This is a genomic window from Mucilaginibacter sp. P4_A11, from assembly GCF_056402535.1.
The window spans coordinates 57,672-115,342 of sequence record NZ_JBFUHE010000002.1; the positions used below are offsets into that span (position 1 = coordinate 57,672).

General features: G+C 43.3%; 41 protein-coding genes. 15 read left to right on the plus strand and 26 right to left on the minus strand.

The genetic code is table 11. The features are described from left to right. Positions 1-712 precede the first annotated feature (712 nt). On the plus strand, positions 713-2,608 hold the full coding sequence (locus AC1DUD_RS04125; RefSeq protein WP_477371911.1) for a gliding motility-associated C-terminal domain-containing protein: 1,896 nt from the start codon (positions 713-715) through the stop codon (positions 2,606-2,608). Between the two features lie 969 nt (positions 2,609-3,577). On the opposite strand, the gene AC1DUD_RS04130 is transcribed toward AC1DUD_RS04125, so the two are convergent. The 5 genes from AC1DUD_RS04130 to AC1DUD_RS04150 form a co-directional block, all read right to left on the minus strand. Further along, entirely contained in the window at positions 3,578-5,419 is a 1,842-nt protein-coding gene (locus tag AC1DUD_RS04130) for an alkaline phosphatase (RefSeq protein WP_477371913.1), read from the minus strand. A 58-nt stretch (positions 5,420-5,477) separates the two neighbouring features. Next, positions 5,478-6,992 (minus strand): RagB/SusD family nutrient uptake outer membrane protein, encoded by a 1,515-nt coding sequence (locus tag AC1DUD_RS04135; RefSeq protein WP_477371915.1) that lies wholly within the window; start codon positions 6,990-6,992, stop codon positions 5,478-5,480. A 33-nt stretch (positions 6,993-7,025) separates the two neighbouring features. Continuing rightward, the gene (locus AC1DUD_RS04140; RefSeq protein WP_477371917.1) at positions 7,026-10,379 is read right to left on the minus strand and encodes a SusC/RagA family TonB-linked outer membrane protein; all 3,354 of its coding nucleotides are present in this window, start codon (positions 10,377-10,379) and stop codon (positions 7,026-7,028) included. A gap of 111 nt (positions 10,380-10,490) precedes the next feature. After that, positions 10,491-11,429 (minus strand): FecR family protein, encoded by a 939-nt coding sequence (locus tag AC1DUD_RS04145; protein WP_477371919.1) that lies wholly within the window; start codon positions 11,427-11,429, stop codon positions 10,491-10,493. Positions 11,430-11,477: 48 nt separating this feature from the next. Continuing rightward, the gene (locus tag AC1DUD_RS04150; protein ID WP_477371921.1) at positions 11,478-12,086 is read right to left on the minus strand and encodes an RNA polymerase sigma factor; all 609 of its coding nucleotides are present in this window, start codon (positions 12,084-12,086) and stop codon (positions 11,478-11,480) included. Between the two features lie 186 nt (positions 12,087-12,272). On the opposite strand from AC1DUD_RS04150, the gene AC1DUD_RS04155 reads away from it, so the two are divergent. Then, positions 12,273-12,926 carry a FadR/GntR family transcriptional regulator gene (locus AC1DUD_RS04155; protein ID WP_477371923.1) on the plus strand — a complete coding sequence of 218 codons (654 nt, stop codon included), beginning with the start codon at positions 12,273-12,275 and terminating at the stop codon, positions 12,924-12,926. 56 nt (positions 12,927-12,982) lie between these two features. Beyond that, on the plus strand, positions 12,983-14,212 hold the full coding sequence (locus AC1DUD_RS04160) for an MFS transporter (protein ID WP_477371925.1): 1,230 nt from the start codon (positions 12,983-12,985) through the stop codon (positions 14,210-14,212). A 282-nt stretch (positions 14,213-14,494) separates the two neighbouring features. Here AC1DUD_RS04160 and AC1DUD_RS04165 read toward each other — a convergent pair whose 3' ends face one another. The 7 genes from AC1DUD_RS04165 to AC1DUD_RS04195 all read right to left on the minus strand — a co-directional run bounded on the left by AC1DUD_RS04165 (position 14,495) and on the right by AC1DUD_RS04195 (position 26,518). Then, the gene (locus tag AC1DUD_RS04165) at positions 14,495-15,271 is read right to left on the minus strand and encodes a 3-keto-disaccharide hydrolase (RefSeq protein ID WP_477371927.1); all 777 of its coding nucleotides are present in this window, start codon (positions 15,269-15,271) and stop codon (positions 14,495-14,497) included. 79 nt (positions 15,272-15,350) lie between these two features. Then, complete coding sequence (locus AC1DUD_RS04170) at positions 15,351-17,312, minus strand: hypothetical protein (RefSeq protein ID WP_477371929.1); 1,962 nt, start codon at positions 17,310-17,312, stop codon at positions 15,351-15,353. Between the two features lie 12 nt (positions 17,313-17,324). After that, complete coding sequence (locus AC1DUD_RS04175) at positions 17,325-19,160, minus strand: 3-keto-alpha-glucoside-1,2-lyase-like domain-containing protein (protein ID WP_477371931.1); 1,836 nt, start codon at positions 19,158-19,160, stop codon at positions 17,325-17,327. Between the two features lie 230 nt (positions 19,161-19,390). Then, a complete protein-coding gene (locus tag AC1DUD_RS04180; RefSeq protein WP_477371933.1) occupies positions 19,391-21,010 on the minus strand; it encodes a RagB/SusD family nutrient uptake outer membrane protein in 1,620 nt (539 codons plus the stop codon). Positions 21,011-21,036: 26 nt separating this feature from the next. Next, positions 21,037-24,228, minus strand: a complete 3,192-nt coding sequence (locus AC1DUD_RS04185) for a SusC/RagA family TonB-linked outer membrane protein (protein ID WP_477371935.1) — start codon at positions 24,226-24,228, stop codon at positions 21,037-21,039. Positions 24,229-24,677: 449 nt separating this feature from the next. Further along, the gene (locus tag AC1DUD_RS04190) at positions 24,678-25,964 is read right to left on the minus strand and encodes an esterase-like activity of phytase family protein (protein ID WP_477371937.1); all 1,287 of its coding nucleotides are present in this window, start codon (positions 25,962-25,964) and stop codon (positions 24,678-24,680) included. Between the two features lie 128 nt (positions 25,965-26,092). Continuing rightward, the gene (locus AC1DUD_RS04195; RefSeq protein WP_477371939.1) at positions 26,093-26,518 is read right to left on the minus strand and encodes a hypothetical protein; all 426 of its coding nucleotides are present in this window, start codon (positions 26,516-26,518) and stop codon (positions 26,093-26,095) included. 165 nt (positions 26,519-26,683) lie between these two features. Between AC1DUD_RS04195 and AC1DUD_RS04200 the strand changes: the two genes are divergently transcribed. Continuing rightward, positions 26,684-28,246, plus strand: coding sequence for a M20/M25/M40 family metallo-hydrolase (locus AC1DUD_RS04200; protein WP_477371941.1), 1,563 nt, complete (start codon positions 26,684-26,686; stop codon positions 28,244-28,246). Positions 28,247-28,253: 7 nt separating this feature from the next. Continuing rightward, positions 28,254-29,351: an alginate lyase family protein gene (locus AC1DUD_RS04205; protein WP_477371943.1), complete on the plus strand. Its 1,098-nt coding sequence runs from the start codon at positions 28,254-28,256 to the stop codon at positions 29,349-29,351. A 46-nt stretch (positions 29,352-29,397) separates the two neighbouring features. Here AC1DUD_RS04205 and AC1DUD_RS04210 read toward each other — a convergent pair whose 3' ends face one another. The 3 genes from AC1DUD_RS04210 to msrA all read right to left on the minus strand — a co-directional run bounded on the left by AC1DUD_RS04210 (position 29,398) and on the right by msrA (position 31,857). After that, on the minus strand, positions 29,398-30,429 hold the full coding sequence (locus tag AC1DUD_RS04210) for a class I fructose-bisphosphate aldolase (protein WP_477371945.1): 1,032 nt from the start codon (positions 30,427-30,429) through the stop codon (positions 29,398-29,400). 301 nt (positions 30,430-30,730) lie between these two features. After that, a complete protein-coding gene (msrB, locus tag AC1DUD_RS04215; RefSeq protein WP_110585279.1) occupies positions 30,731-31,249 on the minus strand; it encodes a peptide-methionine (R)-S-oxide reductase MsrB in 519 nt (172 codons plus the stop codon). After that, the gene (gene msrA, locus AC1DUD_RS04220) at positions 31,249-31,857 is read right to left on the minus strand and encodes a peptide-methionine (S)-S-oxide reductase MsrA (RefSeq protein ID WP_477371947.1); all 609 of its coding nucleotides are present in this window, start codon (positions 31,855-31,857) and stop codon (positions 31,249-31,251) included. Before msrA ends, msrB begins: the two co-directional genes overlap by 1 nt. A gap of 152 nt (positions 31,858-32,009) precedes the next feature. On the opposite strand from msrA, the gene AC1DUD_RS04225 reads away from it, so the two are divergent. The 4 genes from AC1DUD_RS04225 (at position 32,010) to AC1DUD_RS04240 (ending at position 34,736) form a co-directional block, all read left to right on the plus strand. Then, a complete protein-coding gene (locus tag AC1DUD_RS04225) occupies positions 32,010-32,564 on the plus strand; it encodes a DUF1543 domain-containing protein (RefSeq protein ID WP_477371949.1) in 555 nt (184 codons plus the stop codon). Between the two features lie 10 nt (positions 32,565-32,574). After that, entirely contained in the window at positions 32,575-33,438 is an 864-nt protein-coding gene (locus tag AC1DUD_RS04230; RefSeq protein WP_477371951.1) for an AraC family transcriptional regulator, read from the plus strand. 70 nt (positions 33,439-33,508) lie between these two features. Further along, positions 33,509-34,159, plus strand: a complete 651-nt coding sequence (locus tag AC1DUD_RS04235) for an HD domain-containing protein (protein ID WP_477371953.1) — start codon at positions 33,509-33,511, stop codon at positions 34,157-34,159. Positions 34,160-34,229: 70 nt separating this feature from the next. Beyond that, positions 34,230-34,736: a hypothetical protein gene (locus AC1DUD_RS04240; RefSeq protein ID WP_477371955.1), complete on the plus strand. Its 507-nt coding sequence runs from the start codon at positions 34,230-34,232 to the stop codon at positions 34,734-34,736. Positions 34,737-34,872: 136 nt separating this feature from the next. Here the strand turns inward: AC1DUD_RS04240 and ligD are convergent, their stop codons facing one another. The 4 genes from ligD to AC1DUD_RS04260 all read right to left on the minus strand — a co-directional run bounded on the left by ligD (position 34,873) and on the right by AC1DUD_RS04260 (position 40,635). After that, positions 34,873-37,599, minus strand: a complete 2,727-nt coding sequence (gene ligD / locus AC1DUD_RS04245; protein WP_477371957.1) for a DNA ligase D — start codon at positions 37,597-37,599, stop codon at positions 34,873-34,875. Between the two features lie 11 nt (positions 37,600-37,610). Then, on the minus strand, positions 37,611-37,787 hold the full coding sequence (locus AC1DUD_RS04250) for a DUF3606 domain-containing protein (RefSeq protein WP_199719687.1): 177 nt from the start codon (positions 37,785-37,787) through the stop codon (positions 37,611-37,613). Positions 37,788-38,667: 880 nt separating this feature from the next. Then, complete coding sequence (locus AC1DUD_RS04255; RefSeq protein WP_477371959.1) at positions 38,668-39,963, minus strand: sugar MFS transporter; 1,296 nt, start codon at positions 39,961-39,963, stop codon at positions 38,668-38,670. A 30-nt stretch (positions 39,964-39,993) separates the two neighbouring features. Further along, the gene (locus AC1DUD_RS04260; protein WP_477371961.1) at positions 39,994-40,635 is read right to left on the minus strand and encodes a carbohydrate-binding family 9-like protein; all 642 of its coding nucleotides are present in this window, start codon (positions 40,633-40,635) and stop codon (positions 39,994-39,996) included. 248 nt (positions 40,636-40,883) lie between these two features. On the opposite strand from AC1DUD_RS04260, the gene AC1DUD_RS04265 reads away from it, so the two are divergent. Then, positions 40,884-42,227 carry an FAD-binding protein gene (locus AC1DUD_RS04265; protein WP_477371963.1) on the plus strand — a complete coding sequence of 448 codons (1,344 nt, stop codon included), beginning with the start codon at positions 40,884-40,886 and terminating at the stop codon, positions 42,225-42,227. A 9-nt stretch (positions 42,228-42,236) separates the two neighbouring features. On the opposite strand, the gene AC1DUD_RS04270 is transcribed toward AC1DUD_RS04265, so the two are convergent. The 5 genes from AC1DUD_RS04270 to AC1DUD_RS04290 all read right to left on the minus strand — a co-directional run bounded on the left by AC1DUD_RS04270 (position 42,237) and on the right by AC1DUD_RS04290 (position 46,231). Further along, entirely contained in the window at positions 42,237-42,653 is a 417-nt protein-coding gene (locus AC1DUD_RS04270) for an RNA recognition motif domain-containing protein (RefSeq protein ID WP_477371966.1), read from the minus strand. Between the two features lie 480 nt (positions 42,654-43,133). Beyond that, positions 43,134-43,961: a DUF4097 family beta strand repeat-containing protein gene (locus AC1DUD_RS04275; RefSeq protein WP_477371968.1), complete on the minus strand. Its 828-nt coding sequence runs from the start codon at positions 43,959-43,961 to the stop codon at positions 43,134-43,136. Positions 43,962-43,972: 11 nt separating this feature from the next. After that, a complete protein-coding gene (locus AC1DUD_RS04280) occupies positions 43,973-44,839 on the minus strand; it encodes a DUF4097 family beta strand repeat-containing protein (protein ID WP_477371970.1) in 867 nt (288 codons plus the stop codon). A gap of 16 nt (positions 44,840-44,855) precedes the next feature. Further along, positions 44,856-45,671 carry a zf-HC2 domain-containing protein gene (locus AC1DUD_RS04285; RefSeq protein WP_477371972.1) on the minus strand — a complete coding sequence of 272 codons (816 nt, stop codon included), beginning with the start codon at positions 45,669-45,671 and terminating at the stop codon, positions 44,856-44,858. Positions 45,672-45,682: 11 nt separating this feature from the next. Next, the gene (locus AC1DUD_RS04290) at positions 45,683-46,231 is read right to left on the minus strand and encodes an RNA polymerase sigma factor (protein WP_199719685.1); all 549 of its coding nucleotides are present in this window, start codon (positions 46,229-46,231) and stop codon (positions 45,683-45,685) included. A gap of 183 nt (positions 46,232-46,414) precedes the next feature. On the opposite strand from AC1DUD_RS04290, the gene AC1DUD_RS04295 reads away from it, so the two are divergent. Beyond that, entirely contained in the window at positions 46,415-46,777 is a 363-nt protein-coding gene (locus tag AC1DUD_RS04295; protein WP_477371974.1) for a SnoaL-like domain-containing protein, read from the plus strand. Between the two features lie 81 nt (positions 46,778-46,858). Here AC1DUD_RS04295 and uxuA read toward each other — a convergent pair whose 3' ends face one another. Together uxuA and AC1DUD_RS04305 are read right to left on the minus strand one after the other, a co-directional pair. Next, positions 46,859-48,052 carry a mannonate dehydratase gene (uxuA, locus tag AC1DUD_RS04300; RefSeq protein WP_477371976.1) on the minus strand — a complete coding sequence of 398 codons (1,194 nt, stop codon included), beginning with the start codon at positions 48,050-48,052 and terminating at the stop codon, positions 46,859-46,861. Between the two features lie 679 nt (positions 48,053-48,731). Continuing rightward, positions 48,732-50,402, minus strand: coding sequence for an alpha-amylase family protein (locus tag AC1DUD_RS04305; protein ID WP_477371978.1), 1,671 nt, complete (start codon positions 50,400-50,402; stop codon positions 48,732-48,734). 407 nt (positions 50,403-50,809) lie between these two features. Here AC1DUD_RS04305 and AC1DUD_RS04310 point away from each other — a divergent pair, with 407 nt between their 5' ends. From AC1DUD_RS04310 to AC1DUD_RS04325, 4 genes are all read left to right on the plus strand, one after another. Next, positions 50,810-51,358, plus strand: a complete 549-nt coding sequence (locus AC1DUD_RS04310; RefSeq protein ID WP_477371980.1) for an RNA polymerase sigma factor — start codon at positions 50,810-50,812, stop codon at positions 51,356-51,358. A gap of 67 nt (positions 51,359-51,425) precedes the next feature. Beyond that, positions 51,426-52,460 (plus strand): FecR family protein, encoded by a 1,035-nt coding sequence (locus AC1DUD_RS04315; protein WP_477371982.1) that lies wholly within the window; start codon positions 51,426-51,428, stop codon positions 52,458-52,460. A 139-nt stretch (positions 52,461-52,599) separates the two neighbouring features. Further along, positions 52,600-55,791, plus strand: coding sequence for a TonB-dependent receptor (locus tag AC1DUD_RS04320; RefSeq protein WP_477371984.1), 3,192 nt, complete (start codon positions 52,600-52,602; stop codon positions 55,789-55,791). A gap of 24 nt (positions 55,792-55,815) precedes the next feature. Further along, entirely contained in the window at positions 55,816-57,396 is a 1,581-nt protein-coding gene (locus AC1DUD_RS04325; RefSeq protein WP_477371986.1) for a RagB/SusD family nutrient uptake outer membrane protein, read from the plus strand. The last annotated feature ends 275 nt before the right edge of the window (positions 57,397-57,671 follow it).

Below are 57,671 nucleotides of genomic sequence, written 5' to 3' on the forward strand. Positions count from 1 at the left end.
CGAAGCAATCCCCGACTTGCAGACCCGCCCTGTATAGTTTGCGATTGCTTCGTACCTCGCAATGACGTGGTTTATAAACAAGGAGAGAATTTAAAAAGCCACTATCCATTTAAATTTCTAATTACTCCTTCCTGAAATTCCCCCTCTGTTCATTCCGTTCCTTTTGTGCTTTTAATATATAGGTTGTTCAAGTTGTTCATTTAATTAAAACTTAAGCAAAGAGCTAACGAGAATACCATTATCACGATCAAAAACAACCATGATATGTAGATTTATTTTCCCACAATGGGATTTATGGTAGAAAAGAATCAACAACAGCATTAAAAATAAACCTGGCCGGCTTAGCAAAAATTAAGCCATTGGATTTTTATCTTTTTGTAAACTATGTTTTACAATCTGTATCCTACTTTTAGATATCGGCTTTCAACAAAAGTGCAACACAGCTACTTAGTGTATTTTTTACAACCTACGTTTTTACCATCTGTAAAGTTTTCATTTTCCCGATTACACACTTTAGTCCCTATTGTTTTAAACTCCCTTCAGCGTACAGAGCCCCCCTCCGGCATGGCTTTCCTTTTGCAACCCCCACTTAAAAAAACACAACATTAACCCGAGTTTATATCAATACCGGCTGTCCCCCGGCCGCTTTGATTAAACTTTTAAGCAAGATACGCGAGCGCGTTGCAAGTCTTGCCGACATGCGTAAAAACACATGAAATTTATCACTTTACTGGCGATGGGATTCCTATTGCCACAGTTAGCCCTGCGCGTAAAAGCGCAGGAGGGGGAGCCTGTATTAATTGAAGACTTTGGTTCGGGAGCGGCCCAGATAGGTCCGAAAATTAACGACGGCGATTTTTCTACTACCTATAATTACATACCATCACAACCGGGTGAGGGCAGCTATACCATTGCCAATTCAACGGCTGGGATGTACCCCGAATCGTGGCTTCAAACCGGTAATCATACACCGGGGCAATCTAATGGCTACATGATGATCGTGGATGCCACCAACACTGTCGACGAGTTTTATAAAAGAACGGTTAAAACACTATGCCCCGGCACCACCTACCGCTTCAGTGTTTATGTATTGAATTTAATGAAAGAGGGCGGCATCAAACCTGATATCACCTTTTCGGTAACTACATCGCTCGAGACTAAAACGAACCATACCGGCCCTATCGGCAACGGCTTAGGCTGGCTTGAATATAATATTACTTTCAGCACTCCTCCAACCGGTGGCGATGTAACCATAAAAATGACCAATAATGCAAGCGGTGGATATGGGAATGATGTGGCGCTGGATGACATTTCTTTGCATCCCTACGGACCTGCCTTAACTGCTTATTTTAATAATGATAAAACAGCTTTTACCGCAAAAGGCTGCGCGGAAGCGAATGAGGTATATAATTTAAATGTCGCATCCGCCACTGATCTCCCCTATGCCAATCCTGTTTACCAGTGGCAAGTAAATACCCCAAACGGATGGATCAATATTCAGGGTGCTACATTGGCCACTTATCCGCTTCATCAGCCGGCAATTGCAGGTAGCTATCAATACAGAACGCTGGTAGCACAGTCGGGTAATATTACCTCAGCACAATGCAGGTTAATTTCATCAGCCGTAACCCTCAATATCGTCAATCCCGAACCGGTAATCGCGACAGCAAGCTCACCGGTATGTCCCGGCGAGAACATCTATCTTACTACATCTGCAGGTGATAGCTATAGTTGGACGGGGCCCAATGGCTTTACATCAGCGCAGCAAAATCCTGCGATCAGCAATGCCACAGCGGGTATGGCCGGTCAATATCACGTTACAGTTTTTAAAAACGGCTGCTCAAGTATTGCGCCGGCGGTTACGGTAAACGTCAATGCTCTCATAATTGCCAATGCAGGTGAAAACCGCACGGTTTGTAAGGGTGACAAGATCCAACTACACGCAACAGGGGGAACATCGTACAAATGGTTCCCGGCAACCGGCCTGTCGAACCCCAATATTGCCAGTCCGATGGCTTCCCCCGATGAAACTACCACCTATACCGTTGAAGTGACCAATAACAACTGCAAAGCAAAAAGTGCTGTTACCTTAACGGTAAACCAGGGCCCCGGAGCATACGCCACCGCTACACGTGAGGTTATTAAAGGCGAAAGAATCCAGCTTCACGCCCAGGTAAGCGGAAACAATGTTTCCTATTACTGGACACCTAATGAAAATATCAGTAATACTACCTCATTAGAGCCCTTTGTGTTTCCAACCAGCAATATCACTTACATTTTACATGTACTGGAACCCGGCTCCTGCAACCTGGAGTCGAAAGCGGCTGTTGAGGTAAAGGTTGTGGATAAATTCATTATCCCCAATACTTTTACGCCCAATGGCGACGGGATAAACGACACCTGGCAAATGGATGCTCTTGGAGCTCATGACAACGCTATCACACAGGTTTTTAACCGCTATGGAACAATAGTATATAACGCAAAAGGCTATACGAAGGCATGGGATGGAACCTACAACGGCAAAAGGTTACCGCCCGGAACTTACTATTACAAGATCGATCTTAAAAACGGCACCATTTACTCAGGATGGGTACAGATCATAGCCTGATCATTTTGGGTCGAAAATATTTTTATCCCATTTCCTGAACTCGTAATATTTGCTTTTAGGTTCGCCGGTTTTAATTTTTCGCGCAAAGGCGCAAAGACGCTAAGTTTTTCCTTTTTATAGCCCATTGGCGCGAAATCACTATTCTGCCTGCTGCAACAAAGCCTTAATCTTATTAAAAATCTCCGTATTACTCATGTCCCCTCAGGGTCTCTCGCAGAGGACCCTGAGGCTCACCGCATACTAACCGCCTACCAGGATATTCATAGCAGCAAATTTACATGGCGTATACATCAGGGTCCTCTGCGAGAGACCCTGATGGGACGTTAAAGGAAAAACTTAATGTCATTTTGACGAGTGGAGCGCAGGACAAAGCAAAGGACGAGAAGGAATAAAACCATGTCATTGCTATGACATGGTTTTTATGTACCAATTGTCCATGTCCCCTCAGGGGCTCTCGCAGAGGAACCTGAGGTTCACCGCATACTAACCATCTGCCAGGATATTCATAGCAGCAAATTTGCATGGCGTATACATCAGGCTCCTCTGCGAGAGACCCTGATGGAACGTTAAATATGGCTAAGAATAACATGGCAATAGTCCTACCGAGGTAAAAAGAAATGACTACAACTATAATAAGTGTCAAAAGATATTTGCCAACCCGGCGCACAACGGGCGTCCGTTCTTCAAAATGACAAAAAATGATATTACCGAGTGCGTAAATGATACTTACTATAGCCACCTCGAGCCAAAGGGATTCTGTTGCCCACATATTTCAGGAAATTGGTTTGCATAAAAATACAAAACGGGTTTTAATTTCTAATGTCATTTCGACGAATGGAGCGCAGGGCCAAAAAAGGGCGAGGAGAAATCTTGTACGCCTTGCATGTGAAGTGCATGGCGTACAAGATTTCTCCTCACCCTACCCCGCCGTCCCAACGCGATGTTCGTCGAAATGACAGTTTGTTATTATTACTGCGGTTGCAACAAAACCTTAATCTTATTAAAGATCTCCGTATTACTGTAAACCCCTCTAAAATCAAGCGAATGCGGCCCGTAACTAAACACCGGAACCGGAGTGCCGGTATGATCGTTGGTACTGAAATCGCCCCACACATAACCATTGTTGATGCTGCCATCAAGCAGGGTTAAGCCGCCTGTTTCATGATCGGCAGTTACAATTACCAGGGTTTCGCCGTCTTCATCGGCAAATTTCAAGGCATCACCAACCACACGATCAAAATCGCTGTTTTCGGTGATCACCTGTTTCAGATTATTGGCATGGCCACCATGATCAATCTGCGAGCCTTCAATCATCATAAAGAAGCCTTTTGGCGCATTCTTAAATGTTTGAGTTACTTTATTGAATGCCAGCGGCAGGTAGTTACCTCTACCCTCCATTTTAGGACGGGTTACACTATCGTCCATCAGGGCTAAGATCTTTGGCGATGAACTATTTAAAAAGTCGTCAAAGTTGCGAATAACTGCATATCCCCTATTTTTCATTTTATCGACAGTAGTTTCGCCATTAACAGGCTGCGTAAAATCTTTATAAGCCGAACCCAAAAAGATATCTACCGGCGAAGATGTGATCTGACTGGCAATAGCTACTGAATGGCTCCGCTCCGAATCATGCGCGTAAAAAGCAGCAGGAGTTGCGTCTGTTAATTCGCAAACAGCAATATCGGCTACTTTTTTACCCGCTTCAGCGCTGTAATCGGCCAGGGATTTTAAAGGTTTGCCTGATGGGTCAACACCGATAGCCCTGTCATTAGTTTTCTGGCCAGATGCAAAAGCAGTTGCTCCTGCCGCCGAATCGGTAATGTAAGCATCAGCAGAATTGGTTACCGAAAAGCCGATATTCAGCATCTGAAAAATATTCAGCTGCCCACGGTTTGCGGTATAGGTTGAATAGATCTGCGACAAGCCCATACCATCGCCAATACACAAAATAATATTTTTAACCTTCTTAACCGTACCATCCGATTTATAGCTTGGCTTATAAATAGCATAGGGCTGCGGCGCGGTGTATTCGCTTTTGGGCTTCTTATCCAGGAAATCGCCAAGCTCTTCTATTTTATCGGTACCAATCACATCCACCCCTAAACGGATCAGTGCAAGCCAGCTACTTTTGGTATCAGGTGTTTCCCAAAAGCGGATCTTTTTACCGGCGTTGTGTACACTGTCAATCCCGCCTTTTATCCTGGCAATCTCTTCATTGTTCAATACGCCTTTACCATTCCAGTGAATGTATTTGCCGAAAGGGAAGCTTACCAGCCCAACCTTTTTCCATTGCTCGGGCGTAAAGCCATCCATATGATCAACATCAAAGGAGATCCAGGCTGGATAATTGGTCATTTCCGCAGCAGGCGGTACAGCACCGGTCATCACTATAGATAACCTGCCCGGGTGACCTTCATAAGCGAAGTACTGCTCCAATGGCTTAAGCTCTTTAATTACCAGCGGCAATACTGCTTTATGATCTTCCTTGATCTCAATGAGCAGCCTTAAATGACGTTGCGGGTCGCGTTTAAATTTTTCAATCAGCGGGTCGAGATACAAAGCTTTCAGCGAACGCTTAGCATCTATCTCTTTTTTATCATGCGCCACCATTAGCTGCCCGTTAACGGCATAACAGTCGGCCTCAATAGAACCGAAGCCTTTTTCATAGGCCCGGTAAAAAGGGATATTGTTTTTGTAGTCGTTGTGGGAATGCGCGTCGGCCACTGTGTAGATTTTAACCTGCGCATTGACTTTAAGACCAGCGGTTGACAACAACGCCGCCAGCATAATTAGGGTAGTACTTTTTTTCATTTGGTATAGATATAGCAAAACCGGGCTATGCCCGGTTTTTTAAGTTTCAATGTTTCAATTACCAGCCGGCGTTCTGTTTCAGCTGCCCCTGGCTTATCTGGATATCCTTTGGCGGGATAGGCCAAACGTTATCCCTCGCCGGGTCAAAGTTACGTGCTTTCCACACAACTGAGCCATCCGAACCGTGTAACGGTTTTGCGTAAATTGCCTGTGCATCGCCCCAACGAACCAAATCAAAGTTACGATCACTCCACTCACCAGCCAATTCAACACGGCGTTCGTGTTTCAGGTTAACCATTGTAGCATTGGTGATTGGTTTTAAACCGGCACGAACGCGTACAAGATTAAGCGCAGCATCACCGTTTTTACCCTGCATGATCTGGGCTTCAGCTTTGATCAGTAAGATCTCGGCATAGCGCAATAACGGCACGTTTAAATCTGTTGATGGTTCGTCACCATTAGGGCTAACGTGGATACCACCTGCATAGCTAAACGGCTCCATATATTTATTGAACTGGTAACCGGTTAAGCTATTGCTTTTACCGCCGATTGGGTAAGTGTAAGTCTGCCCGAAATATTGGAAGCTATCACCTTTTTGAAGGATGGTGGCAGCAAGCCTTTTATCGCCGGTTTCAAATTCATCAACCAGCTCTTTAGTTGGCTGATAGTAACCGAAACCGTTATATAAGCCCCAGCCTTTATTCTCCAGCATGGCACCCGGTAAAATACTCTGACCATTCAGGTTACTGGCTACCGACCAGATATACTCAGAGCTATAGTTATTGGCGATCTTAAACACATCGGCATAATTGCCTAACAAAGTATGTTTTCCGCTCAGGATAACCGAATCGGCATATTTTTCGGCATTAGCGTAATCCTTAGCATGCAGATACGTTTTAGCCAGGTATGCGTAGGCAGCTGTTTTATGTGCACGACCATAATCAGTAGTGGCCAGCTTATCAAAATAAGGCAATAAAGACGCGGCCTTTTTCAAATCAGCTTCGATATAGGCATAGTTATCTTTTACCGATGGCAACTGAGCAGGGAAAGCCAATGCATTGGTACGGTTTTGTAAAGGAGCACCTTGTTTGTCTGAGCCGTATAAATCGGCAATTTCCAGGTGCATTACAGCGTGAATAAAGTAAGCCTGACCTAAAATAAAGTTTTTAGTGGCTGCATCCATGCTAATGTTTGGCACATTGTTGATCACATCATTCGCACGTTTCATTACCACAAAGTGCAATTGCCATGGTGCGTAAATGCTGCTCTCGTTACCTGTGCAGATAAAGTTTTTGATATTTTCCCTGTCGGCTGAGGTACGGCCTACCACCATATCATCGCTGGCGTTAATGAACCAAAAGAACCCGCGACCGTAAAGATCTTCGCTGTTGCTTTGCTTTTCGTATAAGCCATTGGCAGCCGCCTGAGCATCGTCGGCTGTTTTCCAGAAGTTAGTACTGGTTGGCGTACCGGTTGGTTTAATATTATCTAAAGTACCTTTTTTACAGCTTTGGGCCAGTGCAATAATCATTACACCCATTAAGCCTTTGCTAATTATATTTTTAAATTTCATCTCTGTATCTCCTTAATTATCGTTCCTGATTTCTTATAAGCCTACGTTAACACCTACTAAAATGATCCTTGCCTGCGGATACAAGCCTAAATCAACACCATTTTGGTTGATACCAACTTCCGGGTCGAGACCTGTGTATTTGGTAAATGTTGCCAGGTTTTGCGCATTGGCGAAAATGCGGGCGCTTCTTACACCAATTTTAGTCAGCAGTGCTTTTGGCAAAGTATAACCAAGCGTTACGTTTTTAATGCGCATGTACGAGCCATTCTCTACATAAAAGTCAGATACGTTACCAAAGTTGCCGTTTGCGTCACTTGCTGAAAGGCGCGGAATATTGGTGTTGGTATGGCTTGGCGTCCATGCATTTTTAGCATCGGCCAGCAGGTTATAGTTTTGGATAGATGCGTTCAGGCCGGTGTATTTAACAGCGTTGAAAAGCTTGTTGCCTGCAATACCTTGTAAAAACACACTCAAATCAAATGGACCATAGTTAAAGTTTGCTGTAAAACCATAGCTGAATTTAGGGAACGGTGTACCCAAATAAGTTTTATCAGCTTCGGTTATTTTGCCATCGTGGTTAAGGTCCTGGAATTTAATATCGCCAGGCTTTGCATTTGGCTGAATAAGTGCGCCCGAAGATCCTTTATAATTGTTCACTTCATCCTGTGACTGGAACAATCCAGCGGTTTTCAAACCGAAGAAAGAGTACAAAGAATAACCTTGCTGTAACCAAACAGGTACCAGGTTATCCCTTACCGTAGGACCAGAAAGGATGGTTTGTTGTCCTGGTAAAATGTCATCTATCTTGTTTTTAATGTACGATCCGTTAGCGGTTAAATTATAATGAAGCTCCCCTACACTGCCATTGTACTTCAGAGATAGCTCAACGCCTTTGTTCTGGATTTTTCCACCGTTAACAAACGGAGGATTTGATACACCATAAACAGCGGCCACCGGCGGCTGGAACAGGAAGCGGGTATTCGTTTTCTGGAACACATCAGCAGTAACATTAACCTTACCATTCAACAGTCCTAAATCAACACCAACATCAGTTTGTGTAGCTTTTTCCCATTTAAGATTAAGGTTAGCCAAACCATCAACAGCAGAACCTGTAATGGCTGCCGCCGGACTGCCTAAATATCCGGCAGTTTTAGTTAAAGAAACCGAAGTCGGGAAGCTTGGCAAACCTGCAAGGTTACCTGACTGACCATAACTTGCCCTTAGCTTAGCAAATGAAACCAATGCATCGGTAGGGAAAAATGATTCCTTGCTGATCAACCAACCTGCTGACACACCTGGATAAACTTCAGCGCGGTTTTTACTCGATAATAATGATGTCGCATCACGACGGATGATACCATTAATGAAGTATTTGCCTGCATAGTCGTAACCGATCCTACCCAGGTATGAGATCAATGCCGATTCGTTTTTATTACCTTGCAACGGCACACCTGTTGGGTTAAGGCTGCCGTTAATGATGTAACGGTAAGCAGGATCTTCGCTCAGGTAGTTATCAGTATTAACACTAAAAAATTCCTGTGTATCATTCTGGTAGGTGTAACCTGCCAAAGCACTTACGTGGTGATTGCCGAAAGTACGGTCAAAGTTTAAAGTTTGCTCGGCAAGGATTGTACGGGCATTGTATTGCTCCTGGAACAGGAAGTTATCAAAAAACTTTTTCCCTGGCTCCAAAACCCTTGTGCTAAAGTTTTTGATGGTCTCCAGGTTTTTAGTTATACCAAGATTTGAGCGAAATTTTAAACCTTTGATCAGGTTAACTTCAACATAAGGATTGATATTGAAGCTGTTTTGCGCATCGCTGTTATCTAAACGCTTTAAATAAGCAACCGGGTTAATTACGTCGCCATATGAACCAGCGTATTGTGCGGGTACACCACCGAAGCTGCCGTCTGCATTATAAATTGATGCGTTAGGTGGATAGAATATGGCTGATAATATAGCACCGGTATAAGCGCTTGTCGTGTTGGCGCCCTGCCCGTTGTTATAAGAGTAAGAGAAACTCTCGCCTATTTTCAACCAGTTATTGATCTGGTGATCGGAGTTAACGCGAAAGTTATAGCGGATAGCATTGGTATTTAACAGGATAGCATCGTTTTTACGATAGCCGCCAGAGATATAAAAAGTTGACTTTTCGCTACCGCCGCTGATATTCAGGTTATAATCCTGTACATAACCTGTTTTAAAAAGCGCATTTGTCCAGTTGGTACGGGTGATGCGCGAATCTGAGTTTATGGTTGCATCAAAGGCGGGCAAACGGGTTTTGCCTGCATTATCATAAGCCGTGTTGATAGCATCTGCATAATCAGCTGCGTTTAACGCCTGCAAGATTTTCAAAGCATTTTGTACACCACCTTTTGCAGTAATGTCAAGATTGGTTTTGCCTTGTTTACCACGTTTGGTGGTGATCAGGATTACACCACCTGCAGCTTTAGCACCATAGATAGCAGCGTATGAATCTTTCAATACGTCGATTGATTCAATATCTGAAGGGTCGATAGGGCCGCCATTATAAATAGTACCGTCAACAACTACCAGCGGACCTTCATTGTTAAAAGAGCTCTGGCCACGCAGCCTGATGCTTGGGCCCGAAGTTGGATCGCCACCTTCATTTAATACGGTAACGCCTGCTATTTGTCCTTGCAGCATTTCGGTAACCGAACCTACCGAACGGTCTTTAACGTTACTAACTTTTAATGAACCTACCGAACCTGTTACGTCGGTATTCTTTTGCGTACCGTAACCAACAACCACTACAGCATTTAAACCGGTAACATCAGTATCCAAAGTGATGTTAAGCGGCGATTGATCAGCTGTAGCTTCACGGCTTTTGTAACCGATAAAGCTAAAAACCAGCACTTCACCTTTTTCAACAGCAATTTTAAAATTACCGTTAATATCGGTTGAAGTAGCAGCCGTTGATGTTTTGCTGCGCACAGCAACACCGGCAAGCGGACCGTCTTTATCGGTCACCGTTCCGGTAACAGTAATTTTTTCGGCAGCACGCATCATTTTTTTGTGCGAGATGATGATGGTACCATACTTTTCCCGGTACTCCAATTGTGTATTGGCGGTTAAAGCACTAAGTACATCTTTTAAGGGTTTGTTTACAAATGAGTTTGCCTTTACTTTTACCGCGGCTACATCATCCATTTTGTAGTTAAATGCAACGGTGTTAACCGCTTTTTTGAGTTTCTCGAGCGAGGCATCCATGGTTTCGTCGGCAAACTTTACAGTTACCGGCTGATCCATTAGCGACGCACTACGTTCGGCCGAAGCGCGTACCGGCAATGATGCCGCCAGGGTTGTTACCAGCAATAAAATTGCTGTGATTAATCTTCTTGAAATCCGGGTTAAAGATTTTTCCATACATTTGTTTTTAAAGTGATTAGTAACTGCCTGTTGGCTTTTAGTTTTTGGCAGCTACACTTAATGAGCCAGTGCTTGTTCGTAGCAGGCATTGGTTTTCCTTTTATATTATTATTTAATATTTACTGTATCTCCTTTTAGCTTATACTTCCGGCCGTCAATAAACTGTAGTATATCCAGTACCTGGCTGATATTGAGCTTATTTGAAAACCTTACCGAATAATGCTGCTGACTTAACCTTTTACCGGTGTATTTAAAGTTTACGCTGTAGCGGTTTTGCAGGTAAACTGTGATTTCCTTAAATGAAACATTGTCCAGTATCAGTTCATCATGCATCCAGCTCAGCGAATGATCACCGGCTACTTGCTCACGCGTAAAGCTTTGGGTATGCTTATTATAGGTTAGCTGTTGTTGCGGTGTATAAAAACCAAGGGTATGCTTCTGATCATGAACCTCAACCTTACCGCTGTTTACAAATACCTGGATGTCGGGTAGTTCTTTATAAAATTTGATATTGAATGAGGTACCTAATACCTGCGTAGTAACCTTAGCCGTATGCACCAGGAACGGCTTTGAAGCATCGTGTTTAACATCAAAAAAGGCTTCACCGTTGATCAGGGTAACTTCTCTTTTTGCAGCACTGAATGTAACCGGGAATTTGATTGATGTACCTGCATTTAACTGAACGGTAGTACTATCGGGCAGCATTACCTGTTTCATACTGCCTTTTGGAGCAGTGATTACCTGGTAAACTAATTGTTCGGGCTTATGTTGCGCTAACCTTGAATAGAATAATCCGGCACAAACAGCTACCAACACGGCAGCAGCTACTTTTAACCATGTAGTATTTAACCTACGGACATTTACTTTAGCTATGGTCTGCTTTTCTATTCGTTCCCAAAGGGGTTGTTTAAGGGCCTGGATTTTTTCACCGGCTTCGGCATCCGTGTCGAGGTTGTGCATTAACTGCTGTAAAAGCTGCAATTCCTCGTCGGTGCATTTGCCGGCGTTAAACTTATGGAGTAGTCTTTTTATTTCTTTCTGATTCACCTAACAAGGGCTTTATACCACTTAAGTGACCGGGAAGGGAGGAGTGTACTATAAGCGTTTGAAAAAAATTATCAGCAGCAAAAATCTGCCGTAATTATCAAAGGGGATAACGTTATAATATTTCTGAACAGATTTTTTCAGCCTGCTTAAAGCATTGCTGATCTGGTTGCGTACTGTTTGATGAGATAAACCTAAAAACTCTGCAATCTGCGGACCGGTCATGTCCTGCTCGCGGCTGCACAAATAAACCTGGCGCATTTTTTCGGGCATATCCGCTATTTCCTGGTTTATCAGCAGGCGCAATTCTGCAAGGGAGAGTTTTTGATCGGTGCTATGCTCGTAAGTTTCCTGTATTTCGGCAACATCCTCCAGGGGGCGTGGTTTAGTGCTTTGCTTTTTATACCACTTATAGCTCATATAGTTAATGGAAACCATCAAATAAGCCTCAAGCGCACCATTCACCTGGATAGTATGGCGATTTTTCCAGATAGAGAGGAACAGCTCCTGCACCATATCCATCGCTTCATCCTCGTTCTGTGTCTTCTTTAATGCAAAAGCGATCAGCTTATCTGCATAACGCTCATAAATTTCCCTGAATGCCCTATCGTCACCGCCCTGCAGTTCAAGTAAAAGTTGTGCATCCGAGTATTGTTTCACAGGGGTATTTTTATCACATCAAAGTAACGGCACAAATGTTAAGCTAAATTTAAATATATATTAATGCTTTAGAAAGTGTTGATCACAAATGAGCATTATTTTTTTGCAGATTGATTTTGATTTAAATACGATTTTGATATTTCAGATAAACGTATACCTTTGTAATTCATCTGATGAATTACAGATATGAGCAAGATTATTAAAAAGTCACTGGCCGAAGAGATCGCAGAGAAATTGAAAGAGCAGATAGCCGGCGGCCATTACCAAATAAACGACAAGCTACCTACCGAACCCGAACTCATGGCCGAGTTTGGCGTTGGCCGCTCAAGCATCCGCGAAGCAACTAAAAGCCTGGTACAATCCGGTCTGCTCAGGATCCAGCAAGGCGCGGGGACGTTTGTGGAACGCGCAGCCAGCAACCCCGAGCCCATGGAAGCCCGCTTAAAACGCGCCCGGTCACAGGACCTTGATGAGGTAAGGCAGCTATTGGAAATGAAAATAGCGGAAAAAGCAGCTATAAACCGCTCGCAGAAGGACATCTTCACCATGAAAAGCCATTTGGCAACCCGGAAAAAAACTGCCGAAGCCGGGCTGTTGGAAGAATGTATTGATGCCGATGTTAAATTTCACATTGCTATTGCCGAAGCGTCAAAAAACGAGATCCTGAGCGATTTATATAAAACGGCAGCCGTCCACTTAAAAAACTGGTTTACTGAAATCCACCCTGATACACGCATTTTTATCGACACACAGCACCTTCACGAAAAGCTCCTGAAAAATATTCTCGATTGCGATTCAAAACAGGCCTGGAATACAGCTCTCGAAATTCATCAACATTAAAAAATTTCACCAAATTCATCTGATGATATAACGTTTTATATTTTTATCTACAATCAATGGAATCTACATCACCAACAACTACCATCCCCGAACCTAAAAAACTGGTTCAGCAAACTGTGTATTCAATTTTATTTACGATAAGTCTTGCACATTTTATTAATGACATGCTTCAATCGGTTATACCATCTATATACCCGCTTATCAAGCAACGGTTCAGCCTCAACTTTACCCAAATAGGGCTTATTACCTTTACTTATCAAATAACCGCATCAATTTTACAGCCATTTGTAGGTCTTTATACTGATAAAAAACCAAAGCCATATTCGCTGGCAATGGGCATGAGTTTTACATTATCCGGATTATTGCTGGCATCATTTGCCGGTAGCTTTTATATTATGCTGATGGCAGTGAGCCTCATTGGTATTGGCTCATCTATTTTTCACCCCGAATCATCGCGTGTGGCACATTTGGCATCCGGAGGTAAAAAAGGGCTGGCGCAATCTATTTTTCAGCTTGGCGGTAATGCCGGGAGTGCTATCGGTCCGCTGTTGGCCGCTCTTATTGTAATTCCTTACGGTCAGTCAAACGTGATCTGGTTTTGCCTTATCGCCTTTGCCGGCATATTGGTATTACTGCGGATAGCGAAATGGTATGCCGAACGCCTGAGCCTCAACGCAAAAAACAAAAACGCGAAAGAGGCCGTGCATCTTAATATCTCTAAAAGGCGCGTGATATTCTCTTTGGGGGTGTTACTTGTTCTTATCTTCTCCAAGTATTTTTACCTGGCCAGTATCACCAGCTACTATACCTTCTTCCTGATCAATAAATTTCACCTGAGCATCCAGCAGTCGCAAATTTATTTGTTTATGTTTTTAGGATCGGTTGCTGCCGGTACACTTTTCGGCGGCCCATTAGGCGACCGTTTTGGCCGCAAATACATCATCTGGATCTCGATATTAGGCGTAGCGCCATTTACCATGCTCCTGCCCTACGTATCACTGTTTTGGACAGGCGTTTTGTCTGTATTTATCGGACTGATCCTTTCATCAGCCTTTTCGGCCATCTTAGTGTATGCTACTGAGCTGGTTCCTGGAAAAGTAGGGTTAATAGCGGGGCTGTTCTTCGGGCTGGCATTTGGCATGGGCGGTTTAGGCTCGGCAATACTGGGTAAAGTTGCGGATATGACCAGTATCAATTATGTATTTAAGATCTGTGCTTATTTGCCGCTGATAGGAATTTTTACTGGCTTGTTGCCTAATATTGAGAGGAAGAAGATGGTGAGTTAAGGTTTAAAAGTCATGTCATTAGGAGGAGGAACGACGAAGCAATGGCACGGAAGCAGAGCGACTCTGTATAGCATGCGATTACCGCGCTGCGCTCTCAATGACATTTTTTATTTTTGATCCCGCTCTCGTTTGTAACGAGCGCAAGAGGAAAATAGCAGCAATAATAACTCGTCATTGCGAGGCACGAAGCAATCCCCAATAAGCAGAGGAACTTTGCAAATCCGCCCTGTAAAGTCGGGGATTGCTTCGTACCTCGCAATGACGTTTTTTATAGAAACTTAATTATTGTCCCAACTCTCTTATCCAAATATTACGATAACTGATAGGCTCACTTTTATCCCCATGTGCTTGCAGCTTTATTGGCGAAGCACCATGCTTACGATATTCGGGTTTACCGATGTATGGTGTATCTCCTACCAATGAAGTATTATTTTGAACCAGCACACCATTATGAAGCACTGTAGCACGCGCTGCCGATTTCAATGAACCATCCTCGTTAAAACGCGGCGCAGTCCAGATCACATCATAAGTTTGCCACTCGCCGGGTTTACGGCAGACATTTGCCAGCGGAATGGCTTGTTTATATAAGCTTCCTACTTGCCCATTCACATAAGTTTTGTTATTGTAGTTATCAAGCACCTGTAATTCGTAACCTCCAGCTCCCCAGGGCAGGGCCGCCAGGAAAATACCGCTGTTACCACGTGCTTGTCCGCTGCCGGTTATGTTTGATGGGATCCGGTATTCGATATGCAGTTGAAAATCCATGAACCTGCGTTTAGTTTGGATATCGCCTGCGGTTTTATCAACGGTGATGATTTTATCATCAACTTTCCATTTATGGCTGGATGTGGTATCGTTCGTAGCTACCCACTCGTCGAGGTTTTTTCCATCGAACAAAATGATGGCATCAGAAGGTGCATCGCCGGGAGTTTTGCCCGGGGTAACTACAGCAGGCACCGGCGACCAGATCTCGGTATCTTCCGGTTTTGCAATTTGCTGCGCGAATGTTAATAATGAACTACCCGCTAATAAGGCAGTGAAAATAAGTTTGCGTTTCATTGAACTTTATATAAAAACATTAATATCCTAAACAGTAATTAACCAACTGCTTTTAGCTTTCTGCCTTCGGCTTTTAGCCCTATTTAGCCAGTGATTTGATCCATAAAGCTATCTTCCGGGCTTCCTCTTTAGGTACTTGCGGCATTGGCGGCATTGGGGTTGAGTAGTCAGGCCAGTGTTCAGGCTTTGGATTATGGATAAGTTGCACCAGTTCATTCACGCTGTATTTCCGCTTAGCCACATCCACATATGCCGGTCCAACCTGTCTTTTGGTAGCGTTATGGCACGATAAACAGGTATTCTTCAGCAAGAGGGGCTGCACTTCGGCATAAGTAGGGATAGCATTTAATCCGGCAGCGCTTTTTGCGGCAGCACCTTTAGCGGTCGCACCCTTTTTCAACGCTGCCGAAGCCGTTACTTTAGCCGAGTTTATTGTGCTTACTTCCGTCATGGAAAGCTTTTGCCCTTCGGGTATGTTATTCAGCGTATAATATGCCGTTGGATGAACAAGGTTGAAATAGTTTTCCTTATCGCGAATAGCAGCAAGCGTAATGGTATGGATATAATATTTACGCAGATTATTTACGATCAAACGTACTTTTAAACCATCAGCAGATACCTTAACACCCGCTATCGGGCATTTTTCGGTATTTACCGGCGGACTGCCATACACGCCATGATATTTGTAGATATAGCTTTCAACAGAATAAGAAGCAATATCTTCAGCCACCTTTTTATCAACCGGCTTAGTAAATTCAATTTCAAAACCATCGGGCATGGCGCGGATGGCGCGCATCTCAAAAGGAACTTTATTATTCCAGACCAAGCGTTGTAAGCCCATAGTAGCCTCCCCCGCCGATCCCCAGCCACGGTTGGTTTCGCCGGCAGCTAATGATCCATCAGGCAACCAGGCCAACCTTACTATACCCGACTGAAAACCACTCCGAAAAGCCCATGCGGCACCCTGGTATTCACCGTTAACTTTTTCCAGAAAGATCCTGTCAACCATGCTTTGGCCTTGATCACACACCAATAACTGGCCCGCAAAAGGACCAAACGCGCCTTCGGGGATCTTAACAATTTCAGAGTTGGAGATCCCCAGGATACCATGCGGCAACCAAACAGCAGGCAACTGCAGTTCAGGAATTTCCTTTTTTGCCTCAAATTCTGTCTTGAATTTTTCATTTACCACGTCTTGTGGTTTTACGGGTTGGCCATTTTTATCAAACTCGATCCTCGGATTATTTTTGGCGAAGAATTGTTCGGAAGTAAGCTTTAAAGGCGAATTAGGCAAACCTGTCCAGACCAGGCTTGATGGATGCCCCATGAAAGCGCCTTTTTTAATCGGCATAATGCTGCCTGAGCCTACCCAGTCGCCCTGGTTGTCAGAATACCAAAGTTCGCCATCAATCATACTGATCCCGCAAGGCGAGCGGAAACCGGCCGCCCATGGGGTAACGGTACCATCTTCCTTAATATTTAAAGCCCAGCCGCGGTACGGCACAAAGCTTTTCGGATGCCACCAATCCGGCGGAAAGCCTAAATTCAGGGTAACAAAGAATGAGCCGTCAGGGGCAATTTTAGGTCCGAAGCTGTATTCATGGTAATTGCCCGATAACGGCCAGGCATAAATAGTTTCAAAAACATCGGCCTTGCCATCCATATTGGTATCAACCAGTTTGGTCAATTCGCCGCGTTGAACAACGTATAAAGCACCATCTTTCCAGGCTGCTCCCAAAACCTCATGCAGTCCCGATGCAAATTTGCGAAAGAAAGGATGCTGACCAGTTGGGTTTTCAACCATAAAAATATCACCGCGACGGGTAGTTACAGCTAAAGTGCCGTTAGGCAGCGTACACAAACCGCCAACTTCCAATATGGTACCTTCGGGTGCAGGCACTTTCATGATCTTAAAAAAATCATCCTCTTTAGGCGATTCGGCCTGGGCAAAGGTATTTTTGATATCGCTTAACAGCGCGATAATGACAAGCGTAAATAAAAACGTGCCCCTGTTTATCATTTGTTTTAAAGTATTGTTCATGATCAAGGCAGCTTAAAAAATGATGGAATAGGTTAATTTCTTTTGAATAGGAATGATGAGCTCCTGCTTCCCTCCCGCGTCCCGAACGATTGCTTTAGCTCCCGCTGCATCATCAATGCGGATATAGTAGGATTTATCATCAATGGCATACAATCCATTACCAAGCGTTTCGATATTGCCTGATGCAAGGTGATAAAACAGGCCTTCTACAGCATTAGCAAGGGTTATTTCCCGGTGGATGCCCTGCCCTTTATCCATCACACTACTCGCATCGTTTACCGGCGAACCATAAATAATATATTTAAAAGCAGGCACATCGTCAGCATTTAAAACATAGCCTTTAGGCCGGTATCCTGTACCGGCGGTATCCAAAGCCCAGGTCGCATTTACATCACTGAGCTTTTCAATGGCCGGAACAGGTTTGCCAAGATATTGAACAGAACCAGCCGGGCGTGATGAACCGTCGCCCCTGTCATGCCACATGGGGGTGGCATCCAGGAAACCTCCACGCCAGATCTCTACGATCATCCCTTTATCCAAATCATAAGTGTAATGCAACAGCTCGGGGCTGCCCACATTTACACCATGTGTAACCCTGATACCTCCCGGCAAATCGGAGAAACTTCGCAGTATAGTATTTGAAGTAGCGTTGATCAAAATAGGATCAACAGGATCGTTATTACTTACGTTAGCATCGCTTAACAAATATTCGCGGATACCGGGACCTGAAACGGTAAGCCCCAAGGCCGGTTTAGCCCAATCCACTGTTTTTGAATAGAACAATTCAAACGGTTGATCGCCGGGTTCCAATTGTAACTTACCTTCGCCCCGGTTTTCGCTTAATTTAACTGCATCCGCACCATTAATTCGCAATGTGCCTTTTCCACCCGGCACACTCAGTTTAAAAGCATATTCGCCGGCTTCTTTAACCTGGATATTACCTGTATAGCGGATCAGAAAATCATTATTCAACTTGCTTTGGTTTGATGACAACACAGGAGAAGTGCCCTCCGATTCCGCTTTTAATTTCTTATAATTATCGTCGTTAACATCACCGCCCTTGTAAACCCAATATTTCAGGTTTGAAAGTATTGGATGTGATTTGTCATAACTGGTTATCTGAATATTCCTGAAAGCTACCGGCCCATGATCGCCCTGTAAACGCAGGGGTCCTGTTGCAGCTTCTTTATTGTCAAAAGCCCCACGGGTTGGACCGGCAAGCTCTACATTATCCTGGATCAAAACACCATTCAACCAAATATAAAGCACTTTTGCATTACTGATTTTTTGGCCATTGCTATCAAAGCGCGGTGCCTGGAACGAAATTTTTATATGCTGCCACAAACCCGGCGCCCTGCTGGCATTTTGCCTTGGTGCATGGCCGTCATAACCTTGTTGCCCCTCAGGCTTACTATCGTCCCAACGTTCATAAATCCCACCATTATCTCCCGATTTTGGGTTTACTGTTCCCCAGCTATCCAGTAGCTGAATTTCATAACGTCCCTGCAAATAAATACCGGAGTTTGAGCCTTTAGCCATCATATAATCAAGCTCCAGATCAGCATCACCATAAGTGGTTTTGGTAAACAGGTCTTTCGCTCCTTTTTTCCCTGGTAGATTTATCAAAACCCCGTTGCCATCTTTAACGGTTAAAACTTCATCCTGCACAATATCGGCCTGTGCGCTGGCCCCTATTTTCCAGTTTGATGACGGGTTATCGAAAAAAGAAAGATCATTAAGAGGTACCGCGTTTTGCGCCCGGAGTTGCTGGCAACCCAACAGGCAAACACAGGCTATCCAAAACTTTTTTCTGCCGAAGAGCTTAGGAGATTGGTTAAAGCAATGCATTGATTTAAATTATAATATGGTTTATTGGCTAAGGCACCTAATAATGTCGGCCTTACATTTGTAATGCAAGATAAATAATTTACGCAATCGATTACGAATAATTTATCATTATCCAATTTAAAGTAAGTCAGGTGAATACAATAAAGCGGTTTGTAAAATGCTCGTAGTCGAAAAAACACAAAAAGGGTTTCTTCCGAGTGGAAGAAACCCTTTTCTTAAATCAAACTATATCAATAACCCGGATTTTGAGTCAAATTAGGATTAAGACCTATCTCAAACTGAGGGATAGGGTACAACTCACGACCGGCAGGTATGGTTATACCATACACGTTCTTCACAAAATCAGTAGCAACACCAGCTCTTCTTAAATCATAAAAAGTTGAGTATTCGCCCGATAGTTCATGCCTGTATTCGCTGTAAACCATTTGCAGCGGATCGGTTATTACTTTACCATCACTGATGAAAGTTAATGGGGCCGAACCACCAAACGCACGGTCACGAACAAGTTTGAGGGTGGCTAATGCACCTGCCGCATCACCTGTACGGGCCTGGCATTCAGCTTTGCTTAGTAGTACTTCGCCAAAACGCAACAGGACCTGGTTTTGAGCGCCAAATATAGTTTGATCGCCCGAGTTACCTACCAACGTAGGGTCTCTCCAGAATTTCTCGTTGTAATAACCAGTCCTCAACTGTGAATTATCTGAGCCCACCCAAGGACGAGTTTTTGTACCGCAAGTATTGATGATCTTGCCGTCATCGCCAGTATATTTTGCCTTGATGGCAGGATCTGTACTTGCAAAACCGGCAATTACCAGCGGATATGATTTGATACCACCACGGGCTTTGATACCTGGACTTGGGTTTTCATCGCCAGGACCAATTACGGTTGCGATTCTTCTCAAATCGCCGTCCTGGAAAGAGCCTGCTAAAGCCGAATTAGCATAATCATAACCAAAGTTGGTTACCTCTTCGGGCATGCCGAAAGTGCTGATCCATGCAACTTCGTTACTGGCACCCCAGCTTTGAGTACCCGCCACATCAAATTGTACCTCAAAAAGCGATTCGTTGTTATTTTGATTAGCATATTCGTTTACATCAATAAAATTAGCCAACAAAGTATATTTTCCGGTTAATTGATTATAAGAAGCAATAGCGTCGGCATATTTCTTAAGCCACATTTGCGCAGCTCCCAGGTAGCCTAAAGCAGCTCCCTTAGTAGCACGGCCTTTTTCTGAACTTGGCAGGTCTTCCTTCCATGGCAATAAGCCAGTTGCTGTTTTAAGGTCAGATACAACCTGTGTAAACACCTCGTCTTGTGTGCTTCTTGCTGTTAAACCAAGGTTAGTGCCGTCTTTCAATTCTAACGGAACACCACCAAAACTTGCAGCCAGGTAATAGTAAGTCATCCCTCGTAAAAAATAAACTTCGCCGGTAAGGCGATCAGCAAGGGCAGCAGTTAATATACCTTTGGCTTTCATTTTTGCAATGATTGGCAAAGCAGAGTTTGCACGGGCTATACCAACATACGCACGTGTCCAAAACACTTCTATAGCACCAAAGGTTGAGGGAATTGCATATGTATTGTAAAAGCGGTCTGCTCCCCAGTTAAAAAAGTCATGCGACTGAAAGTTGGCATAATACCAGATAGATTTTTTCAATAAATCGGCATTTTGATAAGTGTCATAAATGGCATTAACAAGCGCGATGCCATCTTCCGGCTTATCAAACAAAACCTCTGCTGTTGGATTCTGCGAATCTGTTTGATTCAGAAATCCTTTTTTACAACTTAACGGAAATAACACGGCCAGCCCTACTGACAGTATGTATATATATTTTTTATTAATTTTCATGTTTTTACTGTTATGTTAAATGTTATTTAAAAAGTGACATTTAAACCTAAAGTGTAAAATTTAGATGAAGGATAAGTTCCAAGATCTATACCCGAAGCCGTTGGATTAACGGTGGACGCGTTATTGTTGTTCGGGTCGGTTCCGGTTGCCTGTCCAATCTCCGGATCAAGGCCTGTGTATTTAGTTATTGTAAAGAGGTTTTGAGCAGACACATAGAAACGAACCTTTGTAACAGAGAACTTTTTAGTTAAAGCAGCCGGCAATGTGTACCCTAAGGTAACATTCCGTAAACGCAGGTAACTGCCATTTTCTACGTACACGCTTGATGCAACGTTATTAGCGCTGATATCATCATTGTAAGTAACCCTTGCATAACGGTTTGATGGGTTAGTTGGTGTCCAACGGTTCTGATAATATTGCAAACTAACGTTTTCAACCCCCACAAAGCCCGGTGCCTGGAAACTTTCAAGATTACGTTCCTGATAATTGAAGATCTTGTTACCGTAACTGCCGTAAAAGAACGCGTTAAAATCAAATGCCTTGTAAGAAAGGTCAATGTTCATGCCACCATAAAATTTGGGGATCGGGCTTCCCAAACTTACACGGTCATCGGCAGTGATCTGACCATCGCCATTTACGTCTTTAAATTTACGATCTCCAGGCTGGGTTTTCTGAGAATTAGTGCCCTGGTAATTACCTGTAGGCGATTTCGCGTTTAGCGCGTCAATTTCTGCCTGGGTTTGGAATATCCCCAATGCTTGATAACCATAAAACTCACCTACCGGCTGCCCTATATTGGTTTGGCTGAACGTTGACCAGCCCATCGCATTTAATGGGAGGTTAACAAGGTTTGTTATAGCCCTGGTGCTTTTATTGATACTCAAGAGCTTGTTATTTACAGTAGTGATATTAACACCGATGCCATAATTAAAATCCCTTATTGAATTTCTGTAGTTAACAGCAAATTCAAACCCTTTATTACTTATACTACCTACGTTTTGGGCGGCACTTGTAAAACCTGTTTGTGCAGGGGTAAGGATGTTTAACAAGAAATCTTTAGAATCCTTTTTATAATAATCAACAGTTAGCGTAAGCGTGTTGTTTAAAAACGCGGCATCCATACCAATATCTGTTTGTTTGGATGTTTCCCATTTCAAATTAGTATTATCAAGGTTTAATAATGCTAAACCATTTTGATAAGTTTTATCAAACGGATATCCAACGTTAGTACCTGAAGCTGCAGGGCCGCCTGATGTGTAACGCGCTAAATACCTGAATAAAGGGATACCTGCCTGGTTACCTACTTTACCGTATCCACCTCTGAACTTAAGATCTGATAACCAATTAACATCTTTTAAAAATGATTCTTCCTTGGCTTTCCATGCTATTGAACCTGACGGAAACACGCCATATTGATTTCCCTGGTAAAATCTTGAAGCACCATCCCGGCGCACTGTAGCAGTTAACAGATATCTGTCTGCGAACTTATAACTTAACCTGCCAAACTGCGATGCAAGCGTATAGGTCTGTTTTCCTCCATAGGCAACAAGATTTTTAACCTGCGATAAATCCCTGATAGCATTACTTGGTAAATCATTACCGCTACCACCAATGTTCGTAACTGTATTGCTTTGCTGAGAAACACCACCAACAAAATCAATGCTGTGTTTGCCAAAAGTTTTGGTGTATGATATGGTATTTTCCCATAACCACTCATAAGTTGTGCTTGCATTTTGCGAGTAAAAGCTAATGCTGCTTTGGTTACCTACACCATATTGCTGAATTGCACGGGTATCAGATGGCGTAAAGTAATGGCTCGAAAAATCTGTAGTATTGATACCAAAGCTTGTTTTAACCTTTAAACCCTCAATCAAAGTAGCTTCCAACGAACTGTGCCCCAGAAAATAGTTTGTCGCGTTTTTTGAATCCTGTGTTTCAATGGTATAAACAGGGTTGTTCCAGCTTTTAGTGTAGATATTTACCGGGTTGTAGTAACCGTAATTGCCATTAGCATCTTTAATTTGATCGGTAAGTTTATTACCTGTTATAGTAGGGATTAGTTCACTCAGTTGTGACAAAGAACCTGTTCCGAATGGATTGTTACTATTCTGCCTCGAAAACACAGCGCTTGTTGACGACTTTAACCATTTGTTAACACTATAGTCAATGTTGGTACCCAAGTTAATACGTTTGAAGTATGAACCTAATACAATGCCTTTTTGATCATAATATCCGGCCGAAAATGCTGACTGTACTTTGTCATTGCCCCCGCGAATAGCTAAATTGTAATTTTGTTTTAAACCCTGGCGATAAACCGCGTCCTGCCAATCAACACTGCGCAGGGATGATGGATTACTCCATTCGGGCAGTTCGGTAAAACCTTCGTTAGCGTGAACTTCGTTAGCCAAGGTTGCCCATTGCTGCGCGTTTAACACTTTATATGTTTTAGGCCTTGACTGCAGCGAGGCATATGCATCAAGCGATACCTGTGCGCCGCCATCTTTTTTCCCTTTTTTGGTGGTGACAATTACAACCCCGTTTGAAGCCCTAACACCGTAAATAGCAGTAGCAGATGCATCTTTAAGAATGTCGATAGACGCTATATCATTTGGATTGATATTATTGAGCCCGCCAGTAATAGGATAACCATCAACTACATATAAAGGGTCATTGTTGGCCAAACTACCTATGCCCCTGATCAGTACGCTAACGCCGCCGCCTGGTGCACCATCATTATTGGTAACCTGTACGCCCGATGAACGGCCTTGCAAAGCCTGATCTAAAGCAGTAACAGGTACTTTAGCAATTTGCTCGGCAGTAACCGAGCTAACCGAACCTGTTAAATCTTTACGCTTGGTTGTACCATAACCCACAACAACTACCTCGGTAAGGGTTTTATTATCGGGCACTAATGATACGTTGATAACTGACCTGCCATTTATTGTAACCTCCTGGTTTAAGAAACCAACAAAGCTAAAAACAAGTGTCTCGTTGCTGCCGGCGGTTATCGAGTAAGTACCATCGGCCTTAGAACCGGCAGCCTGGGAACTTCCTTTTATCTTAACGGTAACACCTGGCAGGGGGAGTCCGTTATCCGAACCGGTAACCTTACCGGTGATCAGCTTACTTTGAGCATAACCTGATAAACTTATCAGCACAAGCGATAAATTTAAACAGATGAAGGCCACAACTTTTTTGATTTGTAGTTTTCCTCTCATACATTTTACTTTAATTTTTTAAAATTGGTTTGACGCATAAGTCATCACTTCGGGTTAGGTTATTGTACAAAGTGATGTTGCTTCAGGTAAAGCTACTCAAGCCTAACAATCGATTGTAATACGATATGAGTGGTTTTTTGTACTATTTTAACACAAGTGAAAAAATGCGTTATTTTTAATTAAGTATTTAATTATCAGATATATAAAGAATAAAAAAAACAAAACCCAACAATAAAATAGCATCATACAGTTAAAATAGTATACATGAAGGTTAAATATTGCTTAGTGTATAAATGTTATTTTAACAATAATTTTAATTGAAATCAAAAACTTAGATTTTGGGTAAAACAGTTTTCACTGGCGCTACAATGCTTGTTCTTAGAGGCTGTAAACAAAAAAGGCATCCCGGTCGATACCGGAATGCCTCATCAATTATTTAAAAATGTTATCTACTTAAGCTTCACAAAATAGATCCTGTTTCTATCCACCGAATTGGTAGCAGGCAAAATTTTTGCGGCAAAACCACTGTTGCCATTATCAATAACGCCAAAATCATCATCATTTGATATGGCCAAAATATTACCCGGCAATAAAGCCAGGCCCTCCGCCTTATCATGCGGATAAATTGTTGGCAGGTCCTTCAGCAGGTCAAGCACCTGTGTTTTGGTAACCGGTGTAATCCCCGCGGTTTGCAATCCTGCGGCATCATTGAGCTCTTCAACCGTTTTACCGCCATATGTTTTACCATTAGCTCCGTTTGCCGGATCGGATATATCGGTAGCATTGCTGAGATCTATTTTAAACACTTTTTTAAATGTAGCCGGATTGGTTGGTGCACCGCCAAAATTACCGTCACGTTCAATGGTTAAAAACGTAGTTGCACTAACAGCAGTTATATCACTTACTCCTGTTAATGACGTGTTGTCCATAAGGTAAGCATACTGTTTTGTAGCTCCCGTAGCAATATCAAAAGTAAGAATGCGCAATACTGTTGAGTTAGCCACCTTTGCTTTAGACGGATTATACATTGGCGACTGCATCATGCCCACCAGTGTTTTACCATCGGGTGTTATGGCTAAACCTTCCATGCCGCGGTTAGCCCTGCGGGTAGCAAATACCGCCGGGATTTTACGCCCGCCAGTTCCGGTACCAAAAGGATTGATGCGCTCAATAGTTTTTCCGTTGGCATCAAAATGAACAATATGCGGGCCGTATTCGTCACTTACCCAAAAAGTACCGTCGGCGGCTAAAACCAAACCTTCCGAATCAATACCGTCTGCGCTTGGGGATAACAGATTGCCGTCAAGATCATAAGGTTTCTCCCCCGAAGCACCCATCCCCACAGGATTTGGCAGGCCATTTAATTTTCCGCCGTTGGCATTTTTCAGTTCGATGGTTTGTTCCAAAAAAAGTTTGCCTTCTGTTAACCTGAATTTACCTATCTGCGGGTCAAAATCCGGCTTACCGATGATGATGGAGTTTGCTGCCTGTCCGGCAACGTTTGAGCCTCGGTCGGTAAGCAGATAAAATACATCTTTCTGTTTGGGATCAGCCGCAACTGCCGAACCAAAGCCCCCATTGTATACTTTAACACCATTAGCAGTAGTAAAAAGCACAGCCGGATTTTGAGCTTCGGCCATATCGGGATAGCTAAATGGATTAACCTTATTATTGTCATGGCAGGAAGAAAGGATCACCGCAGATGCCGCGATGACGCCAAGTACTTGTTTTTTCATTGATATGTGATCGATTAGTTTTTACAAAAGAACCGGCCACGTGTAAACCTATTGTTAATTCTATAACAATAATTTAACACAAGAGAACAATTACGACATTTTGCTAAAAAAAATCGAAAAAGGTTAAATCAATGTTTCCATTCCTTCAAACTTTCATCAGTCACCTGGTACTCATAAAGTTTCCTATTCAAAGTATCTACGTATACCCAACCGTCAGAAGCGTAGATAACACCATCACCATTATTATAGTCATGGCCAATATTATAAACAAAATAAGTATTTACACCTCTTTTTTGAAGTCGGTCAAACATCCACCCATCGTGTATTGATGTATCTTTACGTGATAATTTAATCAATTCATTGTCCGAGTGCTCAATGTAATCTACTATAAGCGTATCAACCCAGTTGCTATTTCTTAAACTGTCCTGCTGCTCCAAAACAGGTTCAGTTGTTTTTGGCAACCCGTTTATAGTATCGGTTGCTTTTGTGACGCTGCCCATCGCATCAGTTTTAACAATTTCGGCAGATTTCTTTTCTACATGCCTGCAGCTCATAAATATTAGTAAAAAAACAATAAGAGAAGCAGACACCTTCATTACAATAAGATTTAGGCCTGCAAAGTAAATACTTAATTACACTTTGCAATAATTATGTTACTTAACAATGCCATTCCAGATAAAACGTATTACCGCGGCTACTTTTTTCATATTTTAGACCTTATGAAACACATTTACCATTATACCTGCAACAACCTATGGAACAGGACAAAGCCTCTTGTGCTTGGTATGCTGCTTTGCAGCGGCATAGCTTCGGCCCAATCAAGTAACCCTGTTATTAACAGTATCATGAACGAGGAGACCTCCAACTCACAGCTGGAAAAACTGGCGCATGAGCTTTTTGATGGTGTCGGTCCGCGTTTGGTTGGTACGCCGCAAATGAAACAGGCTAACGACTGGGCGGTAGCTAAATATAAAAGCTGGGATATCCAGGCTAAAAACGAAAAGTGGGGCGAATGGCGCGGCTGGGAACGCGGCATCTCGCATATTGATATGGTATCGCCAAGAGTAAAATCATTAGAAGGCACCCAACTGGCCTGGAGCCCCGGCATGGGCAAAAAAACCACCACTGCCGAAGTAATTATCCTGCCGGATATGGCGGATTCAGTAGCATTTCAGCAATGGTTGCCTAATGTTAAGGGTAAGTTTGTGATGATCTCCATGCTCCAGCCAACCGGCAGGCCCGATTATAACTGGCAGGAGTTTGCCCTGAAAGAATCATTCGATAAAATGAAGGCCGACCGTACTGCGCAAACCGATGCATGGAAAAAACGCATCAGCAAAACCGGCTTTACCAATAAAACATTACCTGTAGCATTGGAAAATTCAGGCGCAGCAGGCATCCTGACCAATAACTGGTCGGCAGGGTTCGGGGTTGACAAGATCTTTGCTGCTTACACCAAAATTGTCCCTACGGTTGATATTTCGCTGGAAGATTACGGTATGCTATACCGCCTGAGCGAATCGGGTAACAAACCGGTGATCAGTATTCATTGCGAATCAAAAGAGTTAGGCGTAGTGCCAACGTTCAATACCATTGCCGAGATCAAAGGCTCTGAAAAACCAAACGAGTATGTAATGCTGAGCGCCCATTTTGATTCATGGGATGGCGGCACCGGTGCTACCGATAACGGCACAGGTACCCTCACTATGATGGAGGCCATGCGTTTGCTAAAAAAATTCTACCCCCACCCAAAACGTACCATACTGGTAGGCCACTGGGGTAGCGAAGAAGAAGGCCTGAACGGCTCACGCGCTTTTGTTGAGGACCATCCCGAAATTGTGAGCAATCTGCAGGCCTTGTTTAACCAGGATAACGGCACAGGTCGTGTAGTGAACCTTACCGGCCAGGGCTTTGTTGAAGCTAAGGATTATTTAAGCAGATGGCTTGCCGCTGTACCGGACACCATCAAAAACCGGATCAAAACAAACTTTCCTGGGCAACCGGGTGGTGGCGGGTCTGACTTTGCTTCGTTTGTAGCTGTTGGCGCGCCGGGCTTTTCTTTAAGTTCGCTTAACTGGTCTTACGGGGCATATACCTGGCATACCAACCGCGATACTTATGATAAAGTTGTATTTGATGATTTGAAAAATAACGCCATTTTAGCTGCCATCATGGCTTACATGGCCAGCGAAGACCCGCAGAAAACCATTAACACCAAAACAGAGGGCATCAAATGGCCTGCACAGGTTAAAGCAACGCGACGCGGCGGATTGGATAAGTAGGCTGAAGATGAGATACTGTAAAATAACTTTGCTTGCATCCCTGTTAATGCTCTTTGTATTTAGTTTGAAAGCACAGGAAAACAATAAAACCAAATTTGTGCACCCTGGTATTTTAAATACCAGGGCCAGTTTGGACCTCATTAGCGCACAACTGAAAGCTGGTGACACTATGCGAACTACAGCATATCAAAAGGTGCTCGATTTTATTAAAGATCATGAATACCCGGATTCGTTTCCATCAACCATCGTAGTAGGTTCAAATGGTGCTACGTCGCCATCGAAAACACAAATCAGGAAGGATTGTGAGCTGGTTTATGCATTTGCATTGGCCTGGGCTGCTACCGGCAATGCAGACTATGCTAAGAAGGCAATCGGTTTACTGAACGGATGGGCTTACGCTTTTAAGGATTATGGCCTGCTGGCAGGGAAAACCAATCCCAACCAACCCGATCTGGAAGCATCATGGACAACCCCAAGCTTTGTAGCTGCCGCGGAGATTATCAGGAATTATAAGGTAAAGGGCAGATCGGCCGGATGGGCTGCTGCCGATATCGAGCAGTTCAGCAAGTACCTTGTTAACGTAAAAGATAATTACATCAATAAGATCCCTGATTATAAAAATAACTGGGATGCTTCAGCAGGTTATGCTAAAATGGCTATTGGCGTGTTTTTAAATAGCGATACCGCTTATCGTGCCGGCTATGACCTTTTAGTAAAAGAATTGCCAAACGTTATCCAACCGGATGGAACGCTGCCTGAACTTTGTGTGCGTAAAGATTGTGTTCATTACCAATACTCATTAACGGCCTATGCTTATGCCGCTGCCATTGCCAAAATACAGGGCGATAATAGTTTATGGGAGATCAGCAATAAAAACATCAGCCTGGGCTATGATTTTATGCGGAAAGCTTATGATCAAAAAACAGGCTGTGATTACTGCGATTTACATAGCCGCATTTTTCCGGGTGTTGAAATTGCCTACAACCAGTACAATACTGATAACCTGAAATATTTGAGGGGGTTACAGGCGCCGCTTGGCGTTCCTATTGATAATACATTTTTAGGCTTTACTACCTATACCCATTACAAGGTTAAGGGTTTATAAAGCTAAACAAATAAGAAAGCCGCCCGAAAAAGGCGGCTTTCTTATTTTATGCTGCCGGGTGCTTCTCCAGCTCCGGTGTATATTTGCCATCGCGGGCTATGGTATTGATATGGGCACGCTCGTATAATAACCTTTGCGCCTCTTCAATATTTTCATCGTTACCTGCCCATTTTTCGAGGGCTGGTTGCTGTACAGCTCTTGAATACGAAAATGTTAAAGCCCAGGGCATTTTATCTTTAAAGCGCACATGCATGGCGTTTAACCTTTCAGATGCAAGCTCAGGAGATTGCCCGCCCGAAAGAAACGCAATGCCAGGTATCGAGGCTGGCACACAGCGTAAAAAACAATTGATGGTAGTATCGGCCAGTACATCGGCGCTATCCTGCTGCGCGGCTTTAATACCGGGCACAATCATATTGGGCTTCAGTATCATGCCTTCAAAATTCACCCGTTGCTGGTACAATTGATTAAATACCGTATGCAAAACCTCGTTGGTTACATCAGCACAGGTTTGAAGTGAGTGATCGCCGTCCATCAAAACTTCGGGCTCCACAATGGGTACAATACCTGCTTCCTGGCAAATGATAGCGTAACGAGCCAGCAGAAATGCATTGGCTTTGATACTGCCGCTTGTGGGGGTATCTTCACCTATAGTAATAACGGCGCGCCATTTGGCAAAGCGGGCACCCAATTTATAATATTCGGCCAGCCGCTCCGGCAAACCATCAAGACCTTCGGTTATTTTCTCGCCGGGGAATCCATCCATATCCCGCGCGCTTTCATCTACCTTAATGCCCGGAATAATTCCTTTTTCTTTCAGGATATCAACAAATAGCTTACCATCTGCGGTACTCTGTCTTATCGTTTCATCAAACAAAATGGCCCCGCTTATAGCTTCCTCCAGTTTTGGCGTGTTCACGATCAGGTCGCGGTATTTGCGGCGATATTCCTCCGTTTGCGGGATATTGAGCGCTTTAAAACGTTTGTTGCAGGTGGCGGTGCTTTCATCCATGGCTAAAAGGCCTTTGTTCCCGGCCATCAGCTGTTTTGCGATATCTTTCAGGCTTTGCAGTTGCATAAGTAATTTGCTTGATTATTGGTGGATAACACAAGTTAATTCATACTTGTTTTAAGCTGAGCAGGGAATATTGCAGCTTTACTTATGGATGACTTTTGCTGGTAAATTGATGTGCAAAAAAGGAGTTGTGTACCTTTGGCATACTAAAATGACTATTTTATTTCTACAAACCTTTTGCACCTCTGGTGCAACCTGCAATTTCGATAGATAATCTTCAAAAAACAAAGGGCTTTAGCCAAAATGCCTGCAGCATTCAGGCTAAAGCCCACTATTCGTTTTCAGTTATCCTTTAAAAACACTCTTACAACCCAAATCCCTCCGGCACAAAATCAAGAGAAACGGAGTTCATACAAAACCTTTTATGTGTTGGCGGCGGACCATCATCAAATATATGCCCCAGGTGCGAATCACAGCGGGCACAAATTACTTCCGTGCGCTGCATACCGTATGAATTATCTTCTTTGTAGATCACACTGTTTTTGCGTACCGGCTCATAAAAACTTGGCCAGCCGCAATCACTTGCAAATTTGGCATCCGAGCGGAAAAGCTTGTTACCGCATACCGCGCAATAATAAGTGCCCTTGGTATCCTTGTTCCAGTATTTACCGGTGAATGCGCGTTCCGTTTCCTGCTCCCTTGCTGTAGCATATAATGCGGCTGGAAGGATCTTCTTCCATTCGGCATTTGACACGTTCAAATGTTTGGTGTCGGTGTTGGAATAATAAGGATTGTTCTCATGTCCTTTTATTGTTTTGGGCTGTTGTGCAAATGCTCCTGTAGCAAAACAGAACAAGGCTGCTATGATATATACCGCTTTCATTATTGTTTCAATTTATCTTTAAACACCTTTTTAAATTTTTCCAACTCGGGCTGGATCACATATTTGCAGTAAGGCTGACTACCGTTCTGGTTAAAATAGTTTTGGTGATAATCTTCGGCCTTATAAAAATTTTTGTATGGTACTACTTGCGTTACTATCGGATCTTTATAAGCTTTTTCGGCATTCAGTTTGGTGATATAATATTGCGCCTTTTGTTTTTGCTGGGCACTATGATAAAATATAGCCGAGCGGTATTGTGTACCCACATCATTGCCCTGCCTATTTAGTTGCGTTGGGTCATGTGCCACAAAAAAAGCGGCAATCAGTTCATCGTACGTGATCTTTGTAGGATCATAGATAATATTACAAGCTTCGGCATGACCGGTTGTGCCGGTGCAAACCAGCTCATAAGATGGATTGGCTACGTGCCCGCCGGAAAATCCGGAGATCACTTTTTCAACCCCTTTTAGTTGCTGAAATTTTGCTTCGGTACACCAAAAGCAGCCAGTGGCAAAGGTGGCAGTATCCAAACCCTTTTTAGGGCCTGATGCAAAAACAGAGAAACAAGCCGTTAACAGCACGGCTATTGAACAAATTACTTTTTTCATGTATTTCAAATAGGATTTAATACGATGCGTATTTATAGCAACTAACGTAAAAAACATAGCTAACGTTGAACAAAGTTACCGTTTTAACACATTGTGATAGTTGTTTGACAAAACGCCTATTTTCGCTTTACTGCTTATACTAACTTTAGCCTATGGAAAACCTTAAACTGTTTATGCTGATGCTGGGTTGTAAACCACCGGGAAGGCACGTAGAACAACATGACGTGTTCTTTGGGATAGCGCCATCGCTTCGCGACCTTGTACCTGAGATCCAGGCATTTTGGCCAGAACCTGAAAAAATCCATATCGATGCCTGGCGGGAAGTAAATACCGTTGATGGTTATGCCGTTAAGATCGCCCCACGTGGTAATAACATTCATCAGGATAATAAATTGTTTTTCATCAACCTTGGCGGCTATCAGCCCAATAAATTTGAAGAACAACATTACGTTGTACTCACCGTTCAGAACGATTTTGCTTCGGCCGGCAAAAATGCCAAAGAGACGTTTTTCTTTAAAAACAATCATTTCGTCGGCGCTAGCTCACACATTGATGATAAATACGGTATTGATGTTGACGACATTTATAATGTAGAAGATATTTTAAATCCTGCTCAAAAAGAAAAATACCAGATCGAACTTATCCCGAATGCCGATCTTCCGGAAGATAAGATCACGCCTGGTTATTTTAAGTTGAGCAATTTATAATAATGACCTCATGAAAAAGCCTGAACATTTGAATATCATTGCCGACCGGGACATTAAGGATTCTTTCTCTGTCGAAAATTGGGAGGGCCAGCATTTTGATGATCAACGGGTGCACAGGGCTACTTATAACCGTATTTTTCTTATTACTACGGGGTCAGGCCAGTTAATTATCGATACAGCCCCCTATCCTATTGTTGGCGATCAATTGTTGCTCATATCAAAAGGCCAGCTTTTTACTTTTTCTGCCGATACCGTTTTAACCGGCTATGCGTTAAGCTTTGGCGATTGCTTTTGGGAAAGAGCTCCGGATAGCGCCAATAATTGCAAGGCGGTATTATTCAATAATGCTTCGGATAACCAGCAGATCCCATTAACACCTGACGATGTACAGGAACTAAGTCCGCTTTTTAAAACCCTCCACACAGAGTTTATTAAACCCGGCTACATCAACAAGCTGGATGCCATGGCCGCCTATTTGAAGATCATTATGATCAAAACAGCCAATATCAATGCCTCGCTGAGCAAAGGATTTGATAGTTACGATAACCAGCTATACCGCCAGTTCCTGGAGTTGGTTAGCCGCCAGTATCAAAACACTCATGAGGTTGCTGAATTTGCAAAGCAAATGGGCATCTCCACACGTAAACTTACAGAGCTCTGCAATCGCTGTAGCGGTAAAGGAGCTAAAGACATTATTAACGGTCAGCTGATATCCGAAGCGAAGCGATCGCTGCAATTTTCAGCGAAGCCTGTAAAAGAGATCGCCTACCATCTTAACTTTTCAACGCCCGAGCAATTCAGCCATTTCTTTAAAAAGAATACGCTTGTATCGCCCCATCAATACCGCTCGCACTTTGTACATATTGGCATGTGATTAGCCGGTTTTAACATTTTTAACCGGCGGTACCGGCATAATTTTGAGGCATATTAATTCTATTAAAATTATGTCAGTAACTAAAGTAAAAACCATAGCCGGGATCACCATTCCTGATAGTACCATCGCCAACCATGCCACCGAACTTTTATTAGCGCATGGCACCGAATTTATTTATAACCACTCGCTCAGGGTGTTCATTTTCTCTTCCCTCAACGGCGAACGCAAACAATTAAAATACGACCCTGAATTACTGTACGTCAGCTCCATATTTCATGACCTGGGTTTAACGTCTCATTACAGCAGTCCCGATAAGCGTTTTGAGGTGGATGGCGCTAATGCAGCACGCGATTTCTTAACAGGCTACGGTTTACCGAAAGATCAGCTGCAACTGGTTTGGGATACCATTGCCCTGCATACCACCATTGGCATAGCCGAGCATAAAGAACCCGAGGTTGCCCTGATGTATTCAGGCGTTGGTCTTGACGTAATGGGCGAAGGCTATGAAAATTTAAGCGATGCCAACAGGGAAGAGATCATTAAAGCTTTCCCGCGCAACGATTTTAAAAAGAAGATCATCCCTACATTTTTTGGTGGATTTGAGCATAAAACCGAAACTACTTTTGGTAATATCAAAGCCGATGTTTGTGCCTATATGATCCCCAATTTTCATCGGAAAAACTTTTGTGATTGCATCCTGCATTCACCATGGAAAGAATAATGAAATTTTAAAACATTTTGTGGTTTTGGTAATTGTATCATTATCAATTAACCAATTAAAAATTTCCGTTATGAAACATGCATTCATTTTTGGGACTACTATATTTTTGAGCGAACGTAATACGCTTACTTATAGCGATGGGCTCAGCAATATTGAGTTTTTGAGGATCCTTTCATTTTATGATGAGCATAAAGGCAAAGTGCTTACCATTGATGCCAATATCAACACGCCAAACGGCGAGGCCATCAGGATTAGTGCTAATGCCAATGAAAACAGCGCCAATGTGCGCCTTGATGTAACCAGCGGTCGCGTCAAAGTACTTCAACCCGGTCATGCCGAGCCGGTACTGGATGTATACCAGTTCGACCCACATGAATATCCAGGTTTATCAAGCCACGTGCTGAATGAAATTCATGCGCAGCATCCTGATCATGTTGTTACCATTAAAGGGAATTTCTTTGTCGGCGGAGCGCATTTCCTGATCGAAAATGAAAAGATGTTCATCGACAGTAATGGTTATGCCAATGGCGTGGAAAATGCACACAATGGTGTTATCTTGTCTGCGGCTGTGGCTTGAAACGATACAGGGTTTGTCATTTTGAACAGTTATACTCCGCGTCATTGCGAGGTACGAAGCAATCCCCGATTAGCAGAGCCGCTCTGTATAGTTTGGGATTGCTTCGTACCTCAATGACGCTTTTTTTCATCAATTTTCACTCAAATACACTCTTCGCCTTTTTAATAGTTTTCTCCAGGTCGATACCTTTTCCTAATACACCTTTAAAAAGATCACCGGTTTCCTTAAGGCGGTCGATGGAATTGAAAATGGTAAAATCTTTCATGGTAAGCCCTGGTTTAACCTCATCCCAATGCAGGGGCATAGAAACCGTAGCGCCCGGTTTAGGCCGCAATGAATACGCGCCGGCGATGGTAGCACCCGGTCGGTTCTGCAAAAAATCGAGGTACATTTTACCTTTCCGGTTAGCTATCATACGCTCCAGGCTGGTATAAGCTGGGATTTGTTTATGAACAATATCTACAACAAGCCGTGCAAATAGCTGCGATTGATCGTAATCATATTTAGCCCCCAGTGGAATATAAATATGCATCCCTGTTGAACCTGATGTTTTGCAGCACGACGGTACATCCACAGCATCCAATACTTTTTTCACCTCCAAAGCGGCCTCAATAACCTGGTCGAACGTGTTTTTATCAGGGTCGAGGTCTATCACGCAGTAATCCGGGTTATCAGGTGATTTCACCCGGCTAAACCAGGGGTTCATTTCAATGCATCCCAATGAGGCCATCCAAAGTAAATATGATTCATCTGATCCTACCAAATATTCTTTATGCTCTCCTTCGGCGTTAGTGTACGGAAAAGTTTTGGTGATCCAATCGGGTGCTTTACCTTTCACGTCCTTTTGATAAAAACTTGGCCCGTGTATGCCATTTGGAAACCTGTTGAGCGACATTGGCCTATCTTTCAAATAAGGTAAAATGTAATCGGCAACCTGATAATAGTAATTAAACATATCACGCTTGGTTACGCCATCTTCGGGCCAGTAAACTTTGCTCAGATGGGTAAATTTAAGCTCGTGCCCACAAATTTTGCGTACCTGGGTTTCATCCTTCGGGTTAAGCAGGGTTTTACGATCTGTATCTTTCACGGGTTTAATAGCTTTAACGTGAGTATCGTTATCAGTGCTTTCAACTTCTTCTACTGTTTCGGTAGTATCCTTAGGGGTTTCCAACACTACATCTTTTGCTTTTTTATCGGTACGCATTCCCTTAAAGGAAGCTTGCCGGAACACGCCGTCGCCGGTTACTTCGGCAAATGCAACTTCGCAAACCAGTTCGGGCTTGAGCCAGGTGGGCTTTGCACCTAAGCGCTGCGGTCTGAACCGTGATGGCTTATCTACATCAGGTTCAACCTCAAACGGACTTTTATCGGTGATAAGGGGCTTAAACTGCTCTATCATTTCCTTCTGTAGTTTATCAGAAAAACCGGTGCCTACTTTACCAGTATACTGTAGTTTGCCTTTATCATCATATAAAGCCAATATCAACGCACTGAATGATTTGGAAGTACCTGAATTTTTGGTAAACCCGGCAATGATCACTTCCTGCCTGCGGTGCACTTTGATTTTAAGCCACTCCTTTGAACGGAGATCAGAAGTATAAACACTGCTTGCTTTTTTGGCGATGATACCTTCCAGGCCAATTCTTTCCGCAGCATTAAAAAACTCGATGCCGCCGGTGTCAAAAACCTTACTTTGCCGGATGCGGTCATCATTTGTTGGGAGGATAGATGTCAATATCGCCTGGCGTTGTTTAAGGGGCAAATCCATCAGGTTTTTGCCCTCGTACCAAAGGATATCGAACACATAATAAACCAAATTGCCATCAGCTTCGCTCCGCCAGTTTTGCAGGGCTCCAAAGTCGGAGATCCCTTTATCGTTCAATACCAGGATCTCGCCATCAATTACTGCGTTGATCTGCCAATCTTTTAGCAACTTATTGATCGGGTAATATTTATCGAAAGGAAGATTATTACGGGAGATAAGCTCCGCTCCTTTTTTGTCGATCACTGCAATAGCCCGGTAGCCATCCCACTTAACCTCGTAAAGCCAGTCGGGATCATCAAAAGGCTCATCAACCAGCGTGGCCTTCATGGGCTTGATATTAGTTGGCGCTTTTGATTTAGGCGCTTTTTTCAATAATGCCTGAACATCAAAATCTTCAGTATCGTTGGTATCAACTTTATCTTCCAGCTCTTCAATCGGTTTGTTCAGGGCTTTTTTTTTACCCGCTTTCTTCGGTTTCTCTAAATCTTCCTCGTGGCCGTGCTGCCAAACCTTCTCGCTGGTTTTTTCCATGCTTTCTATGGATTTGCCGGAAAGGATGGATTTATCTTTTTTGGTGATGTCTTTAGCTGATGCAAACTGGTCATTATGTTTAATGAGCAGCCAGCCATTCTCACCCATCCCATGGGTTTTAACAAGAGCAAATTCACCTTCAAGCTTTTCGCCATGGAGCTTAATCTTTACCGAGCCGGTTTCAAGCTGTTTAAGCAGGTGCTTTTCCTGCGCTTTTTTGCCTTTAATCTCGTCGATAGGTTCATAAGTACCCTCATCCCAAACGATGACGGTACCGCCGCCATATTCACCTTTGGGGATAATGCCTTCAAAGTTACGGTAATCAAAGGGGTGATCCTCAACCATCATAGCAAGTCGCTTCACTTTAGGATCAGTTGACGGGCCTTTGGGTATGGCCCAGCTTTTCAATACACCGCCCATTTCGAGCCTGAAATCATAGTGTAAACGCGAAGCATCATGCTTTTGGATCACAAACATCAGGTGATCTTTATCCTTGCTCCTCCCCGCTTTGGGTTCTTTAGTTTTGCTGAAATCGCGTTTCTCGGCATACTTTTCCAGGCTCATATGGTAGGGCTTTATTTGTTGTTCAAATATTTGGCCACCGCTGCTGCCGAATTGCCCACAGCGCGTACGGCTGTTTTTAACCTTTCGGGGCGAACACCAAATTTGTTTGCCCAATATTCAACCTCATAATTTTCACTTGTATTGATGAGATTGCTATCAGGCCATCCGGTTTTGTTTTTACTGTCCATAATTAGTTCTATGACTGATAAAAATAATAACAGATCGCTCAATCAAAGGTTTGAGTATTAATTAATAAATTATTATAATAAAATTTATCTATCAGGGCTGCTTACTCCCATCCGTCATTTTGTTCGGCATAGTTTGGCATTATCATGTAAACAAGTACAGCAAGGCAGGCAAGCAGCACCAGGCGGGTTATCCAGAATATAAACATTTCCATAGTTGATTTCTTTAGATGTTTTTAGTTCGGTTTGTTGCAAAGCTGTATACACACCGCATGCCATCCATACAAACAACTGAATAACAATAAGTTAAACAAACAACAACAGGTAAAAAACTACTATATTTCGAGTTTTAACGACTATTGGTCTCTGATAACCGTTGTTTAGCAACCTCAATGGGCAGGTAACGGGCTTTGTTCTATGGACTTACATCGTCGCGCTCTTGACCGCGCGGGCCAGATACTTTTGTCTTGACACAAAAGTATCCAAAAAGTCAAGTCAGCAGATAGGCTTCTTTGCGCACAAGGCCTTTGCCCTGCAAATCGGGCAGAACCACGGCTGCAATTATTTTGCTCCGCACCCGCCTTCCCAATGCTTCTGCAAAAACTTGCTATGCCCTTCCTGAGCTCAAGGTCGGCATCGTTCTGCCCGCTTTCACCCGAAGCTTACCTGCTAACGGGAACATTCTTTATTTATTATGTAGTCTGTCGAAGCATGGATGACAGGCCATCATTCCTCAATGTAATTCCACTCACTGAGTCCACAGATTTTAACTCTCAGCAAACAGTTTTCAAATCATATAAGGGGTAATATCAAACAACAAAGCCTGAGAAGTTGAATATCACTTCTCAGGCTTTTAGATAAAATGGGGAAAGAAATGTTACGATCAGGCTTTTACGTTTTGTCTGCCTGCTTTATGCCCTAATGTTGAATAGTAAAAAATAAACAGGTAAATAGGAATAAGTATAATATAGGCCGATTGTGCTGAAAACTTCTCCGAAAAATAGCCGTACAGCGGAGGTAGAACGGCACCACCGGCGATCCCCATAACCAATAATGAAGATGCGATTTTGGTAAAGCGGCCTAAACCGGCCAGGGCCAGCGGCCAGATAGCAGGCCACATCAGTGAGTTAGCTAAACCAAGTAATGCAATGCAAAACACAGACGCATAACCATGGGTCAGCAAGGTTGCAATTGTTAATACAATACCCAAAATTGAAGAAGCTACCAATGCTTTTTGTTGTGTTATCAGTTTCGGGATACAGAAAACACCAACCAGGTAACCCACAATCATGGAGATCAATGTACATGATGTAAAAAACTTGGCCGTTGATAAGGGGATATGCTGCGAAGTGCCATAAAGCGAAATTGAATCGCCGGCTATAACCTCGGCACCTACATACACAAACAAGGTTACCACGCCAAGTATCAGGTGCGGAAACTGTACAATACTGGTTTTGTTTGTGTTTGCTGCAGCTACGGTTTCATCTTCATGCTCGGTATTGATCTCAGGCAATGATGAAAAATAGATAAGTATGGCCAGTAAAATTAAAACTACCACCATAATGCCATAAGGCAATATCACCCTTGCTGCCAGCTGGTTAAGTTCCAGCGCTTTTTCGCTTGCACTTAAAGTTTTAAGCTTTTCGGTTATCGAATCAATATTGGCAAGCACTACCGTACCCAAAATAACAGGGGCTAAAGCGCCGGCAATTTTGTTACAGATCCCCATAATGCTGATGCGCTTTGCAGCTGTTTCAGCAGGACCTAAAATAGTAATATATGGGTTTGATGCAGTTTGTAACACCGTTAAGCCTGTACCCTGAACAAACAAGCCAATTAAAAATATCCCGTAGGTACGGGTCACTGCCGCGGGTATAAATATCAGTGCGCCTAACGCCATTACAAACAAGCCTATGGCCATACCGTTTTTAAAGCCAAACTTTTTTATGGTTTTCCCGGCGGGGATGCCCATTACAACATAAGCAATATAAAAAGCCGTGGTTACAAAATATGCTTCCTTAGTACTTAACTCACACGCTATTTTTAAGTAGGGAATGAGGGTACCATTCATCCAGGTTACAAAACCAAAAATGAAAAATAAGGCCCCGATAATAACTATCGGGTTTATCGCTGATTTTTTTACCGGCGATTCGATCACTGAACTTGTTGCCTGGGCCATAGTATGTTGTTTAATTAGAGGGATTTTACTTTAAATGAATTTTATCGTTCCAAAAAACGCTGATAAGTGAAAATCAGGTACGGGGTTATTGATGTTGCTCCAGCTTACAAAATGAGGCTCTGGCAGATCATCGCCGCATTTAAAAAAATTTGCCCGGCTGGTAGTTCCATTTAATGTTTTGATATCATGATAAATAAAAACATCAAAAGGGACCAGCAATGTCAAATCCCAGGTATTAAAACCGTCTGTATTTTCAGCCCAGTTGATATTACTCAGAGCTTTTATACTGCTCACCTTATCATCAGGAACAGGTGTCCTTCCGTGACGGTCTTTACCGAAGCCTACCAGCGCGGTTCCGAGGGCATTAAATTCCAGGTTGTAATATTGGCCATCTCCAAAACCTATAAAAAACTCAACACAACTATCTTTATAAACAGGGTCGTTTACCGTTTTATAAGTTGCAATAGTATGTTGCTCTTTTACAAAATACTTTAATGCGATACCATCCCCGGTATGGGCTATTGAAAAATTAACCGATGGAAAATATCCTGTATCAGTCCATAAAAGATTATCGATAGCATACTTTTCTCCTTTTTCGAGCAAAACAGATAGCTCATCAAGGGTATTTTCATTGTAAGTACCCGGAATAAAGGGGGCGTAAACTTCCTTCACTATGTTTTATCAGATATTTTTCTCAATTTACCAAAAGCGCATTCCAAATCTATGAATAACGCTGAATTAACATCCCAATGTTAATTTTTTCACCAAAATAAATAAAAAGTTTATAAATTTTTTAAAAATCTATATTTACTTATTAAAAAAACGAAAAAACTTTTCAAAGCAAGCCTATCCGGCAAATTCAGGATAATTTCAATTCATTTCTGTTTAATAATTGGCTACCTTGTACTAACCAATTTGTTATGAAAAGAAAAACTTTCATTCAATTAAGTACTACCTTAATGGCATCTCCCCTATTATCTTCAATCCCTTCATGGGCACAACAACCTCACTTGCAAAACTGGTCGGGCAATTTAACTTACAGCACGGGTAATGTATTTTATCCCAAATCGGTTGAGGAAGTACAGCAGCTCATTAAAAAACACGATAAAATAAAAGCACTGGGCACAAGGCACTGCTTCAATAACATTGCCGATAGTAAAGACAACCTGCTCTCCACACGCGACCTGAACAAGGTGGTATCTATTGACAAGCAAAACCACACCGTTACTGTTGAAGGGGGCATAAAATATGGCGAGCTTGCCCCATACCTTCATAAAGAAGGTTTTGCCCTGCATAATCTTGCCTCCCTGCCACATATTTCAGTAGCAGGGTCTATCACAACAGCCACACATGGCTCCGGTGTAAAAAATGGCAACCTTTCAAGCGCGGTAGTAGGTTTAGAGATTGTTAAAGCGGATGGAAGTATTGTTCATCTTTCAAAAACAAAAGACGCCGCAAAGCTGAATGCAGCCATAGTTGGTCTTGGCGCTTTGGGTGTTATCACCAAAGTTACACTACAAATACAACCAACTTACATGATGAAACAACATGTATTCACCGGCTTACCTATGAGCGAGTTAAAGCAGCATTTTGAAAAAATTGTTTCGGCCGGATATAGTGTAAGCCTGTTTACCGACTGGCAAAGCGACCATATTAACGAGGTTTGGATAAAAAGCAGGATAGGTACAGATAAAGACGAAAACCTGAAAGAGTTTTATGGGGCCAAAGCAGCTACCAAAAACCTGCACCCCATTATAGCCCTCTCTGCCGAAAATTGTACCGAGCAAATGGGCGTACCCGGTCCATGGTATGAACGCTTACCTCATTTTAAAATGGGATTTACACCAAGTAGCGGTAAAGAGCTGCAATCAGAGTTTTTTGTTCCTTTTGATCATGCGGTTGAAGCTATTGCAGCTGTGGCGAAATTAGGCAAACAAATAGGCCCTCATCTCTTTATCACCGAGATCCGCACCATTGCTGCCGATGACCTGTGGATGAGCCCTGCCCATAATCAAAAATCAGTAGCTATTCATTTTACCTGGAAACAAGAAACGGAAGCGGTATTGAAATTACTCCCTCAAATTGAACGGGAACTTTCATCGTTTAAAGCAAGGCCGCATTGGGGTAAGATCTTTACCATCCCGGCTAAAACATTAGCGGCACGTTACGAAAAGATGGATGCTTTTAAAGCTGTAGTGGCCGAATTTGATCCGCATGGAAAATTCAGGAACCAGTTTTTAACAACAGAGCTTTATAATTCCTGAAATTAAAGCTTACGGCTGCTGCCTGCGGGGGCGTTTTGCTCTAACCGGGGCTGCAGCTTCCTGCTGCTCAAACCTGTTGTTATTTTCGCGCGGAAAGCGGGGCTTGTTGTAACCTTGTGGCTTTATTTTGTTAAAACCCGGCTTGGGCCTTGTAAATTGCTGCTGCTGTTGTTGCGGCTGATGCTTTTGTTCAGCTATCCTTACGCTGATCTCGCGTTCGTCGATAGTGGCACCATTCATAGCCTCAATAGCCCGCTGGGCTCCTGCCTCATCAGTCATTTCTAAAAAACCATAACCTTTACTAATCCCACTGTCCTTATCGGTAATTATGCGCACGGTGCTAACCGTACCATAAGCACTGAAAAGTTCAACAAGTTCAATTTCTTCCATGTCTCGCGGAAAACCCACGATAAAAAGCTTAACCATATTATACTTTGTAATTGCAACAGGTAACCAGTGAGCAAATATAGTGCACAAAAATGGTTTAGCCTATTGTTCAACGGTCAGTTGGTGGCTTATTTGCAAAAAAAGCGTTCCGTATACCACCCCGGAACGCCAATTTCACACTAATTGTATAATCTCCCCTGCCGATTCGACCTCTTTCCGGCAGCATTTTCCTTAAACTATCGATTCAGCTTATAATCAATCACTTGCTTTTAATGAATAAACTAAAATTCAATTTGCAAACAGGTACAGCATTGCTTTTTTTACCATCTGCCCCCTGCAAACCGATATTATTAACCAGGCAAGTCATGGTATAATATGCCGGATGCTGTTTACAACTTTAATGTTTGTCTTTGGTTCGTCAATATTCTCAAACCTGTGCGTTAGCCGTTTATCTGATGAAATTTGCCGACAAAATTACCCACTGTTTCCCCAATAATTGACTGTGCTGTGTTGTAAAACTTATTTTGCCTTACGGATATAAAGACTGCCAAAAGTAGTTTTCATCAATAACTCGGGACCGCCGCCTGCTATTTTTCCGTAAACCCAGTCCTCCATTTTCAGGCTGTACATTCCTTTTTCACCTTTGTTTTTTGTTACTACTGGTTTGCGCTGCTCGGTTACCACGTCAAAATCGGTAAATATATCGCCCTGGTCTGATTTCAGTTTCACATTTGCCTTAAGGCTTGCCGGGAAAGTAACATCAACCTTACCATTAAGTGTTGAAAATGCCATAGCTGCTTTTGCATCAATGCTTTTAAAGGTAACTTCAACATTGCCATTAACCGTATTGGCCACAACCGAACCTGAAATATTGTTCAGTTTGATGTAACCGTTAACATTTCTGATCTCCAAATCACCGCTTAGGTTACTGGCATTGATATTACCATTATTTACGGTGGATAATTTAACACTGGTACTGTTCATGGGCACTTTAATGGTAAGATTGGTAGTTTTATTAGGGCTGCCATGAACATTTACCTGGTTATTGTTTTCCTGTGCCTGCACATCAAGACTGCTCCCGGCAGATAAACGCCTCATACCACCGGGTGCGGCTTCTTTTTCACGATGTTTTCTTTCTTCGCCACCCTGAGCATCAATAATGATATCTTTTCCTTCGTAACCTGTTATGGTAATTGAACCATTAACCAGTCCTACTTCCAGCTTAAATGGTTTTCCCGGATCACTTAATGGCACAACCAGCTGTCCCTTTTCCCCGTCCTGCGCCCAAAGCCTCGCGCTCAGCAGCACAGTTAATATTAATACGCCTGTAAATTTTATCGTTTTCATGTTGTTATTTTTTATTGTTGCTTTTTGATATAAATATTGCCGTTAAGTGTTTCAAACTTAAATAGCTTTCCACCTGCTCCTATCCGTACACCATTATTTTTACTGAGTTTGTAAGTAGTGCCGCTCCCGCTTTTTGATTCGCTTTTACTTACCCTTGTAGGCAATACCTCAGCATCCGGAAAATCGGTATAAAATTGACCGTTCATGCTTTTAAATTCAAGATCAGCTGCCAGGTTAGCCGGATAAGTTACTTCAAGCTTGCCATTAAGTGTATAATAACTTGAAGCATCGGGTGGTACCGAAAGGTAAGTTACTTTGAGCGGCCCGTTAATGGTATGCGCGCTGGTTGTGCCTTTGGCATTGGCAATGGTTATACCGCCATTCACGTTGTTTACCTTTAATGCACCGTAAACATCTTTAACTTCTACATCGCCATCATTTACTGTTGATACACACAGGTTCATGCCATAAGGCACTTTTACTGTGTATTCTAACTTTACGGTGTAGTCAATATGCCTGTGCTCTTCATCGCGGTTCCAGTTGCGGCGCGGACGGGTATCATAGGGGGCGGCTGTGTAAGCGATAATGCTATCCGCTTTTTGATCGAACCCCAGTTTAACTTCTTTTTTCCCGGTTTCCACGTCACCTGAGTTTTTCCCCCTGATGGTTTCATCAATTTCAATGGATACCTGGTTGCCCGAATATCCCTGCACGGTTATCGATCCAAAAATATTGTAAATGGCCAACGTGGTACCCGAAGCTGCCCCTTGTAAAGTAAACTGCTTGCTAACATGCTCTTTATAATCCTGAGCATGGGCCGAAATTTGGGCAAAACAAAGCCCCAGACCTGTTAAAACAGGCATTAGTGATCTTTTCATGATTTGGTTTATTTTTTTAAATAAGTTGGGTTATTGTTTGTTTGATCTTGTCGCGTACGCCATGGTCAAGGCCCTTTTGTTTTAATAATTCCCTGAATGAGCCTATTGATCGTTTTTCCTGCAGTTTCAGCATCACATCGGCAATGGCCAGTTGCATCAGCGGCGAATCCTGTTCAACTATCGATTTAATGAGGCCTTCCCTAACCTCCGGGTGACCGGTAAGATGGCTAAGCGCATCAAGCGTGCTCAGGCGTACATTTACATTTGGGTCGTTATTCAGCGTGGCCAATAAAGCATCTATTACCTGCTTATCGGCATGTTTGATCTCGCTGGTGTAACTCACCCCCCTGATCCGTTCAGATGCCGATGGGTTTTCAAGCAGGGCCAGCATCATGGTTTGTTTGAGCTCATGTACCTGTGAGCTTAAAGCTTTCAGTTGATTGTCCTGATCATCACTTTTGCTTTTGCCAAAAAACAGGTAACCTGCCCCCACCAGTATAATGATCATGGCCAGGTTATAAACCATTGGCCAGCGTGGCTGCCACTCCCAGATCAGGCTTACCTGGTATTTGATATCGGCCCATAAACTCCTTTGCTCTTTCACCGACTCTTTATAGGTATCCAGCATGGCATAAAATTTCACGCCCATATTAGCCGATGGCTCCGGCGTTTCAATATGCCCCATCGTATCCCACAATTGCTGAAGGCCCTGCAGTTCTTCACGGCAGTTGGTACAACCTGCAATATGCCGTTCTAAAGCCCCCTTTTCTTCGGGGCTTAATTCTTTGTTTATCCAACCGGTAAACAGTTCCTCATATAGCTCACATTTCATCTTGTACTGTTTTATCGTTCCATTTTTACATAAATACTTTTTAGCTCCTGCATAGCCCGGTGAATGCGCACTTTAACAGTACCTTCCGTCATACCCAATATTTCAGCTATCTCCTGGCATTTCAATTCCTGGAAACGGCTCAGGGCCAGGATTTCGCGCTGGCTTTCGCTTAGCTTTTCCATCGCGCGGTGCAGTTCGGCTTTGGCCTGTTTTTTTTCAAATTGCTCATCAGGTACCAGGCCCCCCGCTATGGTTTCGGCCGCTTCCACTCCCTCGTGCTGTACCTGTTGCTTGTTTTTTCGCCAGTGGTCTTTTAAAACGTTGCGGGCAATAGAGTACATCCAGTGGATATATTCGCCGGTGCCGGTAAAGGTGTGCCGGTATTTAAGCATTTTATAAAATACCTGCTGTACCATATCCTCACTTAGCTCGCGCTGGTAGGTCATGTGAAACAGGAAGCCGTACAACTGCCTATTGTAGCGCTCGAAGAGCATACCCATCCTGTCAAGGTCGCCGGCTTTCACCTTTAGCATGATGGCGTTATCTGTAAGCGTGTTCAATCAGTTTGTAATTATGTAATATACCTTAAGTACTTCGGCGGCGTAAAATGGTTACAGAAAATTTTTATTTTTTTTCGGGGGATGTGATCCCGCTATCAAACTTAACAGAAATTTAAACGAAACAGGCAACACGTTTGAAGTGTTATTGACTAACTTTATATCAACAATTAAAACCATAAGATCATGACCACCACCGAAGTAGCTGAAAAACTGGTTCAATATTGCCGCGAAGGCAAGCACGTTGACGCCATTAATGAATTGTATGCTGATAATATTGTGAGCCGTGAACCCAAAGGTTCGCCGATGGAGTTGACCGAAGGTAAGGACGCAGTTAAAGGCAAAACAGAATATTGGTATGCCTCGGTACAGGAAGTACATAGTGGTGAGGTATCTGACCCGATAGTTACCGGTAATTTTTTCTCGGTAACCATGGATATGGATATTACTTACAAAGAAGGCGGTCGCATGCCGATGAATGAAATAGCCGTTTATGAAGTAAAAGACGGAAAAATTATAGCCGAGCAGTTTTTTTATAACATGGGCTAAGAGCACCTAACCAATAATAAGCAATAAAGGCCTTCGCTCTCCGCAAAGGCCTTTTATTTTTTCCCGGGGGGGATAAATTTATTATTCCATTGAGCGGATGATACCCAGCTCAAGTCCCCTCAGCTCGGCAAGGCCGCGGAGCCTGCCAATGGCCGAGTAACCAGGATTCGTTTTCTTTTTCAGATCATCCAGCATCTGATGACCATGGTCAGGGCGCATAGGGATACTTAACTGGCGCTGCTTCATTACCAGTACCAGCTCTTTCACAACGGCATACATGTCCACATCGCCCTCCAGGTGGTTATCTTCATAAAAATCACCGAACTCGTTGCGGCGGGTACTGCGCAGGTGGATGAAATTGATCCTGTCGCCAAATTGTTTAACCATGGCGGGCAGGTCATTATCGGGCCTTACACCGTATGATCCCGTGCAGAAACATAGACCATTGTTTAACGAAGGTACAGCTTCAATAAGCGCATTGATATGTTCGGCGGTGCTCACTACTCTTGGCAGACCTAAAATTGCATATGGTGGGTCGTCCGGGTGGATCACCATCTTAATGTTCTTGGCATCGGCAACCGGAATGATCTGCTGCAGGAAAAAGATCAGATTTTGCCTTAATCTTTCGGCATCTATGCCGTCATAAGCCGCAAGTGCAGCCCTGAATTTATCCAGCGTGAAGCTTTCTTCGCTGCCCGGTAAACCCGCTATGATATTGCGCTGCAACAGATTTTTGTCATCATCGCTCATGCCCTCAAAACGGGCCCTGGCGCGAGCAAGCTCATCGGCAGTGTACTCCTGCTCTGCTCCTTCCCTTTTCAGCATAAATACATCAAAGGCTATAAAGGCGGCTTTTTCAAAACGAAGGGCTTTTGAACCATCTTTAACAGTAAAACCCAGATCGGTACGGGTCCAATCCAGTACGGGCATAAAGTTATAGGTAACAATATGGATACCGCTTTGCGCCAGGTTTTGCAGACTTTGTTTATAGTTTTCGATGTATTGCAGATAGTCGCCGGTTTGCGTTTTGATGGCTTCATGTACGGGTACACTTTCAACTACATCCCAGGTAAGGCCGGCTGCTTCGATAATGGCTTTGCGTTCGTTAATAGCGTCAACTGTCCATACCTGGCCGTTAGGTACCTGGTGCAGGGCGCTTACTACGCCTGTACAGCCCGCCTGCCTGATATCGGCTAAACTCACAGGATCATTAGGACCATACCAGCGCATAGTATTGATCATGCTGAAAGTATTACTTGTATTGGTAGCACTCATTTTTATATCGTAGGTTTAATATTCAAAAACAGGAGTGTTCAATTTAAAAAGGGTGAACACTTCAAAAAAATATCAGTACTGATAGTCAACAACTTAAGCGTTAAATTAATTATAGAAAAAAAAACCAACAGACTGATAAACAGCAGTTTAATATTTGCCTATATATTTAACTGAACACTTGTTTTTAAAAGTTGAACACTGACAAAACAATGTCAGTAAAAACATGTCAGGCTGCAAGTTATCACGCGCCAATAATCGTTATATTTTTTTAAACGCCTAACAGTTAATTACAAATTATTTTGTGATACGAATGCATAGGGGAGTTTCTTCGCTCCGATCCATGACAAGTTAAAAAATGATTATTTTGAATTTGAAAACTCGGCGCGCTTTGAAAAGTGGACAACAAAACGAGGAAAGACTTACGAAGTTTTAAAAACTTCGTAAGTCTGGGATCTATTAAGTGAAAGAGGGACTGTCACCCTGAGCCCGTCGAAGGGTCGTGCGCAGAGGCCCTCCCCACCATGTTTCGACAGGCTCAGCATGACACCCATTTTTATTATGTCATCGGTAGAAACGAAGCATCTTCTCCGCCCTGCATAGCAGTTCTGCATATCGAAGAAGATCCTTCGCTATCGCTCAGGATGACAAAGAACTTTATACTATCTTAAAAATAGCCACCCTACGCCCAATCAAAATCAACTACCCTGCCGTTCAGTTTCCATTTGGCAGGCGTTAGTGTTTCCATCCAATCCAATGGCTCACCAAGCGGCTGCACTTTAGCAGCCTGAGCAAATGCAATTTTTACAGCTTTCTTTTGCTCTTCGCCCATGGCTTCGGACTGGCCGGAGATGAATAACGGTGCGCCGCTTTCGGCTAATAATTGCAGCCATTGTTTATTCCTTTTCCACTCAATATCTTTAGTAAGGCCTACACAATCGCCGTCTACTGCATAAAACGCGTTGTGTTGTGGTAAGCGGAAAGCAAGGGTATTAACGCCCATTTTGCGGGTACGTGCCCATTCATGACCGCTGGTATCATCACCAATACGGCAAAGCTCAAATATTCCTGCCGAAAGGTGGCTCATGGTGTTACAACCGATCACATAGATCCCATCACCAGCAGCCTCACGAATGGAGCGATAAAGGTGCAGGATGATCTCGGCGTTGGTTTTTGTCCTGTCGTTAAAATGCCAGCCCGGCGAAGTAAAGCTATCCTTCATATCAAAACCCCAGCGGCCGGCAATGTCATAGGTTGAAAAATCGTGCTTCACCATTTCATAACCCCATTGCTTGTACACATCAAAATTATGTTTGATCCGGGCTATGTTTTCGGGAATGGTTGGGTCCAATGTAGGATTTTTGGGATCGTCCCTGCCGGGGATCTTTGGCGCAAGCAGGCTGGCCTTTTCATCATGTTTGGCACAAAGCGGACGCATCCACAAACCGGGGCGCATACCCATTTTTTTGATCTCATCGCCAAGGGCATGCATATCTTTGAACTTATCGTTTGGCTTTGAAAAATCATCGTTCCAGCCGCCATCGCCCGGCAACAGTGGCGAATAAGTGGCCCAGCCAGCATCAATAACCGAAAAAGGCTTATTACTGTGATCTGTAACCAGTTCGGCCATCATGGCGGTTGTTTTTTTGATCAGTTCGGCCGAGTTGTTGCCGTATGCAAAATACCAGTCGTTAATACCATATACCGGTTGCTTCGGAATGCGAGGCTTCTCGCACATCATTTTACAAAAGCGATGCGTTGCGGCAAAGGTATCTTCAGCGGTTTTGGCATTAGTGGTTATGATATCGGCAGCGTGCAGTTGCCTGTCGCCTAATAGCACACCTACCCCACCCGAAGTTGTATCTAAAGTAAGTTCGATATTATCGGCATTCACACCCCACCAGCAAATACTGTTAGCGCCGGTTTTTACGCCGAAACAAGCGGTTTGTTTATCATCGTGTATAATTACATACCATGGATTTTTAATACCGGAAGCAATAGTTTTCCATTGCAGGTCACCATAAGAGCGTTCCCAATGATCGCCTAAAAATTTAGCGGATACCGGGGTATTATGCTTCCATTTTAAACGTACCGCATTTAACTCCTGCTTTGGCGATGAAGCATAAACGCCAAGCGCATTGCCATTGGTTTTCAAACTCACATGGATTTCCTTATAACTGTAATGTGATCCGTTTGATGGCTTAAGCTTAACCCAGTCAGCACCTGATTGTGCCCAAACCTCATCGGGAGCATTCATTATAGCCGCCCCGTTTGAAGCCGAATAAGTAAGCCTGCTGAAAAGCATGGCAGCAGATGTAGTTGCAGAAAGTTTTATAAAATGCCGTCTTTGCATGGTATTGTAATTGAGATATGATTATCTGTTAAAGTAACATTTAAATTGGTTTACAACGTTACTAAAAGGATTAAGCAAAAACTAATACGATCTCATTAATTTATAAAAAAAATCACATCAGGCATTCTTTTTAAAAAAAGACAAAATGCCTTAGGCCGCCTTTCGGTTAATAAACAGCGAGTTTGAAGGTCGAGAGGGTTAATTGAAAAAAACAGCGTCTCCATCACGTCATTGCGAGGTACGAAGCAATCCCCGACTTACAGAGCCACTCTGTATAGTTTGGGATTGCTTCGTACCTCGCAATGACGGAGCCTTTAAATATTATTTAAAGTTTAACAATAACTTAATCTACAAAGTCAGGCATTGTAACAGCTTAGTTATATAATTGCCGAACTGACAAAATGATAATGGAGGATATAGAATTACTGTCGAAAGTTAAAACGGATGACAGGGACGCATTTAATTCTTTATTTTTAAAATACTATCCGCTATTATCAGATTTTTGCAGGTTTTTAGGTGTAGATAGCAATGACGCTGAAGACGTTATGGCCGATGTTTTTTTAGACCTTTGGATAAAAAGAGAGCGGCTGCAGATTCATACCTCCTTAAAATCATACCTGTACGGCGCCGTAAAAAACAGGGTTTATACCTTGAAAGGTAAAAACCAAAAAATGGAGCTCCTGCCCGAAGAGTACGCTTCAGACAAACCCATCAGTGATCACCTCCGCCCTGATGAGATCTTGTTCAGAAAAGAGCGCCGCCTCATTATTGAACGTTTTATAGATGAACTGCCTGAACAGGGCAAGCTTATTTTTTTAATGAACTGGCAGCACCAGCTTGAGCACCAGGAAATTGCCGAAATTTTAAACATCTCGCCCAATACGGTAAAAACCCATATTTACCGCGCCATCAATTATTGCCGCAAGCGCCTCCTTTTGTTAAATAATCAGTCGTAATGTTAACATTACATTAAATCGCAAAATCATGTAATCGGATTGTGCCTTTTTGAATACTTACCTCAAAATGGCATACATGGATGAACATCATTACCTATTGATCATAGGTTACCTGGAAGGAAAAATATCCGAAGAGGAAACCCAATACTTATTGCAAAAAGTTCAAACGGATAAGGAGTTTTCTGACGCGTTTGAAGATATAGCCGAGATCTGGTCGGCCAGGAAACCTGTTCCCAATAATAGTATCAAAGCTAATGGTGCCCTGAACCGTCTTAATAAAAAAATAGACGGGTTAAATGCAGTACCAACTGCGCCTGCAGTTGAACGCCCTCATGCCATCATTTTAAAACTAAGGCCTATGCTGGCTGTAGCGGCCTCGGTGTTACTGTTAGCCTGCGCGTTTTGGTTTTATAATTCCCGGATCAATAGTAAACCTGCCAATACATTAGCTCTTATCGAAAACCGTACCGCTCCAGGACAAAAAAAGAAGATCAATCTTCCGGATGGTACTGTTGTTACCCTTAATGCATCAAGCAGCCTGCGCATTGCGGGCAATTTTGATGATGAAAAACGTGAGGTTTATTTAGATGGCGAAGCATTTTTTGACGTAAAACGAAATCCTCAAAAACCATTCATTGTACATACAGGCAAAGTTGCTACACAGGTATTGGGTACACATTTCAACGTATCCGCCTATGTTAATGACACTAATATCACGGTATCACTGGTACAGGGAAAAGTTCAAGTTGATATGAACGACGACCCATCCAAACGCATCATCCTTGATCCCGGTAAGCAAATGACCTATTCAAAAACTGATGGCCAGGCTCATGTAACCGACTTTATAACTGAAGACATTACCGGCTGGAAGGCAAATAAACTGGTATTTAACTATGACAGCTGGACAGATGCCGCAAAAAAACTAAGCAGGTGGTATGGCACACCTGTAAAACTGGAAGACAGCACCCTGCTGCGCTGCAAGCTGAAAGGCACTTTTGATAATATCCCGCTAAGTAAAGTGATGGAACAGATCAAAATGGTTTCGGATATATCGTGGAAAATGCAGGGGAACACCATGATCATATCCGGTAAATGTAACTAAACACAGGAAAGGTAAAACTTAATGAAATAAAGAAAATATGAAACAAAAACAGGCAGTATGATCAGATCACACCACCTGCTCCGTAATCAGGTCCTCGCCAAAGGGCCCAATTCAAATTAGTATTAGCAATCTCAAAAATATGAAAAAATATATATTCTCGCTTTTAAGTGCGATTTATTTGGTGTGCACGGTAATGCAGGCCGGCGCAGCAAACCAAAGCCGTACTTCCGACCCGGTATGCACCATCCAGGTTTCCGGAAAATCAATCAAAGAAGTATTTTCCCTAATTGAAAAACAAACCGGTTTACATTTTATACACAATGCTACAGAAGCACAGCTCAGCAAAAAGATAAGCCTTTCTGAAAATAACCAGCCTATTGACGAAGTATTAAAAAAAATAGCGAAGCAATCGGGCTTGTCATTTAAAAGGGCTGATCAAACTATATATGTACAAACCTCGTCGAGAGTACTGCGGGTAACCGGCAAAGTAACCGACTCACAAACTGGCGAAACCCTGCCCGGCGTTTCGGTAAGGATTAAAGAAAGCGCAGAGGGAACAGTAACCGATAATAATGGCAACTATCACCTCGAAGCAGACGAGAACAGCATTTTAGTGTTTTCCTTTATCGGCTATCAATCGCAGGAAGCAGCCGTTTCAGGCAGCACCCTTAATATTTCGTTAAAAGCCGATCAAGCTGCTTTAAAGGAAGTTGTTGTGGTTGGTTACGGCAAGCAATCGCGTAAACTGCTCACCAGTTCCATCGTAACTGTTCAAAACAGGGATTTTAACCGTGGCGCATTAAGTAACGCGGCGCAATTACTGCAAGGTAAAGTAGCAGGCTTAAACATTACCCGTTCCGGCGATCCGAACGAAAGCCCGTCAATCAGTTTACGCGGCCCTTCAACCCTGCGTACCGGCCAGGCACAGGAGCCTTTTTACGTAATTGACGGCGTAGCCGGTGCCGATTACAGGCTGGTTGCCCCGGATGATATTGAAACTATCGATGTATTAAAAGATGCTTCTGCAACTGCGATATATGGTACCCGTGCGGCCAATGGCGTAATTATCATCACCACTAAAAAAGGCAAAAGCGGTCAAACTGCTGTTGCCTACAATGCCTATGCAGGCGTTGAAAAAATTGCCAACAGCATTAAAATGATGAATACCAGTCAGCTGAGTGATTACCTAGGCAAGAATGGACTGGCCCTTGACCCATCTGATCAAAAGGGTGCGAATACCGACTGGCAAAAAGAAGTAAGCCGCACAGCTTACTCTCAAAACCACAACGTGGCCCTTGCCGGCGGTTTTAACCAAACTACCTATAGCGCTTCAGTTAATTATTTTGACGATAAAGGTATTTTGAAAGGCAGTGCGCTCAACCGTTTTACTACTAAAATGGCGGTGGAGCAAAAGGCTTTTAACGATCGTTTAAAACTGGGTTTATCTGTAAACAATGCTACAAGTAATTCGGATATCATCCCTAATCAAAACATTGTGTTGTATAACATGCTGCGTTACCTGCCAACGGTACCGGTAATGCAAAATGGTGCCTACACAGAAAACTTGCAGCGCATACAATACTATAACCCGGCTGCTTTATTGGCCGATGCCTATCAGAAAACCAAAAGCAAACTCAGTTTAATAAATGCCACTGCCGAGCTGAAACTCCCTTTGGGTTTTACGTACAACATCAGCCTGTCAACCCAAAACGAGCAGGTTAACGGCGGATCTTACTACAACAGCCAGTATACCCTTGACCAGGGCGTTCATGGCGAAGCATACCGCTCATCATTTGAAAACACCCGTAAAGTAGGCGAAACATTTTTGACCTATGCCAAAACCACGGGCAAACATGATATAAACGTATTGGCAGGTTACAGCTTACAGCAGGATGTAAACGGCGACGGCTTCCAGGCCAATAACCGCAATTTCCCTACTGATGATATCGGTTACCTGAACATTGGCCTTGGTTCACCTGCCGGCGATTTCAGGACAGACTGGGGGCCAAACCTATATCAAAAACTACGTCTGATCTCGTATTACAGCAGGGCCAAATACAGCTATGATAACAAATACCTTGTACAGTTATCATTAAGGCGCGATGGTTCATCGGCGTTCGGGGCCAACAACAGATGGGGTACTTTTCCTTCGGCCTCATTGGGATGGAGGATCATCGAAGAATCATTCATGAAAAACCAGCATTTGTTTAATGATCTGAAGTTAAGGGCAAGTTATGGTATCACAGGTAACTCACTGGGCTTTGACCCGCTCATCTCGCAGATCAAATATGGCTCGGCGGGTGCTTTTTACTATAACGGCGTGTTCACCAACTCTATTGGCCCTTCGCAAAATGCCAATCCTGACCTGAAATGGGAGAAAACCACCATGTATAACTTAGGTTTGGATTTCTCATTATTTAACGGCAGACTGAGCGGTACTATTGAAGCTTACGATAAAAAAACCAACGACCTGATCTATTTTTACCCGGTATCAACTACCCAGTATTTTGTAGGCACCTTAACGGCTAATGTTGGTTCTATCTCCAACAAAGGATACGAGGTTACCATTAATGCTACGCCTGTGGCAACAAGTAGTTTCAAATGGAATACATCCATAAATATAGCGCACAATAAAAACAAACTGGTATCGCTGTCAAACAGCAGCTTTAAGCTTGATTCAATCCCGCAGGCAGAGCCGGGCGGCCAGGGCGAAACAGGTTACAAGGTACAGATCCTGAAAACAGGTTACCCTGTAGGCCAGTTTTTACTATACAAATATGCCGGTAAAGATGCCAACGGTGTATCGCAATTTTACACCCGCAATGGTGGCGTTACTACCACACCAACATCTAAAGATTATTTTTATGCAGGTAACGCGCAGCCTAAATTAGTATTCGGCTTTAATAACAGCTTTAGCTACGGGAATTTTGATCTTAACGTATTTGTGCGCGGCTCGCTTGGCGGCAAAATCCTGAATGCTACCCTGGCCGATTTGAACCGTACAAGCGACGTCAGGAGCTATAACCTGCCTGCCTCATCGGCCAATGAATCGCCAAAGGATGTGAATGCTTATTTATACTCCGACCGTTACATCGAAAGCGGCTCGTACCTGCGTTTGGATAACACAACCCTTGGTTATACCTTCCCCAAATTTACTCCGGGCATCCGCAATCTGCGCGTGTATGTATCGGGTAACAACCTGGCAGTTATAACCGGCTACAAGGGGATCGATCCGGAGATTTCTTTGGGCGGACTTACACCGGGCATCGATAACAAAAATTATTACCCGCGCACCAGGGCTTTCCTGTTCGGTTTAAGTGCATCATTTTAAATCATCCACCATTAAAAGATCAACATGAAAACTTCCATTCATAAATACTGTGCCCTGCTTTTTGCGGCCATCACTATATCATCATGCACTAAAGTTGATGTGCCTGTTGAAACCGAATTAACCCCCTCCAACTTCCCTACTACACCTCAGCAATTTATCCTGGCTTCGGGAGCTGCATATGCTCAACTAAGGGGATCGTTTGCCCAATCATACTGGCAAATGCAAACCCTCAGTACCGACGAGGCTATTATGCCTGCACGTGCCGGAGGCTGGCGCGATGGCGGCCGCTATCAGCAGCTGCATTACCACAGCTGGAATGCCGACCTGCCGCAGGTACAGGATGCCTGGACATGGGGCTTTGGCACCATCAGTACCTGTAACCGCATTATAGCTACGTTTGCTTCATCGCCAGATAACGCTGCTAAAGCCGCCACCATTGCCGAACTAAGGGCTACTCGCGCCATGGTATTTTTCTTTATGATGGACCTGTACGGCAATATTCCCGTGGTAACCACATTCGGCTCGGCCGATAAACCTGCTACCATGGCCCGTAAAGATGTTTTTAACTTCATTGAAAAAGAGCTGAACGAGGTGATCCCTAACCTGAGCACGGTAGTTGACCAAACTACCTACGGCAGGCCAACCCAATTTACCGCCTATGCTATACTGGCCAAAATGTACCTTAATGCAGAAGTATATACCGGCACAGGCCGCTATAACGATGCCGTTAAAATGTGCGATAATATCATGCAATCGGGCAAATACAGTTTGGAGGATGATTACCTTAAAATGTTTTACCCGGATAACGGCCCTAAGATTAAGGAGTTTATTTTCGCCATCCCTTATGATCATGCACTGGCCCAGGGCGAACAGTTTAGCTGGTACTCGCTGCACCCGGCCTTACAGGCTAAATATAATTTGATATACCGCTTAAGTAATCCATGCAGTACCATACCATCATACTACGCACAGTTTAACGATCCTAACGATATCCGTACCAGTCTCTGGCTTATCGGTAAACAGTATGATTTTGCTGGCAATCCCATCATCATTAAAACCACTAAAAAAGGTTTGGACGCGTCATATAGTGGCTCCGATCCTACCGCTCCTGTTGATTTTCAGTTAACCTTTACACCCGACCTTACCCTGGTTGATGTACCTACCTTTGAGGTTGGCGGCGATGAACTGGGTAAAGCAAAAGGCATTCGCAACAACAAATATTATCCTGATGTTACAGCAACCGACCGCAACCAAAGTAACGACGTACCGGTTTTCCGTTATGCTGATGTACTGCTGATGAAAGCCGAAGCTATTTTGAGAGGCGCCACTCCAACTAACGGTGAAACCGCATTATCATTGGTTAACCAGCTAAGGACTAAGCGTAAAGCCTCTACCTGGACCGGCGTTGATCTGCCAAACCTGTTACAGGAACGTGCGCGTGAACTAAACTGGGAAACATGGAGAAGGAACGATCTGATCCGTTTTGGTAAATATGAGGAATCATGGGGTTATAAAACCGATAAAGACGTTAACAAACGCCTTTTCCCAATCCCATCTGCCGAGCTTATCCTTAACGCCAAGCTTAAACAAAATACCGGTTATTAATTTGTACCCCTGTTTAATTTAAGACCCAGCTGTCCTGAATGTTTTCGGGGCAGCTTTTTTGTTTTTGGAGGGGGCTACTTATAAAAAAAAATGTCATTTCGATAGAGCATGGGGCGGCTGTGAGCGCCGGGGCGAAAGAGAAATCTTGTACGCCCTGTAAAGCAATTGTGCATGGTGTACAAGATTTCTCCTCACGCTAACGCTCGTTCCCCAACTGGTTCGTCGAAATGACAATTGGGTTTATTTGAGAATAATACTTCTTCAAATCTCTTTAA

Excerpts from the sequence above, each read along its gene's own strand:
- AC1DUD_RS04135 (WP_477371915.1), bottom strand. The coding sequence starts at position 6,992 with ATGAAATTTAAAAATATAATTAGCAAAGGCTTAATGGGTGTAATGATT.
- AC1DUD_RS04160 (WP_477371925.1), top strand. The coding sequence starts at position 12,983 with ATGGAATCTACATCACCAACAACTACCATCCCCGAACCTAAAAAACTG.
- AC1DUD_RS04190 (WP_477371937.1), bottom strand. The coding sequence starts at position 25,964 with ATGAAAAAACAAGTACTTGGCGTCATCGCGGCATCTGCGGTGATCCTT.
- AC1DUD_RS04265 (WP_477371963.1), top strand. The coding sequence starts at position 40,884 with ATGAAAAGAAAAACTTTCATTCAATTAAGTACTACCTTAATGGCATCT.
- AC1DUD_RS04250 (WP_199719687.1), bottom strand. The coding sequence starts at position 37,787 with ATGGACAGTAAAAACAAAACCGGATGGCCTGATAGCAATCTCATCAAT.
- AC1DUD_RS04230 (WP_477371951.1), top strand. The coding sequence starts at position 32,575 with ATGAAAAAGCCTGAACATTTGAATATCATTGCCGACCGGGACATTAAG.
- AC1DUD_RS04285 (WP_477371972.1), bottom strand. The coding sequence starts at position 45,671 with ATGAAATGTGAGCTATATGAGGAACTGTTTACCGGTTGGATAAACAAA.
- AC1DUD_RS04280 (WP_477371970.1), bottom strand. The coding sequence starts at position 44,839 with ATGAAAAGATCACTAATGCCTGTTTTAACAGGTCTGGGGCTTTGTTTT.
- AC1DUD_RS04325 (WP_477371986.1), top strand. The coding sequence starts at position 55,816 with ATGAAAACTTCCATTCATAAATACTGTGCCCTGCTTTTTGCGGCCATC.
- AC1DUD_RS04225 (WP_477371949.1), top strand. The coding sequence starts at position 32,010 with ATGGAAAACCTTAAACTGTTTATGCTGATGCTGGGTTGTAAACCACCG.
- AC1DUD_RS04125 (WP_477371911.1), top strand. The coding sequence starts at position 713 with ATGAAATTTATCACTTTACTGGCGATGGGATTCCTATTGCCACAGTTA.
- AC1DUD_RS04170 (WP_477371929.1), bottom strand. The coding sequence starts at position 17,312 with ATGAACAATACTTTAAAACAAATGATAAACAGGGGCACGTTTTTATTT.
- AC1DUD_RS04240 (WP_477371955.1), top strand. The coding sequence starts at position 34,230 with ATGAAACATGCATTCATTTTTGGGACTACTATATTTTTGAGCGAACGT.
- AC1DUD_RS04200 (WP_477371941.1), top strand. The coding sequence starts at position 26,684 with ATGAAACACATTTACCATTATACCTGCAACAACCTATGGAACAGGACA.
- uxuA (WP_477371976.1), bottom strand. The coding sequence starts at position 48,052 with ATGAGTGCTACCAATACAAGTAATACTTTCAGCATGATCAATACTATG.
- AC1DUD_RS04165 (WP_477371927.1), bottom strand. The coding sequence starts at position 15,271 with ATGAAACGCAAACTTATTTTCACTGCCTTATTAGCGGGTAGTTCATTA.
- ligD (WP_477371957.1), bottom strand. The coding sequence starts at position 37,599 with ATGAGCCTGGAAAAGTATGCCGAGAAACGCGATTTCAGCAAAACTAAA.
- AC1DUD_RS04205 (WP_477371943.1), top strand. The coding sequence starts at position 28,254 with ATGAGATACTGTAAAATAACTTTGCTTGCATCCCTGTTAATGCTCTTT.
- msrA (WP_477371947.1), bottom strand. The coding sequence starts at position 31,857 with ATGAAAAAAGTAATTTGTTCAATAGCCGTGCTGTTAACGGCTTGTTTC.
- AC1DUD_RS04275 (WP_477371968.1), bottom strand. The coding sequence starts at position 43,961 with ATGAAAACGATAAAATTTACAGGCGTATTAATATTAACTGTGCTGCTG.
- AC1DUD_RS04305 (WP_477371978.1), bottom strand. The coding sequence starts at position 50,402 with ATGCAAAGACGGCATTTTATAAAACTTTCTGCAACTACATCTGCTGCC.
- AC1DUD_RS04315 (WP_477371982.1), top strand. The coding sequence starts at position 51,426 with ATGGCATACATGGATGAACATCATTACCTATTGATCATAGGTTACCTG.
- AC1DUD_RS04320 (WP_477371984.1), top strand. The coding sequence starts at position 52,600 with ATGAAAAAATATATATTCTCGCTTTTAAGTGCGATTTATTTGGTGTGC.
- AC1DUD_RS04210 (WP_477371945.1), bottom strand. The coding sequence starts at position 30,429 with ATGCAACTGCAAAGCCTGAAAGATATCGCAAAACAGCTGATGGCCGGG.
- AC1DUD_RS04180 (WP_477371933.1), bottom strand. The coding sequence starts at position 21,010 with ATGAAAATTAATAAAAAATATATATACATACTGTCAGTAGGGCTGGCC.
- AC1DUD_RS04195 (WP_477371939.1), bottom strand. The coding sequence starts at position 26,518 with ATGAGCTGCAGGCATGTAGAAAAGAAATCTGCCGAAATTGTTAAAACT.
- AC1DUD_RS04140 (WP_477371917.1), bottom strand. The coding sequence starts at position 10,379 with ATGGAAAAATCTTTAACCCGGATTTCAAGAAGATTAATCACAGCAATT.
- AC1DUD_RS04255 (WP_477371959.1), bottom strand. The coding sequence starts at position 39,963 with ATGGCCCAGGCAACAAGTTCAGTGATCGAATCGCCGGTAAAAAAATCA.
- AC1DUD_RS04130 (WP_477371913.1), bottom strand. The coding sequence starts at position 5,419 with ATGAAAAAAAGTACTACCCTAATTATGCTGGCGGCGTTGTTGTCAACC.
- AC1DUD_RS04270 (WP_477371966.1), bottom strand. The coding sequence starts at position 42,653 with ATGGTTAAGCTTTTTATCGTGGGTTTTCCGCGAGACATGGAAGAAATT.
- AC1DUD_RS04155 (WP_477371923.1), top strand. The coding sequence starts at position 12,273 with ATGAGCAAGATTATTAAAAAGTCACTGGCCGAAGAGATCGCAGAGAAA.
- AC1DUD_RS04175 (WP_477371931.1), bottom strand. The coding sequence starts at position 19,160 with ATGCATTGCTTTAACCAATCTCCTAAGCTCTTCGGCAGAAAAAAGTTT.
- AC1DUD_RS04295 (WP_477371974.1), top strand. The coding sequence starts at position 46,415 with ATGACCACCACCGAAGTAGCTGAAAAACTGGTTCAATATTGCCGCGAA.
- AC1DUD_RS04185 (WP_477371935.1), bottom strand. The coding sequence starts at position 24,228 with ATGAGAGGAAAACTACAAATCAAAAAAGTTGTGGCCTTCATCTGTTTA.
- AC1DUD_RS04235 (WP_477371953.1), top strand. The coding sequence starts at position 33,509 with ATGTCAGTAACTAAAGTAAAAACCATAGCCGGGATCACCATTCCTGAT.
- msrB (WP_110585279.1), bottom strand. The coding sequence starts at position 31,249 with ATGAAAGCGGTATATATCATAGCAGCCTTGTTCTGTTTTGCTACAGGA.
- AC1DUD_RS04310 (WP_477371980.1), top strand. The coding sequence starts at position 50,810 with ATGGAGGATATAGAATTACTGTCGAAAGTTAAAACGGATGACAGGGAC.